Source organism: Sulfuracidifex tepidarius (genome assembly GCF_008326425.1).
GTDB classification, from domain to species: Archaea; Thermoproteota; Thermoprotei_A; order Sulfolobales; family Sulfolobaceae; genus Sulfuracidifex; species Sulfuracidifex tepidarius.
Genome location: NZ_AP018929.1, coordinates 1,205,116 through 1,259,868 on the forward strand (window position 1 = coordinate 1,205,116; position 54,753 = coordinate 1,259,868).

Sequence of the window (54,753 nt, forward strand, 5' to 3'; positions counted from 1 at the left end):
CCCATCTTCGAAGCTACCTTTAAAGGATAGTGCAGGTCATGTTCTAACGTGCCCCTTGAGACTCCGATCACGCTGGTGTAGCCTTTAAATGAGAGCGGAGATCCTAAAGGTCCTTTCAAATACAGCCAGTTATACATTACGTTACCTTTCTCCATGAAGATCGAAAGTTCCCCTTCATCATAATCATAAACCCCGACCGGTATTTCTTTCCCGTCTAGCAGGACTGTCATGAATTGTCCTGGCTTAGGCGAGAGTGGAAACTTCACCTTCAATATTTCTCCATGAGTTATCCTCTCTCTCTTCGTGATCCTGTACATCAAAGCACCTGCTTCATTACTTGGATTTCATCTATTATGGTCTCACAGTAACTGCATTTTAGAAGTAAAGGTGTCTCCGACACGGTGAAGAAGTGGGTATGTGCCTCAGGGTCGTTGTTAGTTATACATGAAGGGTTAGGACATTTGAGAAGCCCCTCTATGACTGAGGGAATCTTCATCTTCATCTTCCTTGTAACGTCGTAGTCCTTGATGATGTTTATAGTAGCGTTAGGGGCTATCAACGTAATCAGGTTGGATTCCTTCTCATCTACTGTCCTCCCTGAAATTTTCACTATGTCCTTTCTACCCATCTTTTTGCTCTCTACGTTCATTACAAGGGCTACTCTATACCCCTCACTTCCGTTTATTCCTAAGACCCTGAGAACGGCTAAAGCCCTTCCAGCAGGGATATGGTCTATTACAGTCCCATTGTTAATTTTAGTTACAAGGAGTTCTTTGTCGCTCATTCTGAACCACCCAAGAGGTACCTAATGATGGCCATTCTAACCTGAACCCCAAGTGAAGCTTGATAAAAATACTTAGCTTGAGGCGTCTTATCTACCTTCCTGTCTATCTCGTTCACTCTGGGTAGAGGATGAAGGATGATCGAGTCACTCTTCATCATTTCAACCGCCTTGAGGTCAACCTTGTAGCTCTCCTTTACCTTCTCGAACTCTACCTCGTCGGCGAACCTCTCCTTCTGTATCCTGGTCACGTAAAGTACGTCTGTATCTCCTAACACGTCTTGTAGGGAACTGGTCTCTATTACAGGGTAATTCAGAGTGCTCTTGACTTCTTCCCTCAGTTTAAGCTGTTGAGGTGAAACCAGGAACACTTTCCCTGGTCTAAACTTAGTCATTAACCTGAGAAGACTATTCACTGCTCTTCCGTATTTTAGATCTCCAAGCACACAGAAGTTCAACCCGTCTACATGACCCTTGATTTTGCTTACAGTGTACAAGTCTATGATTGACTGTGTGGGATGTTCGTGTTTCCCATCTCCTGCATTAATTATAGGTACATGACTTACCTCGGATGCGAACTTTGCTGTACCGTCAAATTTGTGCCTTATCACTATCATATCAGAGTATCCTTCAAGCATCCTTATGGTGTCTGCTACTGTCTCTCCTTTCTCTGTTGATGTTCCCTCTGAGGACGAGAAGCCTATAGTGCTGGCTCCCAATCTCTCTACTGCAGACTCGAAACTGTTCTTTGTCCTAGTGCTGGGTTCAAAGAAGGCTAGAGCGACTACCTTTCCTGAAAGTTCTTTAGATACTCTTCCTCTCTTTTCGTATTCATCTGCGACCTCGAAAATGTGCTCTACTTCCCTTCTATCTAAGTCTAACGACGAAATAATATGTTTAGGCAAGAATGCCCTTAGCATCTACTGACGCAGGATATTTAAATTCTTTTACAGACAAAGCTCCAATGGACTTCGCTAACTTTTTGCTCGAGAAAAAGCTTCTTCTCCTAGGTAACTTTGTCCTCAATTCAGGCAAGGTAAGCCCTTACTATCTAGATATGAGGTCGCTTCCAAGTTACGTTTACTTCAATGACATAGTGAACAAAGCTGTGGACGTTTTATCTACTATGGATTTCGACATGACTGTGGGTGTGGCAACCGGGGGAGTCCCGTTAGCGTCTTTCATAGCTTGTAGGATGGGTAAGCTAACAGGTTATGTTAGACCCGAGAAGAAAGGCCACGGGACGAACAGACTGGTGGAAGGGATAGTAGAGGGGAAACAAGTGTTGGTTGTGGACGACGTTTCTACAACTGGAGGGTCTCTTGTCTCTGCAGTGAACAAGGTAAGGGAGAACGGAGGTAAGGTAGACAAAGCGCTAGTTATCGTGGATAGGGAGGAAGGAGCTAAGGAGAAATTAAAAGAAGCAGGTGTTTCGTTGGTCAGCTTATTCACGATTCAGGATATCTTAGAGTCTCTACTTAGTTCATCGAAACTCAAGGAAGGAGAAAGGAAGGCAATACAGGAGTACCTTCAAGGAAATCTGAGGTGATCGACATGGAGAAAGCCAAAATAATACTAGCTCTGGACTCACTCGTAGACAAGGGAACTCTAAGGGAAGCTTGTAGCTACGTCCACGGAATAAAGATAGGACTACCTTTGACACTCGACATTGGGGTAAGCGGAGTCAAGGATCTCGTTAAAGGGATAGATGTTGATGAAGTGATAGTGGACTTCAAGCTTGCCGACATAGGTGATATCATGGTGAAAATAGCGTCAAAACTAGACTTTGCAGACTCCTTCATATCGCATTCCTTCGTGGGGAGAAACGGAGCTTTGGATGAACTGAAGGGTTTCTTGGACAGTAAAGGGAAGAAGCTCTACTTAGTGGGCGCTATGTCACATCCAGGCTGGGATGATTCTCTCAACTCCTACACTGTTTCAGTTATCCGGGAAGTTAACCCTTACGGTATAGTAACTCCTGCAACTAGGGGCGATGTAATTTCAAAATTCAGACATGAATTTGCTGACAAGGTGATAATATCCCCTGGATTGGGCACTCAGGGCGCTAAGTACGGGGAGGCAATATGTCACGGAGCCTCCTTTGAAATAATAGGCAGAAGCATTTTCTCCTCGTCACCGTTAAAGGCTTTAAATAAGATCGTAGAAAAACAGAGGGAAGAGGTGTTGCGTTGTAAAGGAGCAGAAAATAGGGAGTGACCAATACACCAAAGAAATTTCCAGGCTGTACGACCTGGTAACTGAAGCGGAAGACATACATGAGGAGTTCGACGTAGTCCCAACTACAGACTTCGCTTACCTTTTTGTACCTCAAGACTCCATGGTGACTTCTGAAAACGTGAAAGTGGGCAACGGAAACGTGACATATTTCAGGCTATATTCAGAGATAATGGAGTACTATCTTAAATTTCTCAAGGAAGAGATGATCAGCTACGCTTCGAGGACACTCAGCAACGACGTTGAGTTCTTGAGCATAGTCCTAGAGAGTGGAGACTACGTCATATTTGAGGGTGACGAAAAGAAGGTGAACATGCCGATGCCCCGTGGGATAGCTTCAGTCCATACTCATCCTGGAATATGCTTGTTTTCCCATAAGGACATAGAAACTGCAGATTCGCTCTTCATAAAAGGATACGTCGTAATCGCAGTTATGAACAACCAGTGCGTGAGCTCCTTCGTCAGAGAAGGAGTTTATACAGAGGAGGATAGAAACGTCTTGAAGGAGCTGAGAGACAAAGTGAAGAAAGCCAGAAGCTTGAATGATTTGACCTCTGCGTATAACGACTTAAGTTTCCCTAACTTTCTGAGGTTCTACTCGCTTCAATTGTTTTAGAGATGAGGTCTATTGTTGCCTCTGCTATATCTATAGAATACCTCATGACTCTCCTAAACGAATCTAAGATCATTATTCCTGACGAGGTAGCCTTGACGTCCCTCTCCTCAGCTAAAAGCAGATCGGCTGTCCTTATCACCTTCTCGAAAGTCCTCATGTTGCTCCCTATTACCTCATGGGACATCTCTTTCCTTTGGTTCAGGAACCCGCTTATGCTCTTTTCATAGAACTCCATGCTCATTTTACCCACTTCGAGCACGTCGCTTCTGTGTTGCAGTTTTTCTGTGTAAGGAATGTTCTCAGCTATTCTGCTGGCGTGGTCTGCAACTCTCTCTATGGACTTCACTATTGAGTATAAGTCTACCACTTGGGTCAGGTTATACCCCTCTTCGGTCAAAATGTTCAGGGAAGAGACTGAAAGGGTCAGTTGCCTAGCAACGTAAAAGAAGAAACGATCAACTTCATCGTCCCTTCCCAGGATCTCCTTTGCTATCTCCAGATCCTGAGACTCGATTGACACTAAAGCGTCCTTCAACATGTTGTGAGATATGGCATACGCCCTGCTTATAGCCTTGGTAATGGGAAGATCCTTTTCGTTTATTAGGAACTGAACCGTCAGGCTGGACACGTCTTCCTCTATTACCTCTGCACCAAGTAGCCTCTTCCTCACCACGTCCTTTATATATGCCCTGTCCTCTCCTTTCATTTTTTTGCACGTTATGGTAACCTGAGAGTATCCAGCCATATAGTAAGCTATGAACTCCCTTGCTATCGCCTCAACTATCATGTTCTCGCACAGGAGAATTTTCCTCTTGTCAGTATCTTTCTTTTCCCCGTTTTTCGGTATGACAACGAGCTTGAGGTCAGAGTCTTCCATTATCTGAACTTCGTCTCCAGCCTTCAACGAGAGTGCCTTTACCCACTCCTTAGGCAATGAAACTATATACGTTGAGCCTCCTGTAAGTTGAATTTTTCTTGTGATGTAGTTTACCATATTTTCATGAATACTATATAGCTTTTAGCTTAAAAGCTTCTCTTCTCTGGATTCAGAGATCTTTTCAGCCTCTTCAAGAACTTTTTTGCCCTCCTCTGTCGACCTTATTTTCATTTCTTGGGGTACTTCAACGGAGGCATAAAATCCTGAGTATATGTCCTCAAGCATGACTGAAAGCTCTGGAATCCCGCCCATCTGCTTCTTAAGTTCCTTCAGGGCCTCAATCACGGCTGGAGCTTCATTAACTATATAGCCTATATAGACTATAGTCTCTATTTTTATTTCAGCCATTTCAAGAAGAATGTCAAGCGTATCGAGAAATTGTACTACTCTTTGAAGCTGGTCAACTTCCTTCATGTATTCAGCCGAAATGGAAGTAAACCTTCCGAAGTTTCTTTCAGCCATCTGGTTGTATTTGAGTATTCTATCCTTCATTCTGTTCTTATATATCCTCACCCTGTTTCTGGCTATCTTTATGTCAGTCAAAACGTCAGCTAGGGTTACTTTCCTCTTGCCGAACACGAGAATATGATTGAGTTGGAAAGTTTAAAAGGGATAGGATTCTAGCGAAGAACAAGTTAAGTCGTTCTTCTTCCTTTTTCCTCTCCCCTCTTTCTTATTTCTTATTTGTTTTTCCCTAGGTCATCAATAAGTCTTACTTACCTTTCTCAAGATCTTCTAGTATATCCTCATGGGATAAGAAGAACTGAGTCAGCCTATAGAGAGCCCCGTACTTCTCATCTTCTTTGCGTATTACCCCGTTTGAGGCTAGGACTTCCAAATGGTGAATTACAGTCTTATAGTCCATACCTAGAGAGGAGGCTATTCTATTAGCGTTCATTGGAGACTCCATAAGCAAACGGACTATTTTCAGTCTGGTGAGTCCTCCACGGCTGGTGAAAAACAAGAACTTAAAGAGCTTCCTTACCTCCTTCTTTTCTCTATCACTCAAATCATAGAAAGGTTCTAGGAAATGCTTATGTGATTTTTCGTTCTAATACATCTCGCCAGAAACTGCTCTTTGTACAGCCTCGCTTACGACCTCGGTTATTGTCGGGTGAGAGAAAGTTACGGGGTACAAGTCGTTTACTGTTGCTGAGAGTTCCATCGCCATGCTTACTGTATTTATGACCTCAGTAGCACCTTCGCCGACCATGTAAGCACCGTGGATCCTCCCGTCCTTTCCTATCACTAGTTTGAAGAAACCTTGAGGCTCGTTTACAGTTAGCGCTCTGGGTATGCTCTCCATTTTCACTGTTATTTCCCTTACCTCTATCCCTTCGTTCTTCAAGTCGTCGATGCTCTTACCTACGCTTCCTATCTCAAGGTCTGCGAAAATTGAGAGTGGCATGTACTTTGGCATCTTCGACTGTTTTCCTCCTATGTTGTCTCCAGCTACCAACCCTTGTCTCCAAGCCTTAGTTGCCGAAAGAGCTCCTCCAGTTACGTCGCCTACTGCGTATACCTTGTTATTGGACGTCTCTGCTTTGTCATTGACCACTATGTAACCTCTCTTGTCAACGTTCACCTTGAGGGAGTTAAGGTCTATTCCTTCAGTCACTCCCTTTCTCCCTATAGTTATAACTGCTAGGTCTCCGTCTATGTCCTCCGATGAGGAAGGTGTTTCAACGTGGAACCTGACCTTTTCGTCGGCACTGGATATCTTTGACTTGGCTTGAAGGATTATTCTTATGCCTTTCTCCTCCAGTCTGGACTTCACGGCGTCAGCTACGTCCTTATCCATGCCGGGAACTGGTAGGAGTCTCGGCATGAGCTCCAGTATTGTGACTTCCTTTCCCATGGATCTGAACAAGGTTGCTAGCTCGACCCCGGCTACTCCCCCACCGACTATTACAACCTTCGGCGGAACGGACTGAAGGTTCATGGCACTCCATGGATCCAATACATTCTTTCCATTCAGCGGAAAATCTGGTATGGAAATTGGAACTGATCCTGTAGATATCACCATTTTGTCTGTAGTGATCACTTTCTCACCGACCTTTACCTCTCCCTCCTGCTTGACTTCAGCTCTTCCCGGTATCACCGTAACTCCATATTTATCCAGAGTGTGCTTTAGGTTTCCCCTAAGCTTCTCGATTACCTCGTTCTTGTGCTGGTTCAAAGCCTCGTAATTTAGAGACAACTCTCCGTTGCTTCCCTTTCCTATCCATTTAGCCTTGTCGGCTTTAGAGAGAAGTTTGACTGCGTCTATTAAGGTCTTAGAGGGAATACACGCTCTGTTTATACACTCTCCTCCCAGCTGATCTTTCTCTACTATTGCGACCTTCTTACCAGACTCAGCAGCCCTTATTGCAGCCGCCAGTCCTCCAACACCTCCGCCTATGACAGTTACGTCAAAGTCCATAACTAAGATTTCTCTCTAGATAGTATAAAGGCTTTCAGCTTTGTAGCTACTTCAGCCAGATCTGGGTCTACCACAATCGGAGGACAATTAAGGGAGAAGTACTCAAGCTCGGTGTATACTCGGTACCTCCTGTGAATGTCATCTAAAGAGTAATTCAAGTTAAGGAAGTCCTTTACGAAGTTAACTCCATCGCACTTGTTGAAAATTATTGAGAGTAGACCCAAGTCTATTATCCTTTTCCTTCCTTTCATCTGAAGGATAACGTTGGTGCCAAGTTTTATTTCCACTCCTTTAAGTTCGTCAGGGTTCAGATTTTCGATAGTGATCACGTCCTCTTCTTCAAGCTTGAATCTCTCCAGAATTTCTGCTAAAGACACTGTCATGGGAAGTTGTAGGGAATTTAAAAACTTTTTACTCGAGCTATCAAAGTTAGGCTATGGACGAGTGGAGCTCGCTTAGGCAGAAAGCATGGGAGAGGATTTTTAGAGACAAGGAAATAGGATACCTTGACCCTGATATCTTCCCCCTCCTCGAAGCTTTTAGAAAGAGAGAAAACGCGTTCACGCAGAGCAGCTGTAGTGGAAGAATTACCATAATAGATTCCGTCTTTCCATGGTCAAGGAAACATTCGAGCGTGATCTATAAGAACCACCTCGGAACTACAGTAGACGAGTTCAAAGAAATTCTTGCACAGAACCAAGCATGGAGACTTTGGCTTGTCGTACAAGGTCCGATAGTCCATGTTTACACTAGAGACGAGAACGAAGCATGGGAGATATTGAGAATAGCCAGATCGGTTGGGTACAAACACTCAGCGATACTCACTGAAAACTATAAGGGAACTTTGGTAGAGCTTAGAACTGGGATAAAGATGGTTCATCTATTGAGAGAGAATCAGAGCGACGTGATAAACGATGAAGACCTCGAAAGGATAGTGAGGGTTTCTTTGGACGTACTGAAAGAAGGTAAAAGGAAAATGGATGAACTCAGGCAAGCTATCTTATCTGACGGAGATGATTCTGTGAAGCTGAGGAAGGACTCTGAAGGGAAGCCCGAGGTCCATGACATCGGAGGAAAGTTGCCTTAAGGACTCTATGTAATCTTCTCTCCTTCCGTCTGGCTGGACTATCACTTTACCTGGGTCTATCCCGTGTTCTTCTACGAAATCCTTGACCTCCTTCAGATCCTCTTTGTTAAGTATGACGAACTTGAAGTAAGTTGCCCAGTCCATTTCCCCGTAATTTATCCTATGACCGCTGTTCCTTAGCTTAGGAGATACAGAGAACACATCTACCGTCTTTCTCAGTTCATCGCTGGGTTTGATGGTGCCGTTAGTCTCGACGGCTATCCTCTGACCTTCAGCTTTAAGTCTGCTCGCAAGGGGGATCAGGTTCTGAAGAAGAGGCTCTCCGCCAGTTATAGTAGTCATCCTAATTTCGTTCCTTATGTGGGAGACGATCTCGTCTACCCCCATCTTGATTCCTTTCTCCCAGGAGTACGTGGTATCGCACCAAAGGCACCTCAAGTTACACCTGGCTAACCTTATGAAGTTCGATGGTGTGCCTATGATTTCGCCTTCCCCTTGTATTGAAGTAAATATCTCAATTATCCAATAGTCCACGATCCAGTGATGTACCTAGCATTTTTAAGATTTCTTTTTTAAGTTCCTCTAGACCTATATCCTTGTCAGCACTTATCTCGAGGGCGTTCTCAACCCTAGCCCGAACTTCATTGTAATACGTATCGTCTTTTTCATCGATCTTGTTTATCACTGGTATGGTTCTCTTCTCACTCAGTTCCTTAACTTCCTTAAACAAGGAATATTGGTCTTCTATACCATAATATGACAACGGAGAGACATCAAAAACGAATACAACTATCCCCTTTAGGTTCTTCAATGCGTTTACGCTCCTCAGTTCTATTTGATTCCTTTCCGTGTTAGGTCTATCCAGTATCCCCGGCGTGTCTATGAACTGTATCAACCTCTCCCCCATCCTCATATGTCCCACGTGGATATCCTTGGTGGTGAAAGGATAGTTAGCTATCTCAGGCTTTGCTCTGGTTAGCTTGGATATCAGAGTGGACTTCCCTACGTTAGGTGCCCCTGCTACGATCACTGTAGGAAGGCTAGGGTCCACAGCCATCATCCTCTTTAACTGCACTGTTACCTTAATCAAGAAGGAAGTGCACTCCCTATTTTTCCTGAGGATAGACGAAGTCCTGCCGAAAGTCCTCCTCATTATGGCGTTAGCTTCCTTCTCGTCCTTGGTTTTTATAGTGTTTATCCCTTCTCTCAGGGACTTCATGGCGAGGTCTGCAGTTCTGCTCGTGTTAAAGAGGCATATCTTAACCCTGTCTATGTCAGCAAGTATCTCGACGCTCTCCTTGTAGAAAGGGTGAAGCTTCTCCACTCTTGGAAACTTCGACACGAAGTCCTTGTATTTCTCTACTTGGTTCATGTAAGTTAATAGCCTGTTGATCTCTCTCTCCTTCACCGTCTTGCCTTGGATCTTCGGAAGTCTGTTCAAGACCAAGTTTATTACGTCATCTACTTCGGGAGGTACCGGAACCCTCTCGAACGGCGTCCTCAACATACTGAAGTTCCAGGGGGTATATCCCCATCATCAACTGTGAGTAACCTAGGTCTAATTCCCTTCTCTTCGTCTTCTTTACATCCCGCCGCAAGTATCATTCCTTGGCTCTCGAAACCCCTGATTACTCTAGGTTTCAAATTAGCTATGAGAATTATCTTCTTTCCTACCATTTCTTCTGCCGTGTAGAGTTCCGCAATGCCTGAAATAACTTGCCTAGTTTCAGTTCCAATGTCTATCATTAACCTCAGGAGCCTAGTTCCTTCGATTCTCTCTGCAGTCTTCACCACACCCACAACGAGCTTGAGTTTCGCGAAGTCGTCTATGGTTATCTGCTCAGACATACACAACCCTTCAACTAGAGATACATAAAGCGATATTTACTTGACTAAGTAAATGAAAACGTCACTACTAGTGAATCTTTTTAACTCGGCTAAGTTAAAGCGAGTATGGGGGAAAAGTTAGGGGAAGGTAAAACAAAGGAAGTTTTTTACTTGGACGAAGATCACGTTCTCCTCAAGTTCAAGGACTCTGTAACTGCAGGTGATGGCTTAAAGAAGGACGAAATAGAGGGAAAGGGAGTCCTCAACGCTCAGACCTCGGCTCTGTTCTTTAGGGTCCTCGAGAGTGCTGGGATTCCAACTCATTATGTCAGTATGAAGGACGAAAGGACAATGATAGCGAAGAAACTTTCCATGATACCGGTTGAGGTAGTAGCCAGGAACATAGCGACAGGTAGTATTGTAAAGAGGTTGCCGATAAAGGAGGGCGAGATCTTCGACCCGCCTATAGTGGAGTTCTTCTTGAAGGACGACTCGAGACATGATCCCCTTTTGAATTATTCTCATATGGAGTATTTTAAGTTGATGAGCAGGAGGGAGGCTGAAGAGGCAGAGGACATGATAAAGAGGGCAATAAAGGTTCTTTCTGATTATATAAACAAGAGAGGGTTGATTCTGTACGATCTGAAACTAGAATTTGGAAGGTTGAAAGGGAATTTAGTCGTGGGAGACGAAATATCGCTTGATAGTATGAGGGTGAGGAACCCTAAGGGAGAAATATATGACAAGGACATCTACAGGAGAGGAGAGCCTCTCGACAAAGTGAAGTCGAAGTACTCAGAGTTCCTAGGGTTGATGTCACATTGATCTGTAACGTGGAGCTTATAATTAAGACTAAGACGGAGGTCAGGGATCCCGAGGGAGAGAGCATAAAGATGTATGCCGTAAATAAGGTGGACAGTAACGTAGCAGATGTCAGGGCCGGAAAGTACCTCCTTTTCAAGTTAGAGGCTGACACATGCGAGAACGCTTTAAACAGGGTAAAGGAGATAGCAGAGAAGGCCAGGCTTTACAATCCAATTATTCAAGAAATTCAAGTGAGACTATCATGACCAAGAAAGTCGCAGTTCTAAAGTTTCCTGGCACTACATGTGAGGGCGATGTAGAGAAGGCTTTGAGAGAGGCTGGAGGAAACCCTCAGGTTGTAAGGCATGATAGCTTCGATCCAGACAAGTTTGACGCAGTTGTCCTTCCGGGCGGGTTCAGCTACGGAGATTACTTGGTAGCGGGAGCAATAGCTGCAAGCGGAGATTCCATGAGGAAAGTGAAGGAGATGGCAGAAGAGGGAAAGATAGTGCTCGGTATATGCAACGGATTTCAAATATTGGTATGGAGCGGACTCCTGAAGGGAGCACTCCTGGAGAACTTAAACAGAAGGTTTGTAAGCAAGTGGGTCTACGTGAAAGTCGTTAACGATTCCACTGCAATAACTAAGGGATTGAAGGGGAAAGTCCTCAGACTTCCAATAGCACATGCAGAGGGAAGGTACTACCATAAAGACGTAAGCGAAGTGAGCCCGGTTTTAGTTTACTCCTCTCAAGAAGGAAAGGTGAGTGACGAATATAACCCGAATGGATCGTTACAGAACATAGCCTCAGTCTCTAATGAAGCGGGAAACGTGATCGGCATGATGCCACATCCAGAGAGGGCCTCATTTAAGAACATATCTCCTTTCGGAGAGCCAGACGGTCTCTATCTTCTTAGGGGTGTTGTGAATTGACTCTCTTTGAGGAAGAGAAGAAAATAGCCAGGGAAAAGCTGGACCGTGAACCGTCTGAGGCAGAGTGGAAAGTTTTGGACGCGGTTTGGTCAGAACATTGCTCTTACAAGTCCTCAAAGTTCTTCCTCCACAGTTTGCCGAGCACTGGAGAAAACGTGGTGATGAGTGTAGAGGACTGGCAGGACGCTGGAGCAGTAGACATAGGGGGAGGATACGCTCTAGTCCTCAAGGTGGAGAGCCACAACCATCCTTCGGCGATAGACCCTTTCAACGGTGCCGCGACGGGAGTGGGAGGGATAATCAGAGACATAATAAGCAAGGGAGCTAAACCCATAGCTCTTCTGGACATGATCAGGGTGGGAGAGCTCAATAAGGAAAGGAACAGGTGGTTGCTCAAGAACATAATCAGGGGAATAGGGTTCTACGGTAACAGCGTTGGGGTCCCCGTAGTCGGAGGAGAGATAGGCTTCGACGAAACCTATAACGATAATCCTCTTGTAGACGTCGCTTGCGTGGGCATAGTTAAGAAAGACAGGATTGTTCCAAGCGTCGTGAAGCGACCTGGTTTGAAGCTAGTCCTCACCGGGTTGACCGGTATTGACGGTTTGGGAGGAGCGTCCTTCGCGTCAAGGAGGTTAAGCGGAGAGGATGAAATAGGTGCAGTTCAAATAGCTGATCCTTTCGCCGGGAAAATTACCATCGATTCGACCCTCGAGATATCAGGTAAAGCGGAGGCCATAAAGGACCTAGGAGGGGGAGGTCTTGCTGTTGCAGTAACTGAGATGGCTAACGGTCTTGGAGCTAGGGTTTATCTGGACAGAGTTCCTCTCAGGGTGAAAGAAATGAGCCCTGAGGACATCATGATATCAGAAACTCAGGAGAGGATGCTCTTCGCAGTTAAGCCCGAACTTGTAGACGAGATATGTGAGCCATTCACACGTGATAAGTACCCATGTACGGTTATAGGAGAGACCACAGGGGACGGAGTAATAAGGTTCATATACGAAGGCAAGGAAGTTGTGTCTTTGAAGAGTGAACTCCTGTTATCGCCTTCTAGATTCGTATGGGACTTCTCGTCCAGCTATAGGACATTTAACATGGAATTCCCTGCTCTTACACAGGAAGCGATAAAGAAAGTCATTTCTCATCCTGACCTTGTAAGCAAGGAGTGGGCTTTCTCCCAATTCGATTATGAGGTAGGCACATCCACAATCATTAAGCCGGGGGAAGCGGACGGCGCGGTAGTTTCTCTCCCTAACGGGAAATATCTCGCCGTCAAGGCTGACGCCAACCCGGACTTGTGTCAACATGACCCTTACGAATGCGGTAAAATGATATTTGCGGAGTCCTATCGGAATCTGGCTACCATCGGAGGGAAGGGTATAGTTGCCGTGGATCACTTACAGTTCGGAGATCCCAGGAAGCCTGAAGTTTATGGAGCTTTCATAGACTCCATCAGGGGGATATCCGAGGCATCTAGAGTGTTCAACGTACCGATAGTTGGAGGAAAGGTATCTTTCTATAATGAGAATAAGGAAGGTAAACCGATAAAGCATACGCCTATGATCGTGATGGCTGGAATCCTAGAACACGAACCGATCAGACCTAAGGTTAAAGCAGGAATGAGCATAGTTCATTTGGGGATAGCTAGGGGAGAAATGGGAGGCACTTTGGCATCTAAGGTTTTAGGTATAGATGGCGTACCTCAGAAAGCTAGACTTCATGAGGACTTACTAGCTTCAGAGATAGTGATGAACGGCAAAGAGCCCTTCATAAAGGACGTTTCTAGAGGAGGGCTGATGGCTTCGTTGTTTCCCGTGATAGTTAAAGGCCTTGGAATTAAGGTCAACCTCGATTCAATACGTTCTGACGTTAAAAGCGACTTCGTTAAGGTCTTCTCCGAGGGAAGCGGTAGATTCATTGTAATTACTAACAACCCGAGGGAGATCATCGAAAAGGGAAGGGAGAAGGGAATCATAGCCCAGGAAATAGGTCTCGTGACCGATGAGTCTTTCACCTTGGACATAGGGAAGAAGGTGGACCTAATGAAGGAAGTTAGAAACTACGAGAATTACTTGGAGGAGATGCTGAATGTTCCTTAAAGAGCATTGTGGAGTAATAGGGGTAAGCTCTCCTTTTCCCGTCCCGCTGAAGCTGACTTATGACGGACTTAAGTTGCTTCAACACAGGGGAGAGGAGTCCGCAGGGATCTCTTACGTAGACTCAGGAAACCTGAAGCTCAATCGTGGTCTTGGCCTTGTAGAGGAAGCAATAGATCGTTCTCTTACGTACTTTAGCTCAACTTCATCCGTAGGTCACGTAAGGTACTCCACGTCCGGAGTTCCAGATGTAAGCGAAGCACAGCCTCTCAGTGACGGCAGAATCGTCGTTGCGTTCAATGGAACTATTACGAACTTCTTCAAGTTCGGGAAATATCCAAACGATACTACCTTCATCTTGGATTTCCTCTCCAAGGATTTAAAGGAGGATAGTTCCATGGTAGACGCAATCAAACACTTCATTGACGTTGCAGACGGAGCTTACTCTCTTCTCGTGATGAACTCTGACGGCGAAATATATGCTGTGAGGGACCCGCATGGTTACAGACCTCTCGTAGTGGGAACTGTGGGCGGTTCTTTGATAATATCATCGGAGGATTCAGCGGTCAAGCAGTTAGGGGGTAAGAAGATAAAGGACGTGGAGCCAGGGGAAGTGCTAGGTATCAAGGACGGGGGAATCTTTTACGACGAGGTGGTGAAGTCAAAGCCAAAGACTATCTGTTCTTTTGAGTTCATATATTTCTCTCGTGCAGACACTACGATTGACGGGAATCCGGTTTACCTGAGCAGGGTAAGGCTGGGAGAGATCTTAGCTAGGAGACATGGAGCTGAAGGTGACGTGGTAGTTCCGGTGCCGGACTCTTCACGTCCCATAGCCATAGGTTTCTCCAGAGAGAGCAAGATTCCTCTGGAGGAGGCACTAGTGAGGACAATCTCCTCCAAGAGGTCTTTCATAATGCCGACTCAGCAGGCTAGGTTGGACGCCCTAAAGGAGAAGTTCGGAATAGTCGAAAGCGCAATTCGTGGGAAATCCATAATTCTAATAGACGATTCTATAGTGAGGGGTAACACGATGAAGAGGCTCATATCGAGGCTGAGGGACGCCGGTGCTAAGGAGATCCACGTCAGGGTCGGTTCCCCTATGATAAAGTTCCCGTGTTACATGGGGATAGATTTCCCGAGTGTCAATGAGTTGATAGCGAGGTCGAAGAATGAAGAGGAGATCTCCAAGGAGATTGGTGCAGATTCTGTTCAGTTCTTAACTGTAGACGAAATGATATCAGCAGTGGGGATCTCCACCTTGTGTCATGCTTGCTTCACGGGGAGATATCCCCTTGAAGATAATTATAATTTTTCTTCGTTAGATAAAATTTTTGGTAAGGTGTAAAAATGGCAGGATTAATAGGTATACTTGCATTTGATAAGATTTGGAATATAAATAAATTTTTATATTATGGATTAATAGGAGTTCAGCACAGGGGATATACGAGGTCTGGAGTATCGCTCCTAAGCGAGGGCGGTCTGATCAGGACAGCCAGATCTAGTGTAGCTCCAGAGGATCTGGAATTCGGAGAACTCGAAGGATGGGCTGGTATAGGATACGCTGGGACGTCGAATTACCCCATTCAAAGTGAGGGCATCTCTCTAGCTATAGACGGAGTGATCAAAGACCAAGAGGTATTCGTCAAGGAACTGGAAAAGGATCCGGTAGAAGCTGTGAAGAGGAACAAGCCCACATTCACTTTCGTTGCGATCACCAAGGACGGAAGGATAATAGCTTACAGGGACTACCTAGGTCTCAAGCCACTTTCAATAGGAGGTTTCGGCTTCGATATGGCTATAGTATCCTCAGAGATGACCAGTATGAACGTAATAGGAGGAGAATTGAGGAGAGAGATAGAGCCCGGTGAAATGGTGATTATAGACAGGCTAAATGTGGAAAGTATGAAGCTCTTTTCGCCAGAGAAAAACTATTGCTCAATAGAGTACATCTATCAAGCCAGAATAGACAGCTTCGTTGACGAAAAGGAGATATATTCGCTTAGATTACGCATAGGAGAGAAGCTAGCTGAGGAATATCCTATAGAAGCAGACTGTGTAGTAGGAGTCCCCGACACCGCGTTACCGTTCGCTTTAGGTTACTCAAGGAAGAGTGGAATTCCTATGGATTTGGGTTTCACCAGAACTGGAAGTCCGATAAGAACTATGTTAGCCTCGGACGATTTCACTAAGGTCGTCGGGATCCAGCTGAAACTCAATCCGATAAAAACGGCATTCTTCAACAAGAGAGTAGTCCTGATTGACGATTCCATGGTAACAGGAACTACTTTGAAGAACACAGTGTTTAACTTGAGGAGGTTAGGTGCTAAAGAGGTACATATTCTCATAGGCAGTCCGAAGCTCACGTCTAAATGTCCTTACGGTGTTGCCGTACCCGAGGAAAAAGAGCTCATAGCTGCTAACCTGCCTGACGACGAGATAGCAAAGGTAATAGGGGCAGATTCTATACATTGGCTGTCTTTAAACGGTCTGTACTCAGCCATAGGTCACCGTGACTTATGCGTGGGTTGTATGACAGGTAAGTATCCTACAAGGTGAAAGAAATGAAGATATTAGTAGTTGGAGACGGAGCGAGAGAGAACGCTTTAGCTAAATCTCTCTCGTCACATAAGGTCTTCGCGTTATCCTCATACATTAACCCAGGAATAAAAGAGGTAGTGGATTCAACCCAAGGAGAGTACTTCCTCGGTGAGATTACTCCTGAGGAGGTCAGGAAAATAATATCTAGAATTAACCCAGACATGGGGGTGATAGGTCCTGAGGATCCTTTGTTCAGAGGTGTTTCTGACGAATTCAGAAAGGAAGGTATTCCAGTGTTTGGGGCTAGCAAGAAGAACGCTAGGATAGAGGAATCCAAAGTCTGGGCTAGGTGGCTGATGTGGAAATACGAGATCCCAGGTAGGCTGAGGTATAAGGCATTCTCTACGATGGAGGAAGCCGCGAAGTTCATAAGCGAGTATGGAGGTTCCTTAGCTGTCAAGCCAGCAGGGCAAGCGGGAGGAAAGGGTGTAAAGGTAATAGCTGACATACAAGCTTACTTGTCGAGGGACAAAAGACAAGCTATGGCTAAGAGCGTTAACGAGATAGGTTCCTATTACAACAAAGAGGGAGAACCCAAGATCATAGTAGAGGAGAAAGTGGATGGACCCGAATACACGCTCCACGCCCTCTCAGACGGTAGCACAATTCTTCCTCTTCCTTTGGCACAGGATTACAAGAACGCATATCAGGACGGGATAGGTCCAGAAACCGGGGGTATGGGGTCGATTTCCGGTCCAGGCTTCCTCCTTCCATTCATAAATCAGGAGGAATATGACGGAACTTTTGACATAGTACGGAAGACAGTCTCGGCGGTGGAGAAGGAGACGGGAGAGAGTTATACTGGGGCTATAGCAGGGCAGATGATGCTGACCGGTCTTTGGGGTCCTACTGTTATAGAGTACTATTCACGTTTCGGAGACCCAGAAGCCTCAGCTATAATTCCGAGAATACAGGACTTTGGCGATTTGATCGAGAGAACGGCAACCGGGCATCTGAGCAATGCCAAGTTGAGGGTAGATGAAAGGCCTTCCCTTGTGTGGGCTGTATCTCCTTTAGGATATCCCTTAGACAGGAAGCTAGCCTCAGGCCACAAGGTGTCGATTGACGTACCGAAAATCAGGGAGATCGGCTGCGACGTATTTTTCGGCTCTATAGCACTTGAGGAAAACTCGCTCGTCACTAAAGGCTCAAGGGCCTTAGAGTTAGTATGTCTGGGCGACTTCGAGGAGTCTAGGAGGAAGTTGATGAAGTCATTGTCTTTCATTGAGTCAGACGTTAAGTTAATTTATCGCAATGACATAGGCTCAACGATTCTAGAACAAGAGGAGAAAGCTGAGATCGTAAGGTATACTTACACCTCGAGGAAGAAGAGGGGAACTTTAGGGGTATCCGCTGACTGGTCTCCCAACGGTGGTCTTTGGTGAGCGAGTACAAGAAGTCTGGAGTGGATTTAGACTCAGTAAAGGACATCCATAAAACCATAGCCGACATGCTGAGCAAAACTTACAGGAATACCGTGATAGGTGCAGGACATTATGCTGGGGTCATAGACTTGGACGGAAAGAAGATAGCGCTCCACGTTGACGGAGTTGGAACTAAGACCTTGTTAGCTCTCAAGACTGGGATAATTGAACCTACTGGGATAGACTGCGTAGCGATGAACGTGAACGACATAGCCTGCGTAGGAGCTAGACCGGTCGCGTTACTAGACTACTTAGCCATGGAGAAGGAAGACAAGACCACGATAACAGAGGTTTTGAAGGGGATAATAAAGGGAAGTGAAGAGGCTCATGTGGAAGTGGTAGGGGGAGAAACGGCGATAATGCCATCCGTAGTTAACGGATTCGACGTTTCCTGCTCTGTCATGGGTAAGGTAGAAAGGCTTATAACGGGCTCAGATATAGTTCCCGGAGACATTGTGATCGGCCTGCCTAGCAACGGAATCCACTCAAACGGGTTCTCATTGGTTAGAAGGTTAATAGACCAGGGAAAGATAAGCCTCAAGGACTATGCTGAAGAGATAATGAAACCCACCGCAATATACTCTGACGCAGTCTTGGAAGTCCTCCCAAAGATTCACGGTGCAGCCCACATAACTGGTGGCGCATTCACCAAGTTGCATAGGGTAACTAATCACGGAATCGAGATCCAAATGCCAGACCCTCCGGAAATCTTTAAAGTTATAGAAAATTCTGGAGTACCTCACGATGAGATGTATAAAGTTTTCAATATGGGAGTGGGTATGGTTATATTTGTTTCAGAAGAATATGGGGAAGATGTTAAAAGGGAGCTTGCAAAGAAGAATTTTAATGCAATAGAACTCGGAAGGGTCACAAACTCACATTCCGAGGTCAGAATAACTACGCATAAGGGCAGTGTTCTCCATTTATAGAATAATCATACTTCTTTTTAAACTCTAACTCGTATAGTCCACTCTAGTGACTAAGTATGAAACAGACTGATGTAAAGTCTTTAATAAATTATATAGCCCTAAAAATATTGGGAGGAAGCGACTACGTGCTTGATGCACTTGAGGAGTATCTCGTCAAAGGCGAAGGTCCAGCTTCAGTTGCATATAAGTATAATATTTCAAAACACCAGCTTCGTGGCTACGCACAGAGGATCATAGAGAAGAGCGGAAGCGAAGGCAAAGCCAAGAAGATTGTCCCGATTCTCAAGGACATTTCTATTAACGTTAAACCGGTAGTCAGAAGAAGTGAGGACGGAATGTATAAATGCTCACTGTGTAATATGACTATGTCAAGAGAGGACACAGAGGAACATGTTAGGAAGTACCATAAGGAAGCTCTAACAGTAGCAATAAAGGAGATGCAGACACGTTTAGAGCAAGTAAAGCAGGAGCTACAGAAAGCAAAAGAAGAGAAGACCGTAATATTTACTTCAGCAAGTTAATTTCATGTTCCGTTTTCAACGTAGCCTTTCTCCTTAAGTTAAAACCTTTTCGTTTGATATACTTTTTATTTGGGTATTACATTTTTATAATGAGAATTATGAGAAAGGTCGTCAGTGTTAGATTAAAGGAGGACGTCGTGAATGAAATAGATGTTTACTGTAAGAAGCTGAACAAGAGTAGTAGAACTGAATTTATTAAAGAAGCATTAGACTTTTTTGTTCAAAAGAAAACTAAAGGAAACCTTTAACATTCTCTTTATAAGGAAGAACGTAGTTTTTATTATCTATACCATTTTTAAGTTCATTAACATCGTTCTTTAGGGATGAAAATAGTCCTAGCATACTCGGGCGGGTTAGACACTACAGTTGCAATATCTTGGCTGAAGGAAACCTTCAAGGCTGAAGTTATAACAGTCACAGTGGACGTAGGTCAGCCCGACGATTTCAAGAAAATAGAGGAGAGGTCATATCAAGCTGGATCTTTCAAACACTTCACGATAGACGCGAAGGACGAATTCGCAAACAATTACGTGAAATATTCCATTATGCTCAACGGTCTATATGAGGGAGTTTATCCACTAGCTACTGCCTTAGCAAGGCCCTTGATAGCCAACAAGGTGGTAGAGGTAGCAAAGAAGGAAGGTGCGGAAGGAGTAGCACACGGTTCAACGTCTAAAGGAAACGATCAAGTGAGGTTCGACCTCTCCGTCAAAGCGCTGTACCCAGACGCTAAGATAGTAGCACCCGCTAGGGTGTGGAACATGACAAGGGACGACGAGGTCAAGTACGCAAAAGAGAAAGGAATCCCAATAAAAAGTGAGAGCAGCAAGTACAGTATTGACGAGAATTTATGGGGGAGGAGCATAGAGGGAGACGTGATTTCTGATTCCTCCACAGAAGTTCCAGAGGACGCGTTCGAGTGGACAAAGAAGACAGTTGAGGAACCAGTTACCTTAACTGTAGGTTTCGAAAAGGGAGTGCCAGTTGCAGTTGACGGTGAGAAGCTGAGTTTAACTAAGCTAATTCAGGTAGTAAACTCTGTGGCAGGAAGCCGTGGATTTGGTAGAGTAGACCACATAGAGAATAGGGTTGTCGGATTTAAATCGAGGGAAGTGTATGAAGCCCCTGCTGCACTGCTTCTAACGTCAGCACACACGGATCTCGAGAAGACAGTTTTGACCCCTCACGAGCTCAGGTTCAAGAGGATAATGGACTCTACGTGGTCTGATCTGGTGTATCAAGGTCTTTGGTACGAACCTCTAAGGGAGGAGATACAGCATACAGCGGAGGAAATGAACAAGTGGGTCTCCGGAGAAGTGAAAGTGAAGGTAGAAGGCTCCGGGGCCAGGGTAATAGGTAGGTCTTCTCCTTACTCTCCTTACTCTGAGAAGGTAGCGAGCTACAATAAGGGGTGGTATCCCTCAGACGAGATGGCGAGGGGCTTCATAGAGATATGGGGAATGCATTCCCTACTAGCAAACAAATCGAGGTCTGAATGAGATGTTGTACAGATCTTGGGGGTCTTCATCAGACGAAGCCTCGGATTACACTAATTCCATACACGAGGACGCAGAAATCACAGAGCAGGTCAAACTCACGATGAAAGCTCACGTGATATCGTTGTTCCTCTCTGGAACAGTAGACAAACCCGTGACGAGAGACTTGATTAAGGCAATAAACTCCTTCAAGGAAGTGAAGCAGGGATATGAAGACGTTCATGAAGCCTTAGAAGACCACCTAATAAAGGAAGTAGGTGAGCCAGGAGGGTGGGTAGGACTAGCTAGGAGCAGGAACGACCACGTCGCCACAGCGTTGAGGCTGAAGACTAGGGATTTGTTAGACGAGCTCCTGAACTCGCTTTTAACTTTAAGGGAGGCCCTCCTGAGTAAGGCTGAGGAGAACAAAGAAGTAATTTTCCCGGTATACACGCATTTTCAGCTCGCCCAACCATCAACTCTCTCCCATTACCTCCTTTACATAGAGGAGGAATTATCATCAAGATGGAGGAACATATTTTCAGAACTTTCACAACTTAATAGATCCCCTTTGGGCTCAGGCGCAATAGTAGGAACTAATCTCAAGGTGGACAGACAGAAGGAGGCTACGATGCTCGGCTTCGACGACATAGTATATAACACAATCTCAGCCACAGCGTCTAGGTCTGACATAATTTCCGTGGTCTTAGAGGTAGCCAACTTGATGGTATCTATGAGCAGGATCGCGGAGGACATGGTTTTGCTCTCCTCCAACATGATAGACGTGGTACAGCTTCCAGATTCACATGTGAGCACCAGCTCACTCATGCCACACAAGAGGAACGCCGTGACTATGGAGACCCTTAGGGCTAAAGCAGGTCTAATCATAGGCGAAGTTACCTCCATTTTGTCTATCTATAAAGGAACTCCCTCTGGTTACGACCTAGATTTGCAGGAGATGAACTTGCATTACTGGAACGTCTTGGAGGAAGCCATTAGAGCGGTGAAGATTCTCAAGTCTGCGATTTCAGGCATGGTTGTAAAGAGGGAAGTGATGGACGTCAAGTCTCTATCCACAGATGAAGCAGAGTTAACGTCAATTCAAAACAAGGTACCATACAGGAAAGCCTACTTCGACGTAGCATCGAGGATAAAACAAGGTAGCTATCAGTCAAACTTAAAACCTCAGGACTCTATTAGAATGAAGGCAGTCATAGGTTCTCCTAATCCAGATTTAATAACAGAAGAGATAAAAACAAAGAGAAAATTTCTCTCTCAAGATCGAGAGAAGTTAACTTCCTTTTCCTTGAAGGTAAGGAACGGGATGAACTTGATGAAGGTGATAGAGGATGACTTATTGCAAGAGTGAACCAGGGTACATCTATCTAGAGGACGGCACTCTGTTAGAGGGTTGTGGCTTCGGATCAAAAGGAGTGAGTGCAGGGGAGGTAGTTTTCAGCACTGCCATGAACGGATATCCAGAGAGCTTAACTGACCCGTCGTACAGGGGACAAATACTAGTTCTCACCCATCCATTGGTGGGGAACTATGGTGTCCCCAGGAAGCAAGCTATTGAGGGTATCTATGAGAACTTCGAGTCCGATTCAATTCAGGTAGAAGGTCTGGTTGTGACTGAGGTCACGGAACCTTATAAATGGAACTCTGAAAGGTCTCTGCACAAGTGGTTAGAGGACGAAGGGGTGCCTGGAGTATCTGATGTCGATACCAGGGCTATAGTGAGCAGGGTGAGGAGGAAAGGTTCCATGATGGGAGTTATCTCCTCAGGCATTAACATGGAAAACCCCAGGGACTACTTGAAGCAGAGATATGACGAGACAGACTTCTCAGCGCTTACATCTCCTAAGACCCCAGTTGTTCACAAAGGAAAGGGAGACAAGGGAATAATCGTCATGATTGACTGCGGGACTAAGCACGGAATAATTAAGGGCTTATACGATCAAGGCTTTACGATAGTGAGGGTTCCGTGTTGGTTCTCGGTTAAGGAGGTTATGGATTACAATCCCAAAGCGATAGTTTTCGGAAATGGCCCAGGAAATCCAAATATCTATCAGAAACAAGTAAAGAACTTTCGGGAGATATTGGAATACAAGTTACCTACTCTGGGTATCTGTTTGGGTCACCAGTTGCTCTCAATATCTATGGGAGGAAAGGTGACTAAAATGAAGTTCGGTCATAGGGCAATAAACAAAGCTGTAGTTGATGTAACCACTGGAGAGGCTTACATCACTACTCATAACCACGGGTATGCTATAGTATCCAAGGAGGACGTCCCGTCAGAAATGAAAGTGTGGTTCTACAACCCGGACGACGGGACAATAGAGGGGCTATATCACGATAAGTTACCTATAATTACGACTCAGTTTCATCCCGAGGCCAGACCAGGCCCTTGGGACGCGACTTGGGTTTTCAAGAAGTTTGCAAAAATGGTGGAGTCAAATGGTTGAGTTTCCCAAAAAGGTAATGGTAATAGGCTCAGGTCCGATAAAGATAGCGGAAGCTGCGGAGTTCGACTACTCCGCAAGTCAGGCTTTGAAGGCTTTCAGGGAGGAAGGGATATCTCAGGTATTGGTGAACTCTAACGTAGCCACAGTGCAGACCAGCAGGCAGTTCGCCGATAGGTTATACATGATCCCCGTATCATGGTGGTCTGTAGCGAAGGTAATAGAGAAGGAGAGACCTGACGCCATAGCTATAGGATTTGGAGGGCAGACAGCACTAAACGTCGGAATAGATCTATTCAAGAAGGGCATACTCAAGAAGTACGGAATTAAGGTACTCGGGACACCTATAGAGGGCATAGAGAAGGCCCTCAGTAGGGAGAAGTTCAGGGAGACCATGATAGAGAGGAACCTTCCAGTCCCTCCTAGCATGAGCGCCACCAGCGTCGAAGAGGCCCTGAGGAAGGCAAAGATCTTAGGTTACCCAGTCATGGTAAGGGTAAGCTTCAATCTAGGAGGGAGAGGATCAACTGTAGCGTGGAATGAGAGGGAACTTGAGGAGAATATAGTGAGGGCACTTTCACAGAGTTACATAGGTGAAGTGTTGATAGAGAAGTACCTCCATTTCTGGAAGGAGCTGGAGTACGAGGTAATGAGGGACAGCAAGGGCAACTCGGCTGTGGTAGCCTGCATAGAGAACCTCGACCCCATGGGCGTTCACACCGGAGAGTCCACAGTTATCTCACCTTGTCAGACATTGGATAACAAAGAGTTTCAAGACATGAGGACATTATCCATGGAGGTTGCTAAGTCAATAGACTTAGTAGGGGAATGTAACGTTCAGTTCGCACTTAACCCATCTTCGTATGATTTCTTCATTATAGAAACTAATCCTAGGATGTCTAGGTCCAGTGCTCTCGCCAGCAAAGCTACGGGGTATCCACTGGCGTATGTCTCAGCAAAACTATCGCTAGGGTACTCGATTTATGAGATACTCAACAAGGTGTCAGGCAGGACTACAGCGTTCTTTGAGCCGAGTCTGGACTACCTAGTAATGAAGATACCTAGGTGGGATATGAACAAGTTCGAGCACGTGGAGAACTCCTTGGCAACTGAGATGAAGAGCATAGGAGAGGTAATGAGCATAGGCAGGACCTTTGAGGAGACCTTCCAGAAGGCGGTGAGAATGTTAGATATAGGAGAGCCAGGACTGGTTGGAGGCAAGATATATTTCTCTAGCCTCAGCAAGGAGGAAGCCCTCTCATACATGAGGGAGAAGAGGCCATATTGGTTCCTTTACGCCATGAAGGCGTTCAAAGAAGGCGCTACCATAGATGAGGTATACGACTCTTACGGAGTGGACAGGTTCTTCCTGATCAAGCTAAAGGCTTTGGTAGACACATTTGAGAAGTTCAGGAACAAGGAACTGACTCCTGACGAAGTGAAGTACTTGAAGTCCCTTGGTTTCTCTGACGAACAAATAACCTCCATGTCTAAGGTCAGGGAAAAGGAAAGGATCCTCCCTTGGGTAAAGAGGATAGATACATTGGCAGGGGAATGGGACGCGGTCACGAACTACCTTTATACCACGTATAAGGGGGTTGAAGACGACGTCAAACATGAGGAAGGTAGGAAGTTGTTGATAGTTGGAGCTGGAGGTTTCAGGATAGGAGTATCAGTGGAATTCGACTGGAGCGTTGTATCAGCTCTGAACGAGAGCAGGAAGTACTTCGACGACGTAGCTGTCCTCAATTACAACCCGGAGACTGTATCCACAGACTGGGACATCGCGGGTAACCTCTACTTCGACGAAATCTCTGTGGAGAGGGTTAAAGACATAGTACGAAAGGGCAAGTTCACCGAGGTATGCTTGTTCTCAGGAGGGCAAATAGGTAATTCCATAGCTAAGAGGTTGGAGGAGGAAGGGATAAAGATATACGGTTCCTCTGGGTCTGCTGTAGACTCAGCGGAGGACAGGGAGAAGTTCTCCTCCCTCTTGGACAAACTTGGCATTCCTCAGCCCAGATGGATCTCCGCTAGGAACCTCAATGAGGTCAAGAAGTTCGTTGAGGACGTGGAGTTCCCAGTTTTAGTCAGACCAAGTTACGTCCTCAGCGGCTCTTCAATGGCTATAGCTTATAATGAAGCTGAGTTAGACTCCATACTTCAAAGGGCTAACAAGATATCGGAGAGGTATCCCTTGGTGATATCGAAGTACCTCACTGATGCAATCGAGGCCGAAATAGATGGTGCTACTGACGGCAGGAAGGTCATTGGCGGAGTCCTGGAACACGTCGAGGAAGCTGGAGTCCACAGCGGTGACGCGACCATATCCATACCTAACAGAAAGCTCACCCATGACCTCTCGTTGAAGATGAAGAAATACGCTGTTTCAATAGTTAACGAGTTGAACGTGAAAGGGCCTTTCAACCTACAGATGGTAGTTAAGGACAACGTCCCGTACGTGATAGAGATGAACATGAGGGCAAGCAGATCCATGCCATTCACGAGTAAGGCTAAGGGTTTCAACATAATCAGCAAGGCTATAGAGGCGATAGAGAGAGGACTAGACCAGGACGAGGAGTTTTACGAGCCTCCATCCTCGAGTTGGGCAGTTAAGTCGCCTCAATTCTCGTGGGCCCAGCTGAAGGGAGCTTACCCGTTCCTGGGTCCTGAGATGAGGAGCACGGGGGAAGTCGCGTCCTTCGGAGTGGACTTCCACGACGCTTTGCTCAAGAGCTGGCTTTCGTCTCCACCCAACTCGATACCTGAGCCTGGAGCTAAGGCTTTAGTTTACGGAGATAGGAACATTGATCACTTGGAAGAAACAGCAAAGAATTTAAGTCAATACGGAATACAAGTACTGACCCTAGAAGGTCTAAACATAAAAGAGGGAGAGGTAGTTGCCCTTAAAACCGCTCAAGATCTTCTCCTGAAAAGGGAGGTAGGACTAGTAGCAACAGACGGTTTCTTGGAAAGCAAGGACTATGCAGTGAGAAGGCTTGCTGTAGATTTAAACGTTCCAGTGATTCTAAACGGTAGGTTAGCCTCAGAACTATCTAAGTCTTTCAATAAGAAGCAAGACCTCACTTTTTTGGAAATCGGCGAATATGGTGGTGGTATATGAAAGTAGCCCTGGTTGTAGATATAATAAGACAAGAGGAAAAAATGTTAATAAATGCGTTAAACTCAAAGAAAGTAAACTATGATGTTATAAATGCATCGATGGAGCCCCTGCCTTTCAATAAGGCTTTAGGTAGATACGATGTGGCGATAATAAGGACTATAAGCATGTATCGTGGGCTGTACGCTAGTGCTGTATTAGAGTCTGCTAGTGTCCACACGATTAACTCCATGGACTCTATAACCATCTGTGGAGACAAGATACTGACTTACTCTAAGCTGTTCAAGGAAAACGTGCCAATACCCGATTCTCTGGTCTCTATGTCTCCTGACTCAACAATGAAAGCATACGAGGAGATGAGCTTCCCTATTATAGACAAGCCCCCAATAGGGAGCTGGGGGAGGATGGTATCTCTAATCAGGGACATAATGGAGGGGAAAACGATTATAGAACACAGAGAGATGCTAGGAAACTCGGCGTTAAAGGTACACATAGTCCAGGAGTATATACAGTACAAAGGAAGGGATATAAGGTGCATAACAATAGGGGAAGAGTTAGTTGGCTGTTATGCAAGGAACATTCCACCGAACGATTGGAGGGCTAACGTGGCGCTAGGTGGGATGCCTTCCAAACTGGAGGTGGATGAAGAACTGAAGAAACTGGTAATAAAAGCTACGAAGACTGTCAAGGGAGAGTTCATATCAATTGACATACTGGAACATCCAAAGAAGGGCTACGTGATAAACGAGCTTAACGATTCACCAGAATTTAAGGGATTCCTCTTGGCTACCGGTATAAACGTTGCGGAGAGGCTAGTGGATTACGTCATTAGTAGATATTCTTAATGAAGCCAAGAAGATATCATGGTAAGTCTCTTCAAGTATTCTCCTCAAGGAGTCCACTTTTTGCCTTAGTCCTGGAACAACTGACTTTGGGTACTCTAACCCCCATAGGGTCTGATAGATTTCCTCCATCATGGAGTAAGTTTCTTCAGCCTTCTTGTTTTCCCCCTTCTTTAATAGTTCCAACACCCTTCTCCTCATCTCCCCGACCGAGTCAGCAATTCCGGTTATGTAATAAGTATCTGGTATTCCTAGGTCAGAGGCTAGCTTCAACTTCTCATCGAAGTACATAGAGACCACTACAGACGCCTCGGCTAGTTCTTGGAAAGCCGTGCCAACGTCCCCATAAAGTAGTTCCGGGAAATTGCTTACCACCTGAAGCACTTCCTTAGACTTCTTAATAGCTTCGTCGTACTTCTTCAGGGCTTTCTCCTTTTCACCTCTGTGCGATAAGGAGACAGTCTCACCACAGCTCCTTATTAACTCCCTCGACATCTGGAGTAACTTCTCTCTATTCTCAAATCTATCCATTAATTTTCCGTTAACAGACGAGATGTACTCCTTGAGCTCTTCCGAGATCATGTCTTATCAAAAGTAGACCTAGCATAAAAGTGTACTTTAACTAGACTGGCACTATCTCCTTCCAAAGCTCACTCTGGAAAAGAATTACACATTAGAGAAAAAGTAACATTAAGATACATTTCTGTGAAATATTGTGAAAACAAATCACTTCTTTATAGATAACAGTCTTTTTCCTTTCCCTGTAACACATTACGCTGCAATATATTTCTAATATTTTTCTTCTTTTCTATTCTAAATTAAAAAACCGAAACTTACTTATACTACTTATATAGTTCTTATATCATGCGAGACATCAAGAAGGTTTCTGTAATCGGAGCCGGCGTAATAGGTGCAGGTTGGGCAACCCTCATTGCAACTAAGGGGTACTCTGTTTCCCTGTACTCCGAGAAGAAGGAAACGTTAGATAAAGCAATGGCCAAGGTCAAGGGATATCTAGAGGTCATGAAGAACGTTAAAATGGTCAATGAAGAGCTTGAGGCTTACATGACGAAGATAAAAACGACTACCAGTCTGGACGAAGCTGTAGAAGGCACTGACTACGTCTTGGAGGCTATAATTGAAGACTATGACGCAAAGAAAAAGCTCTTCGGATATCTGGACGACAAGTTAGATAGAGACGTCATCCTAGCGAGCTGTACTTCAGGGTTGCTTATGACTGAGATGCAGAAGGCTATGAAGAAGCATCCAGAAAGAGGAGTGATAGACCATCCTTGGAACCCTCCACATCTTCTTCCTTTAGTGGAAATAGTTCCGGGGGAAAAGACCTCTCAGGAGACCTTAGATATATCAAAAGACTTCATGGAGAAATTAGATAGGATAGTTGTAGTCCTGAAAAAGGAAGTCCCAGGATTCCTGGGGAACAGGCTAGCCTTCGCTCTTTTCAGGGAGGCGGTGTATCTCGTCGATGAAGGAATAGCTACAGTGGAGGATATAGACAAAGTGATGACTGCAGCGATAGGACTTAGATGGGCTTTCATGGGCCCATTCCTGACCTATCACCTGGGTGGAGGGGAAGGAGGACTCGAGTATTTCTTTAATAGGGGATTCGGATACGGAGCCAATGAGTGGATGCATGACCTTGCCAAGTACGACAAGTTCCCTTACACTGGTGTAGTAAGAGCAGTATCTCAAATGAAGGACTATGAGTTCCTCAAGGGTAAGACTTTCCCAGAAATATCTAAATGGCGTGATGAGAAACTAATAAACGTCTTCAAGTTAGTTTGGGGAGATAAGTTCAACATTAAGTAACATGTTTTATTTAAAACCTTTTCTCCTCACATTTTAAAGAGTCTCCTTTCATGGAAAGCTTCTGAGTGAACGGAACACAGCCTAGATACTAATAATTAGAACCTAACCTTTTTACTATAAAAATAAGAGATATTATAAAAAACCTTTTTCCTTTCTTTCTTATCTTTTACCTCTCATTCCTGTTCTCTAAATTCCAGTATACCCAGGCTCTCCAATAGGCCTGAATCGGTTACGTCGAATAGGACTGCGTCTTCGTCTCCCGTGTTAGTGTGAGAGTGAACTGCGTTCGCAGGAACTACGAATACGTCTCCTTCGTTCCAGTCGTATCTCTTCCCGTCTATCTCGCTGTAGCCCTTTCCTTTGACGACTAGATATATTGAGGCCATGTTATGGGAATGTGGCCTAGTTGTTCTCCCAGGTTTCACTAGCTGAAATCCGGGCATCATGGTAGGCGTGAGTCCTCTATTTCTGCCAGTAGACTTAGAGAAGAACATTATCTTCGCAACTCCTTCCTCTATGTCGTTGTTTTCGGCTATGGTTTGGAGTATGGGCAAGACCTTGGTGAAGCTTATTACTTTAGGCTTCACTTCTTCAGGTGGTGCTGTATACTCCATGAATGTGACTACTTTTAGGTCTTCGGATACCTCCTCTACTTCACTTACGAGGGAATTAACCCTCTCTTTTAGTTCCTCTTGTCTATCCTTCCTTTCAACTAGCTTTGACATGCTAATACTTAAATTGTATAAGTAATATAAAAAGGTGTTAGACTAATGAATGAAAAATGCTTTATATTTTTGGAAGGAAGGAAGTGCGTAGAGATCTGCGGAAGGGTAATATGCGATGAGGAAACCGTTAAGAATTACGTAGACCTTTGCGAACGGTGTAACAAGGGGGAGAAAAAAGCATGTTTTCTGCTTCACGAAAGATACGGATGCATGGACATCTCAGGTTGGTGGATATAGACGGGAAGTCAGGAAATCACGTAAATTATTGCTACAGCTATTACTCCGGCTAAAATCATGACTACACTAGTCCTAATTTTTTGTTTGATTTCATTCCCGTATAGTAGCCCCATCGAGAACAGCAAAATGAGGGAAACGAGCATAGTGTAAGTTATCTCATGTGTGTACGAGAAAACCTCGAAAGGGAGTAGTCCTAGAAATGGGGAAACCCCGTGGGATATTCCAGATACTACAGCTGAAATTTTACCACTGTAATCGTATACGGTCCCCTTCAAGCTTCTCATCAGCTGTCTCTCCAGCTCCTCCAGTTCCTCCTTCTTCTGGCTCAGCTCTACCACAAACGCGTTCCAAAGGGAGGAGATTGACGTGCCCACTAGCCCGCTTATTATTACAGTTCTCATATCAGCAGTAGAAATGTTATAGAAAACTGACCCCATGATAATGCTTATGGAAAGAAGCAAACCATCAAAAGAGCCCAAAACGAGGTAGTTCCTAGCGCTTCCAATATCGTGCATTAAAGCGTACTTTATAGCGTTAAGGATCTTTTGATTATACACAATTAAACTCTAAGATCATTATGCTTGAACTTATATATTAGTTTATGGGAAAAGGCTAGAGATGAATAAAAGGATATTGCTTGGCTTGTTGGTGCTGGTTCTAGTCTTAACTGCAGTAGGAGTTTTCGCTGCCTCTTCTTACAAGACTACAGTTTCCACTTCGCCTATTTCTACAACCGCTAATGGAGACTACATACTCAAAGTGAAAGTTCTAATGAACTATGGTCCTTTTGGAGGAGTATCTCCTCTAGGTGACGCAGATGTTTGGCTCTACTATTATAACGGCTCGGCTTACGTCTATCATGAGATGAATTTCACAGCTTCTAATGGGGTCGCTACATTCGTCTTACCTAAGGGAGACTACAAGATATTAATTACAGATCTTCACTATACCTACACTTTCTCGCTCTCCGGGAGTGAGGAGATTACAGTAAGTTATGCTTACTTATACAGATGAAGACTTAGGAGTACAACTGAAAAATGATGAAGTGGTCCTCGACGGATTTTTAATTTTCTTTCACGTAGTGGTTAATATGAGCGTTAAGATAGACGTAGTCAGACTGGACATACCTGATAACACGAATGTAATAGTTGGGCAATCTCATTTTATAAAGACTGTAGAAGACCTATACGAAACCCTAGTGTCATCAAGTCCTTCCATAAAGTTCGGTATCGGTTTCTGTGAAGCTAGCGGTAAGAGGTTGATAAGGAGGGACGGAAACGATGAGAAGTTGGTCATGGCTGCCGTAGAAGCTTGCAAGAGAGTTGCCGCTGGCCACGTTTTCGTAATTTACATCTCGAACTCTTACCCGATAAACGTGCTTAACAGGATAAAGGACGTAGAAGAGGTAGTGAGGATATTCGCGGCTACTGCGAACCCGTTACAAGTGATAGTAGCAGAGACAGATCAAGGTAGGGGAGTGATAGGAGTTGTAGACGGAATGACACCTTTAGGCGTGGAGACCGAGGAAGACGTCAAAGAGAGGTACAACATACTACGTAAGTTTGGTTATAAGAAATAAAAAAAGATATATTATAAAAAGTATACATTTGCGTAAGTCAAGATAAATGAAATTTTATCTATACTAAGATATATTTAGATCCGTCCCTTCAATGTTACTTGCTCCAATTATTTTTCTTATAGTCTGAAATCAATTTCTTGAACGCCTCCTCTCTCTTGTATCCAGGTACTTTCGTCAGAAGCGAGAGGGCTTTCTCCATTAGATCGTCTGAGACCTTGAGCTCCCCCTTATAGAACTTTATCATTGATGCACAGACCAGGATTAACGCTTGGTAGTAATTTCTCATGTCTAAGTCTCTTTCTCCTCTCCATAGGCTTTCTATGGCCTCATGCGCCTCCCAGAACCTCCCATCCCAGAAACATGAAAAATCTTCAAAGCGGTTAGACTTGAACAGGGGATCTCCTAGCGTTGTTATTACACCACTGTAGTCCCCTAAGATATCCACTTCCATATACTTAGGCCCTTTCCTTATATCTATTATATTGCTCCTTAATCTCAGTAGTTCTTTTAAGTCTTTTGTAAAAAGAGTTTTATTGTAAAAAAGGATTGTCCTTAGCTCTTCTTTTTTCACATTTTCCATTTAGTAATTCATCCTCACTGACATATTAGCTTCTCTCTGTGGTGTTATTGTAACCTCAACTATCAGCTCTCCGCATCTCCTCTTTAGAACCATCTTGTCATCGCCTAGATAGGTAACTCTAAGGTGTCCACAGTTATTCATGTTACCTAACTTCTTTGAATAGTAAGGATTCCTTATGCTCCTCGACGCTTTCTTGAAAACGTGGTTAAACAACTCATTAGGATCATATGAAGAAATATCCACAGGGACCTTGACGTCTATTTCAATGTAATTCTCGGTCACTCTAGTCTCTATCCCCTTGTATTTAATTGACATGATAATGGGAACAACCAAGGGAGCAAGGATAACTGCAGCAACTATGTATAGGGAGTAATACATATTACCTAGGATGAGGTAAGAAGCCACTCCAGTAGTGAACGCAGTAAGTGGGATGCAAGTTAAAAGGTATTGATAAACTGAAAATACATCTCTTAACTTGGTGAAGAGATGTCCGGACGCTATGCTACTTCCTACAAAAGGTACTACCGACTCTGAGATTGAAGTTAGTAATAATTGCTTGTCCAGACCCATAAGCTATATTATCACTCCGAGCTTTAAAGCATTAATACTAAGTTTTCTCTTCATATGACCAGGGAAAAAATGGAGACAGTTTCCATGAAGAAGGAGGCACCACTAGGTTGGATATACCTGAACAGACCAGAAAAGCTAAACGTAATAAATGAGAAAATGATAGACGAACTGAGGCAGTTAGTTGAACAGATGGAGAAAGATAACGAAGTCAGAGTAATAATTATCACCGGAAACGGAAAGGCTTTCTGTGCTGGTGCTGATATATCACATTTCAAGACCTTGAACCCTGAGGGAGCGTGGCTATTTGCGAAGAAAGGAAGGGAGCTCATGGACTATATTGAGAACGTCAGGAAACCCGTAATTGCAATGATAAATGGTTACGCTCTAGGAGGTGGATTAGAAATAGCTATGGCTTGCGATATTAGGATAGCTTCGGACGACTCTCAGGTAGGTCTACCAGAGATAACCCTCGGGATTTACCCTGGGTTCGGTGGCACTCAAAGGCTTCCTAGATTGGTTGGGAAAGGCAAGGCTTTAGAGATGATGTTCACAGGTGACAGGATACCATCCATGGAGGCTCAGAGGATAGGGCTAATAGAGAGAGTAGTACCTAAGGAAAAGCTTGAAGAGGAGACTAGGAACCTAGCAATGAAAATAGCGTCTCAATCTCAGACATCATTGGCTGAAATAAAGTTGTTAGTAAACAAGGGAACTGACTCCTCTTTGGACGCAGGGCTGAACATGGAAAGCCTCGGATGGAGTTTGGCTTTCACTACAGAGGAAGCCAAGACAAGGATAGACCAATTCCTGAATAAAGGGAAAAACAAAGGTTAAATGTAGACCTCCTCAAACCTATCATGAAAGGCGTTTTTTGAAAGCTTACCTTCAATAGGGATCTTCTCTCCGCAACTTTTACATCTCATGTGCTCAGTTAGGTTCCACTCTAAGATCCTGAAGCCGTACCTTCTTATTACTACCTTTCCACAGGAGGGACAGTAGGTACTCTCGAAGGGATGTCCCGGCACGTTACCAATGTAAACGAAACGAAAGCCTAATTCTCTGGCAAGATTGTAGTGCGATTCAAGAATTTTCACGTCAGTAGGAGGAACGTTGATTAACTTGTAATCAGGATGGAACCTGAGGAAATGTATGGGCACGTCAGGCCCTAAGACATCCATGATCTTTGTCAAAAGGACCTTTCCGTATTCTAGGGAATCCCCTATCTGGGGTATTATCAAGTCAGTCAATTCTACATGTATTCCTCTCCTCTTTAGCTCCGCTATAGTCTGAATAATGAGTTCCGGGCCTGATGCCCCAGTGTACCTTTTCATGAACTTCGGTTCTCCGTTTCCCTTAAAGTCCACGGTTACGGCATCCAAGAAATCTTTGGAGTAATCCACGGCTTCTTCAGTCCAGTATCCGTTAGATACCATAGTGTTGAACATGCCCTCTCTTCGTGCTATCATACCTATATCGTGAGCATATTCCATGAATATGGTAGGCTCATTATAAGTATAGGTCATCCCTTCGACTTGGTATGCCTTAGCTAAGAGGATAACGTCCTCCGGAGGTAACTCCGAACCTTCGCTCTTTCTCCTCTGGCTTATGTCGAAGTTTTGGCAATACGCACACATCCAATTACATCCGAAAGTTGAAAGCGAGAAGACCTTCGAACCTGGGTTGAAATGGACAAGCGGTTTCTTCTCTATAGGGTCTATGTGGGCAGCAGCTACCTTGCCGTACACATCGAGGTTGAGCTCTCCGTTTTTTACAGTTCTAACTCCACAGAATCCCGTCTGACCTTCACGTAAAGCGCACTTCCTCGCACATGCAGTGCAGATTACCCTATCATCAGATTTTCTAAATAAGAATGCTCTTTTGCTCATACTTTAATTAAGATATCGCGTTCCTCCGTATTAAGGATTAGTGTATGTACGTGTTCTACTTCTTTAAAGGGACTAGTGAAGATGTCAAGGTGTGAATTTCCTGCTTTCACTTCTAAAGTAATTTTTTTCTTGAATTATTCAGGATAATTCTTGATTCCGAAACGAGAATTCGTTTGCACCCTTATATGTTCTTCTCATCTAAATTAACTTAGAAATAATTAGAGCGATTAGAATTATTGCTAGATAAGGTGCGGATATCTTAAACGAAGTCCATGCTTCCTGTGCTGTAGGATTCTTTATGAGCCTTACGCTGTAAACCATTAGAAGTGCAGAGAAGACTATGGCTACACCTAGATAGATGAGGTTGGAGTATAGGTAGAGGAGTAGGGCAACTGGTATCATGAGCGCGTTGGATATTGCTATTGCTATAGCGGCTTTCTTCTCGTCGGTCACTACTGGTAACATGGGTACTCCTGCTCTGGCGTAATCATCTTTGAATCTGAGGGCTAGAGACCAGAAGTGGCCTGGAGTCCACATGAATATCAGGAAACCAAGAATGAACGACGCTATATCGAATTTGCCAGAGAGAGCTGCATAACCTGCCCACGCTGCTGCGCTTCCTGCGAAGCCTCCTATCACTATGTTAGCGGGATGCCTTGGTTTAAGCCAAATCGTGTAAACGAAAACGTAAATGAACGCCCCAAGGAAAACGAAGAATGCAGTCAAGGGGTTTGCTATTAGACCTACGACTGTACCTAAGGCAACAAGTGATGCGCCTACGGTAATTGCCTCGTTCCTCGTAACGTAACCTAATACAGTGGGTCTTTTAGACGTTCTTTTCATCTTGCTATCCTTTTCTATCTCCCATCCTCCGTTCACTATCATAGCTCCTCCTGAGGCTAAAGTTCCGCCTATCAGGACTGCAACTAGGGCGATCCAATTGATCGTAGTTCTAAACGCTAAAAAATATCCTCCTAGAGCAGCTAGGTCAAGAAGCCATATGATCCTGGGCTTGCTCAGATTAACATAGAACAAAAGTCTATTCCCAAGCGATACTGCCATAGATTAATTGACGACTCCTAAGAATAAAAATTAGCCTATAAATCACAATTAACTTTTAGAACATACTTTTTATATTCATGTAAAAATGTAAACAAGATTAACTATTTTGTTCCATTTATAATAAAAAGATCCGATATCGCAGCGTAAGCTGCAGTTTCCGGTCCGGCGCCGGGTCCTCTGATGGAAACTCTCTGGACTTCGTTTGTTACTTCCAGGGAGTTCTCTACACCGTCTATTGAGAATAATGGGTCATTAGCCTCTATTTCCATAGGTCTCACAGATATTTCTTTTTCGTCGGCGTAGGCTATGAGCTTTATCTTTGAACCTCTCCTTTTTGCTTCCTCTATGTCATCAAGCTTGAGGTCCTCTATTCCCTTTATCTGAAAGTCGCCTATTTTCACCTTCTTGTTGAGCATCAAGTTAGCAAGTATTGTAAGTTTAGCCCCAGCATCAAATCCGTTCAGGTCTACAGTGGGATCCTCTTCCGCGTAGCCAAGCCTTTTCGCTTCACTTAAAGCCTCAGAGAAGTCCCTTCCTTCGTACATCTCGGTCAAAATGAAGTTTGTAGTCCCATTCAGTATTCCCCTGACTTTCTTCACCTTGGCGAGCGGTAAAACCTTATAAAGGTTTATCGACGGAGTTCCGCTCATAACAGTCCCTTGAAACCCTATTTTTCTTCCATGCTTCTTAGCGTTCTCCATGATCTCAAAATATCTAATTGCCAAGGGAGCCTTATTGGTAGTTACCACGTCAGCCCCAACCTCGAATGCGTGAAAGTAAGCTGAAAGGGAAGGCTGTCCGTCCTTATAGTTCGCCGACGCCATGTCGATTAAAACGTCCGGTTTCACCTTGTCTATAGCGTCCGTGACGCTTACGTCTGCATCCTTTCTGAACTCCGGCGAATCTCCCATCATCAACCCTCTTCTAGTCACTACACCGACTATCTCCGCGTCCAACTCCTCTTTCCATTTATGCAAAAAATTCCTGAAGGTCTTCCCTACGTTGCCGTAGCCTATGAGTAAAAGCTTCCTCATTGTAACACCACGGTATCCATGGCTCTTTTTCCAAATAGAAACTTTTCTATGTAGGAGGTCACTTCATCTACCGCGTTCTTGACTTCCTGTGGAGGAACTCCTTTCACTCCAGCCCCTACTATTAATGCTTCTGAAGTGTCATCCCTTACGCTCGTGACCCTGGAGTCCCTATGGGGAAATATGTGAACGACTTTTCCCGTGAAGTCCTTCATCACCGGTGTCCCGTCTGGCAAAGGTTTTCCCTCTTCCTCTCCCTTTCCTATCCCGAAGAAGACGTCACCCTTAGACGTTGTAAGCGCCAGAGGAAACTCTATGAAGCGCATGTCATATATTCCGATCGGAATGAGAGTTCTAGCGCTCACCACATTTCCTACGTCAACTAGGTCGTTGATTCTGGGGAACGGAAGTCCCCTCAGGACTCTTCTCCTCAAAGCCTCGCCACTAGGTCTGGTCTTAGTCGGATCTATGCCTATTTTCCAGTAGAAATCCCTGTAACATCTCACTACCGGGTTTTCCTTAAGTGAGTCTGGATCTCCCGATATACCTTTTAGCTCAAGGTTAACGTCCAGGCTCCCCTTGGAGTTCCTTATCCCCTTTGCAGAGGAGTACGTCACGAACCCCCCTATTTTCCTGAAACTCTCATCTATTCTAATTTCAGGCGTCTTGCTCAATGTAAGAGAAAGTAGGTTTCACCTTTTTTATACCTTTAATCCTGTTCAGTTCTTTCACGAGACGTACTATCTCAGACCTCTTTCCCCTCACGAAGATCGCTTCCATGCATTCCTTGTGCGATACATGAACGTGAGAGTTAGACATTATCACTTCTGCGTATTCGTGTTGAACTCTAGTGAAATCGGTTTCTGCCACTTCGAAGTCATATACCACGCTTATTACGCCGTAAACTAGCTCGTCTGATTCTTTGTTCTCGTCAAGGAAGTTCTTCAAAGCCAGCTGTATTATCTTAGACCTATCTCCAGACTTTTTCTCGTCCATGAACTGTTCCAGCTCATTTAGCAATTCTCGTGGAATTGAAATACTTATCTTCTCGGACATCAGCGACCTCCTTTTTGAACCCTATTTCCTGCTTTGAAAATTAACATTTTATGATTCCACGGGACGAAAACGCCGATTTGTTCACATGTCGAAAGGCTAACTTGCAACGTCGTGACGTCCCCGGTCAATTTGGAACCGTTGGACCGAGATTTCTTTTGGTTCATGTTGTCAAAAAAGTTGATTATATGAGGATTTTTCAACATCATAAAAGAGATCTTTTTAAAGCATACTTTAAGCCTTTCCGAGGAAGTTTATGTTTTTATAGGAAAAAATATAGTGCATATGTAATTAAAGGAATAAAATAAATAAGTTCAGACATAAGACCAGTTAGTGAAACCGAAATTTCGAGGTGGTCGGGTTTACTAGCCTTTAAAACTCCGTATTCATCTCGGGAAATATGTGGGAGTTTCTAAAAAAGGCACAAGAGATAGGGGCCTCCTTCGCTGACATAAGGTTCAAGAAGAACAGAAACCTGCTTCTTGTATCCACAGAGGAGAGAGATCAGGTCAGATCTAACGGGGTAGATCAAGGTTATAGCTTGAGAGTTCTTTATAATAAGAACTGGGGCTACTTGTCGTCCCCTTCACTCTCTACAGAAGATGTGAAGAGAGCTATATCGAGCAGTTTCGGTGATGAAAGGACAAATATAGTATACCTCCCTAGTAAGAAGGACACTGTGGAGCTGAAACCCAAGAACTACGTTGAGAGGTCTGTGGAAGAGAAAATGAAGGTGTTGAAGTCATTAAGAGAACAAGTCACCTCATCAATGAAAGTTAGCAATGTCTCAGTATCTTACAACGAGTCCTGGATCGAGAACTGGTACCTTAGCTCTGAGGGAAGAGATATCAAAGTTAAATACTTCATGTCTGGATTATCCATCTCTGCTGGAGCCCATGAGGCAGATAGAAGGGCGTCGGCTTACGTTTCAAAGTTCTCTGTGACGTCTTCAGTATTGGAGGAGGACTTGAACTCTCTCGTCTCGACCCTGAAGAGAAGGCTCGAGAACCAACTTAAGGGTGTAGTCCCAGACGGAGGAGAGCACACGGTAGTGCTCGCACCAGACGTAGTAGGAGTCTTCTCTCACGAGGCGGTAGGACACCTAGCGGAAGCTGACCTAGCCACTTCAGGGGTTCTCTTCAAGAATAGGGGGAAAAGGATTGCGCCTGAGAACGTTAACGTCGTAGACTCCCCCGTGGTTAGCCTAGAAGGGGGAATAGGCTACGTCCCTTACGATGATGAAGGAGTAGAAGGTAGGAAGGTTGAAATAATAAAGGGTGGAATAGTGAGGGAAATGTTGACGGATCGCTATTACTCAGCTTATTTGGGTCAAAGGCCTACAGGAAACGCGAGGGCAGAAGACTACAGAAGCCCAGTACTCATCAGGATGAGGAACACCTTCATAGAACCGGGAGAGATGTCTAAGGACGAGATCCTACAGGAGGTTAAGGAAGGGTATTTCTTGGTATCGACCTTGGGGGGCGAAACGTCTCCGGAGGGAACTTTCCAGTTCGGCATTCAGGAGGGCTACAGGGTAGAGAACGGAGAGTTGAAAGAGCCTTTGAGGAACACCGGGATATCAGGTTACACGATGGAGACCCTTTCAAGAATAAGGAGGATTTCCAAGAACTTCGAGATGTGGCCTGGGTTCTGCGGTAAAGGTGGACAGTCAGTTCCAGTCGGTACTGGAGGTCCTTATGTACTAGTAGAGAAAATGAAGGTGGGAGGAAATGCTTGACGAGTATTCTATTCTAAGCAGGGCTAAATCCATCGGAGTCTCAGCAGAGGTACTCTCTTTGGAATCTAAGGGATACTCAGTGTATGTAGAGAAAGGTCAAAAGTCTGGGTCACAAGTGATCGATAGAGGCTACGCGATCAGGGTTGTGAAGGACGGTAGAGTTGGGATGGCTTATTCTACAGTACTAGATGAGAAAGTGTTAGATTATGCCCTAGATACGATGAAGGTCTCCAACCAAGATAAGGACTACTTGCTCCCTCCCGGAAGGAAAGTGGACTACCTATCAGGGGTTTACTATTCAGAGGTAGAGGAACCCTTTGACAAGGTAAAGGAATATGCTTCGTATTTCGAGGGAATAGACAACCTGAAGATCAACTACATTCAAACTCGCTCTGAGTCATTCATGGTTAAGGTAGTGAGCACAGAGGGAGTGGACGTCCAGGAGAGGAGGACCTTCGTATCGCTTGGGGTAGCAGCCAATACTGTCTCAGGGAGCGAAGTGAGTCCTGAAGTTTTTGAGTCTAGAGAATCTAGACGTTTCGATATAGACCTTGACGAAGTTAAGGAAACCCTCAAAGAGAAAACCGAGATAACCTCAAACAGAACTAAGACAGAGGTGAAGGGTCTAGACGTAACCTTTACGACTTCGGCACAGGAAGAGCTCATATTTCCCCTCATTAACTTCTCGTTTTCTGGAGAGAACTTCTACAGGAAGAGAAGTATCTTCTATCCAGGGGAAGATATAAACCCTAAGCTCAGGATAACTGATTCACCCAGGAGAGAGGACGGAGTATTCTCTAGGTCGTTTGACGCTGAAGGCATGCCAACCCAAGAGAACGTTTTGGTGGAGTCGTCAGCGAAGACTTTCCTGACTAACTACTATTGGTCGAGGAAAGCTTCACTCCCTCATACATCTTCTGCCTCAAGGAATTTCACCTCCCTGCCTTCAATTTCGGTGACCAACTTGGTGATCGAGTTTAAGGAAAAGAGCAAGGACGTAAGGGAAGGTACAGTGGTAGTAGATAAAGTTCAAGGAGTTCATACAAGCAACCCAGAGACCGGAGAGTTCAGTGTGGTGGGATCGGTAGCCTGGCTTGATGACGGTAAAAAGAGAGTAGGGCTAAGAGAGATAGTCCTAACAGGAAACATAAAGACGCTATTGAAGAACGTAGTTTCACAGTCTAGCCCTAGAAGGTGCGGTTCTCTAATTTCAGGCGACTTAAGAGTTTCTGGCATTTCTCTGATAATTTAGCCTTTATAAACAAGCCATTTATTTTTTAATTCTCTTCTTTCAAAGTTATAGATGGGTAATATTCATGTTCAAATCCATAGTAGTTGCGTATGATGGGTCGGAGCACGCGAACAGAGCGTTAGAAATAGGAATAGATCTTGCACAAAAATACAATGCAAAGCTCGATGTAATAGAGGTAATAGACACCGCGATGTTGACTGGTATGGGCTTAGCTCCAGTACCTGCAGAGGTTGTAGACCAGATTTACACTAAGGCTAAGAGGGAGGTTGAAATGGCCAAGAACAAGGCAGTACAAGCAGGGTTATCGAACGTGAGTGGTGAGACACTTGAAGGAGACCCAGCGTCTTCACTGTTGGAATATGCGGGGAAAAACGGTGCAGATCTAATAATAACCGGAAGCAGAGGTCTTTCCACCTTGAAGAGAATAGTTTTAGGTAGCGTGTCTAGCAGGATAGTGCAGGAATCTAAGATACCAGTGTTAGTAGTGAAGTGAGAAAGTCGTAGCATCCCACCTCTTTGGTCGGTCTCAAGAAATTTACCACATTTCACTTTCTTGAGATTTTTCTTCACGTTTATCTTTGACTTAGTTTGCAAGCTCCACTCTCTCCACGTCTTGTACCTCAAATATACCGCACTCAGTCACTAGTCTCCCCATGTAGTCTACGAAAAGTGCCTTACAAGTGAACTCATCTTCCTTAGTTATCAGCCTTACTTTCCTCTCCTTGATTGAAAGCCTCTCATTCACCTGATTTACTGCCTCATTATCGTCCTTTTCAAGCCAAAAGTTCATTTTCTCTACGATCTCTTTCACGTCCTTCGTGAAGCTTTTCCCCGTCTCTATGAGGTAAGAAGTTGCGTTGACGTCTGGAGGAAACTCCCTTACATCAGTGTCTATTCCGAAACCTATAAAGAGATCCCCTCTATCGGAGTTGCCGTATACCGACGCTTCTATCAGGACACCAGCTATCTTCTTGTCATTGACTACCACGTCGTTAGGCCACCTTATTTTAGGGTTCAGCTCGCTTAACAGATCCGCGATAGCAAGAGAGACTTTGAGGGTCGTATGTGGTACTTTCTCTATCGGGAAGTCTCTCTTTACGTAAGTTACCCAGAGCCCTCCTCTAGGGGAGAACCAGCTCCTTCCCATCCTTCCTCTCGCTCTGGTTTGCTCTTCTGCAACTACCAAGATCTCCCCTTCAACGATTCCCGCGATCGCTTCAGCGAAGTCTTGGGTGGACGTGACTTTCTTGAGATGTATCTCAGAGAGCATATTGTTCCGCCTCCTTCAAGTTGCGGATAGAGGAAAATCCACAAGCTTTCCTAGCTCTGTTCATTATCGCCATGCCTATGCCTTTTTCAGGGAAGGACTGTATGACTCCCATTTCAACGTCTAAGGTGTCGAGCTTCCTGAAAGCACTGAACAGATTTCTAGCAATTTCATACAAGTTCTCCTCGGACCCCAGGACTATTCGAGGTATCTGCGGGGGAACTTTAACTTCAACCTCTTTGGAACACAAGACTGCAATCTTCCTCTTGCTAGAAATCATCTTCACTGCGTCCAGAAAGATGGAGTTGTCCTCCACCATCACCATCTTTTTAGATGGAGCATAATGTTTGTACTTCATCCCGGGAGCTAGGGCTTTATCGAACTCTCCAATGCCTTTCAGTTGAGGGGGAACGTAAATCTCACCTAACAGCTTCTCCAGTTCCTCCAAAGTGAAGGGGCCTGGTCTGAGTAAGGCCGGCGGTGATACTGTCATGTTAATTATTGTGGATTCAACTCCGAAGAATGTCTCTCCTCCGTCGACTATCATGGGTATTCTACCGTCCATGTCTTGTTTCACGTGCTCTGCTGTGGTAGGACTTGGTTTGGTCGCGGTGTTAGCGCTCGGAGCCGCTATTGGCACCCCGCTCTCCCTTATCAACATGAGTGCTACGGGATGAGCAGGCATTCTAACAGCTACGGTGTCCAAACCTCCTGTTGTCTCCTTAGGTATAGAGTCGGTCTTCTTCAAGATAAACGTCAACGGTCCCGGCCACACTATCTGCGTAATCTCCATTACCTTATCTGGGATCTCCTTTGCCACATCCAGAAGCTGTTCGTGGTCTGCTATGTGAACAATTAACGGATTATCCATGGGTCTGTTCTTAGCCTGAAATACCTTCCTTGCGGCCTCGGCGTTATAAGCGTCCCCTCCTAGCCCGTAGACTGTCTCCGTAGGAAAGGCAACTATCTCGCCTTTCTTTACCAGATCAGCAGCCTTCCTGATCTTTTCAGCTTCAGGATTGACTGGGTCGACCTTGATGACTTCCGTCATGAATGGATTTAAGTGTAAAGAAATTAAAATGGTTTCTAATGATGACGAACTTCCGAGTGCCTTTCATGGCATGAATAGGCTCTTGGCTGAACTATGAACGGTGATTTGTGAGGTGATCGCTGAAATGTGTGATGTGAAGATGTTATAATAATTAAAACATTTTAAATCAAAGCATTTATATCGGGAGCTATAAATTATAATGGAACTATGGCACAAGAAATATTATTAAGCGGAGACCTAAACGAGTCCGCTAGGAAAGCTGCGAAATGGCTAATTAACAGGAAACCTATACGTTCTTTGAGGGACTGGGGGATATCATTCTCTCTGTGGCCCCCTCATTTGACTACCTCGTGTTGCGGGACCGAGTTCGGATCATTTGCAGCAGCTAGGTATGACGCTGAGAGGTTCGGGATGTTACCTTTCTCCTCAGCTAGGCAGTCAAACATCCTCGTGATAGAGGGAACCATGACGAGGAAGATGGCCAGAGCAGCTAAGGTAGTCTATGATCAGATGCCAGAGCCTAAGTTCGTTATGGCTATAGGCGCTTGCAGTTTGGAAGGAGGGATATTCTGGAACTCGTATAACACTGTACTTCCTTCTGATATAGGAATTCCTGTGGACATATACGTTCCGGGATGTCCAATAAGACCCGAGGCAATAGCTAAAGGTCTGGTCATGTTGCAGAAGAAGATAAGGACTCAGGGAGCATACAGAACGTAAATGTTGTTCACATTAGTCCCAGTTGGACCCGTATTCAAAACATTTCCGTTTTTTTCAAGTATTTCATAAGACGAGTGCTCCCTCAGGGCTTTCTCTATGTCCTGGACTTTCAGCCCGTGGCCTGAAGTTATATAACATCCCGCATATTCTGAGTTACCGTCTATCCCGTCCGTTGCTAGAGCCAGGAACTCGAATTCACCCTTCGCGTACCTCGCTAGAGAGAGACACACCTCTCCGTTGCGACCTCCCTTACCTGAATTTCCCGTTACCTTAACCTCGGGCTCTCCTCCTGCAACTACGGTGAAAGGCGGTTTCAGTGGTTCTCCTCGCTTCCTGCTATTGTTTAAGATGGATGACAAGGTGTAGCCGAAATCTCTGGCTTCCCCCCTCACGCAAGAGGAAAGGGAGATTCCGTTCAATTTCCATTTAACGTTTTCCACTACCTTATCGACGTCGAGGACCACCCACGCTTTGGAGTTGGGGATCTCTTTTGGAGTCTCAGTTAACGCTTTAATGAACTTATCTTCCTTTATGTCAATGCTCTTCATGATCTCTAACGCTTCTGTTAACGTACTTTGATCTGGGATTGTAGGTCCGCTTCCCACAGAGCTTATGTCCCCGCCGACAACGTCGCTTACGACCAGAGTGAAGACTGCTTTAGAGGATTCAAGGGCCAACCTCCCTCCTTTTATTGAGGAAACGTGTTTTCTCACCACGTTTATTTCGTCTATAGAGAGACCTGAAGTGACGAGAATTTCGTTCAATTTCCTGAAATCCTGGGGAGATAGCCTATCAGACCATTCCATAAGCGATGATGCCCCTCCAGATAGGAGGAAAAGTATGGAAGTGTAACCTCCCTTTCTTACCGCGTCGAGCACTGTCTCTCCTGCCCTGAAGCTCTCCTCATTAGGGAAAGGATGGCCAGACCTAATTACTACGTCGGCTTCAGCGTCTCCGGCGTTAGTTACTACTATGGACTTCCACGGCTTCACCTTTTCTGTCATTGCATTGTACATTTTCACAGATGCCTTGCCCACAGCTATTACGAGTGGCCTTTCCAGAAGAATTTCTGGAATTTGTTTCAATCCTTTAAGGGTGGGTTCCCTCGGGTCTGCCTCTCTTAATATTAAATCAACAGTTTCTCTAACCTTCATCGGTTTCGCCTAGTAGAGTTCCTTTCGAAGAGCCTTCACTTTTGTAACCACGCATTCCCCCTTTTTTCCTACTTTTTCGCTTTCTTTTGATCCTCTTCTGACTTGTAGTCCTTATATAGTTGAGAAGCTATTCTCCTTCCTTCCTTGGTCAGATCGTAATATATTCCCTTAGGTTTGTGTCCGAGCTCCTTTGCTTTTACCTTGAGCCAAGGTTTCACAGAAGACGTTACCGCTTTCTTCAACGCACCCTTGTAAGGGACCAAATAGCCTTCGTCCTTAAGCTTCCTACAAGCTACCTCTATGTCATCCGCACTATACTTGGGCGCCCACCCACTCTCCCCGAGTAGCCTCCTGGCCATGTACCATGGGTTATCGGGGCCATATTTGTATATGTGCATGAGAATCTTTGTTGAGAGCTCGTCTAGTTCATCTGTCACTTACCATCACCTCTTTGGCCATGGGAATAGAGAGCACATACTCCTTATCCGTCACCCTGATGTGTACCTTGTCTTCATCCCTGTCGATTACTTCTATTTCCTTTCCAGGGAACAAAGACGCTCTTTCAGCTTCCCTTAATATCCACTCCTCCTCCCTAACTATCATGATTACCTTGTATTTACCCTTTCCCGCTTCGCTTAACAGTATACCAAGGTCTACCTTTCTCCCGGGGATAGGGTGTCCGTGAGGGCAAGTTGACGGCTTGTCTAGCTTTGAATCTATCACCTCTAAAACATCGTCAGGCCATATATGTTCGAGTTTGTGAGCTATCTCGTGAGACCTGATCCAGTCTAAACCGAGCATATCCGTCAATAGCCTTTCGCTCAGCCTATGAGACCTAATAAGTCTCTCGGCGATTCTCCTCCCTTCAGGGGTGAGCTTCAATCCGTTTTTTCTCTCTATTAAACTCATCTTCTCTAGCCTGCTTATAGCCTTGCTTATGGTCCCGGGGGAAACATGAAATGCATCTATGAGATCAGTTACCTTCGCTTTTCCCTTTATTTCCTCTAATTCGTATATCTCCTTGATGTAGTTCTCTAGAGGCTCTGAAAGCTCTTCCATGCTTCTCATATTGAAATTCTAGTTTTTATGCTCTCCACGAGGTTCGAGTTCTCTTCGTCCTTAACGAAGACCTCTATCCTGGCTGTGAATTTCCCCTTCATTCCTTCTCTCCTTAAAAACTCCTTAAGCCTGTCTATTGCCTCATCTACAGCACCTGAAATGTGTCTGTGATCGCCTGTAAGTGTAACCTCTTCTGGTACATCAAGTGTATCTATTTTACCTATTGCAAAGAACTTCTGTGTAGTGTAAGAAGAGCTCATGGCTCTTGTTCCAATCTGTTTCCCAACTCTTAAATCTAAGGTTTTTAGTGAGTACTTGACAAATATATTTATAGTTTTTTATTAGATGTTATATTCATGTACAAGGTTTCTTTTAAGGTACAGGGATCGCCTGGGAACCTGCTCAAAGAGCTGAAGAATTCAGGCTTCATTCCCGTTTACTTCAGGAATAACAACGGGATAGAAAACTACGTTGCCTTGATCAGGAGCGATGATCTAAATGAGGTTAGGGAAGCCATACTCGACTTCGCACTTCTTGCTAAGCGTAGAGGTAAGTTTGGCGGGCGTGATTTCGCTACTATATTTAAAGTGGACGATAAATTAATGGGTAAAGCATTCGGCACGACTATAGGAGGCCTTCTGGGGCTGAAATTTGCGGGCATTCCCGGACTCCTCCTGGGAGCGCTGGGAGGGTTGCTCGCAGGTGAGATAATGGACGTTCAACTAGGAGAGAAAGTGGTAGGTGTGGAACAATGGCCGGTGTCATTAACAGGATAAAGAAGAGAGGACTCAGCATATCCTCCGGAGTTCTGCTTGTAGCTTTATCAGCTCTGCTAATGTGGAGACTAGGTCCGTCTGGATTTACAGACTTCTCGTTCTTCTTCTACGGCTTGGACCCTGTGTACTTCTATCTGCTGGGCCTAGTTTTAGGCGGTGAAAGGGTAGTCTTCGGGTTGACTGGTAGTGAAAGGTTGTTCAAGTTAATAGCTGGAGATGGAATGATGTACTACTACTCTTTGATGATTTTGGTCCTCATACTAGGCGTGGCTGGGATATATGTAATGGCTTTCTCCTTCGTTACTTTCTCATCGCTAACTTTCAGGATCCTTGATATAGTAGACGGAATAGCTTTCATAGTTACAGCAATGACGATTTGGATGAAGTAACTCCATTCCATTACCTGAGACCTAAAAAGAGGATCTCTCATTTTCCCTAAGTGTTGAGCAGTGAAGCGGAAACATGATATACCTTCATCAACCGAAAGGTTATTTATCGAGTCTATGAGCGACTTATTTTCTCTTTCCTTCCGGCCTCTCTTCTAATTGTTATACAGTAACTTAAATTAAGTTGATACAGGGGTAGAGCGATCCCAGAACCAGACCTTATCTCTTCTCTCCTTTTATCATGACCCAAGGTCCCATATTCTTCATCTCCTTCACTTCTATTCCGTTATCGGAGAAGTAGGAAGCATACACGTCTTTAGACCTCAAGTCGAGCTTCCACCACTTTGACAGGGTTCTCCCAAAGAAGTTGCTGTTAGCTAAAACCGTAACTGCTACATTTCCACCCTTCTTGGTTATCCTCGATATCTCCTTTATGGCGACAGACGGATTAGGTATCATGTGGAGGACAAAGGAGGACGCGACACCGTCAGCAACTTCGCTTAAAATAGGTAACCCCAACGCATTCCCTTTAACTGCGATGACGTTCTTTCTCTTGGTAACTAGCATTTTCAGAAACTTTGAAGAGAGGTCCACTCCGACGCATGTGCCGCACTTTACGAAGTCGAAGAGCCTACCAGGTCCCGTGCCTACATCCACAACTACGTCTCCAGAAACGTGATCTGCTATTTCCCTCATGATCGAGCTGTAAGTCCTATGCGACGTTATGAACATACCTATTGGAGCCCAAACGTTCTCATAAAGCGGAGCTACCTTCTCTAAGACGTCATCTACCTTAACGTCCTTCAATACGAAGTCGTAATAGCCATCAACCTTGTAAAACTTGTGTTCCTTTTCACACGTTAATCTGTTCTCATCTATTGGGGTCCCATCAATGGGACAAGCTAAGATTCTCACACTTACATTATTACATATGCTTTGAAATAACTTTTATCAAGTCTCTTAAAGTAAACAATTTAACTTGATCTTCCCTAACTACGACAGCTCCAACGTTTCTCGACAGCATTATTTTCACTGCTTCTCTGAGCTTCATGTCCCCCGACACCGAAACGAGGGACGGCTGGATGAAAGAAGATGTCTCAGCGTTTAGCCCTATTTCGCCGTAGGAGAACACTACGTCTCTGGCGGAAAGGACTCCCATAGGTTCCTTCTCACCTATTACTAGGTGTCTGACTCCCTTCTTCACCATTATTTCAATAGCTGTGAAAAGTCTGGTATAAGGAGGGATAACTATTCCTTCATTAGATATGGACGATACTACTTCGTCAACTAAGTCCCAATCGAAGCTCTTTACCACGTCCTTTTCCGTGACTATCTTCTTGTCGACCAGGACGAAGTCAGAGTTCTCCTTCACCATTCTGGAGACTATCCTTTTGAGGTCGAAGTCCTCTTCCGCTATAGGCTTCTTTTTCCTTGCCTCTATCAACTTGATATCTACAGTTCCCTCCAATATGTGGTGCAAAGCCTCATCTACGGTGAACACTCCGTAAGTTTCCTGGTTGTCCCTAACTACTATCCTCCTGATGTTGTTCCTCTTCATAAAGAATATCGCATCTGATACGAAAGCCGAAGATGAAAGCGAGATCTGTTCTTCACCTAGCATTTCAACTTTACCTCTTTAACTCCCAATTTCTTCATTAAATTATACATTAGCCATAAGTTAGAGTTCTCCCTTACCTCCCGTGTATCTCCGTCTACCACTATTCTCTTTATCGTGTAACACTCCTCTATCTTCGAACTTATCACGGAGGACAAATTTTCAACTTCCTCAGGCGAGGTTATAATGAACTTCTCACCTATTTCTTCCTGGTTGAAACCCTCTATGAGGACTGCATCGCTGGGCAATAGATCCAAGAAATCCAACGGATTCTCCTCAATGAGGATTGAGGTAACGTTATCTCCACCGTAAAAGAGGACCACATGAGCCCCTGCCTTTCTGAACCTCCACGTGTCCTTTCCTTCAGGGTCTACAACGTGATGGGACTTCTTGATCACTGCTATCTTTATTTTTTCATTGTTTCTCTTGACCTTGTTTAACACCGACTCTATCACCGAGGTCTTACCCGTGTCCTTGAGCCCAGCGATCTGGAAGATACAATTCATAGGGTAATATAGAACTAAATTTTAAATGATTAACAACATTATCTTAATATATGGCATTAATATCACTAGAGGAAGCCAGAAGGTTGATCAATGATTACTCGTTTAACTTGAGATGTAAAGCGAAGGAGATGGACGTCTTAAGGGCTGGAGGTAGGGCTTTAGCTAGGGACTTGATCGCGACCAAGAACGTACCTGATAAGAGGTTGTCGGCGATGGACGGATATGCAGTCAGGTACGAAGACCTGAAGCTCGGTAGACTGAGGATCTCAGGAAAGGTCTTTCCAGACTCGGTTCAACCCTCCCTAATGCCCGGGGAGGCTTATTACGTTGCTACTGGAGCTCCAATCCCTTCAGGAGCGGACACAGTGGTAAGGGTAGAGAACTCCAGAACGACTGAGGACGGTTACGTGGAGTTCAAAGGAGAGGTAATGAGAGGGAAGGACATCAGAGAGGTAGGCGAGGACGCGAAGGAGGGAGACGTCATATTGAGGAGAGGGGAGATCTTGACTGCTAACAAGATCGGACTTGTCCTCACACAAGGAGTGAAGAGCATAGACGTAATGGATTTACAGTTCTCTATCTTCGCCAACGGTGACGAACTCGCACCTTTCTACAGCGATGAGGGGAACAGAGACATCATCTCCCCTATGGTAATGGAGTTCCTCCGCCCGTTCGGTAGCTCTAAGTATTTAGGTGTAGCCAGAGACAACATTGAAGACGTCAGGTCTAACATCTTGAAGGGTGTGGAGGAATCTGACGTCGTGATCTCCATTGGTGGATCGTCCGTGGGAGAGAAGGACTTCGTCAAGAGAGTGATAAGGGAGGAAGGAGACCTTCTCTTCGAGGGGATATCCACAAACGTGATTAAGAGAGGAGCTATGGGTGCAATAAAAGGGAAGCCTGTCCTGGTTCTTCCGGGTCAGGTAGTTTCTGCTTTCCTTGTCCTCCACGAGCTCGTTTTCTCTCTCCTCTCAAGGTTCGGCGTTCAGAGGAGGAAGCTGAAGGTAAAGTTGGGCGAGGAACTCTTGGTGACCCATAACATGGACTCTACTTTTCTTTTCCAAATAGACGGTTGTTACGCCAAACCCATGAGGTGGGGAGTCGGGCTATACAGTGAGCTAGCCAAGGCTAACTCATACGGTTATCTGAAGAGGCTTTCTCATTACAGAAAGGGAGAGGAGATTGAGCTCTATCTCCTTTGATGTAATGGTTTTAGCCGGAGGTATGTCCAGGAGGTTCGGGTGTGATAAGTGTTCCTTCAGGATCAACGGAAAGACCATGCTCGATAGACTTGTGTCAGAGCTAGACCCTTTGATAGTAACCAGACATAAGCGGGGTTACAAGAGGGAGGTAGTGGAGGAAGGTGAATATGGAGGACCGTTAAAAGGAGTTAAGGAAGGAGTCAAACATGTAAGAGGTGAGAAGGTTTTCATAACTGGGTGCGACTATCCGTTCCTTACTTTCAGGGTAGTCAGTTCTATGTGCGAAAAGAACTATAAGGTCGTTTCATTTTATGATGGTAAGGTACAACCCCTTCTCTCATGTTACTCCGTTTCGTATTTGAGAGACGCAATTCGAAAGGCATCGAGGTTGAGCGATCTGGTGACCCTTTCCGACGAAATATACTACGTGGGCTATTACGAGATGAAAATGTACGACCCGTTGTTGGCTTCGATCCAGGATTATGATTCCATAACGACACACACGAAATTAAGGTTCAGTAACAGCCTAGTGGTGATCAAGTAATGTATTTTTTCCCTGCAAGTCCTCCTTAACGGGACGTCTCCTTTACTACGTCGTTCAGAATACACATTTTCAGTTTGTGGAACTTCATCCCTAGGGTTTCAATGGTATAGAAAAGAGCGTGTTCGTAAAATCATGTATTTTCAATATGTTCTTGTTCCAAATAGGAATAACAAGACAGCTTAGTTTAATAGGAACTAAAGATATCTCTTCTTTCTCAATGAAAATATGCTCTCTCTTTTCAGGGGGAAAGGACAGCACTTATGCTTTACATTGGGCAGTCCTTAAAGGTTTCGAAGTGACCAGCCTGATCACTTTCCTCCCTGAGCTAGAAGATTCATGGATGTTTCAATATCAGAACGTCAAATTCACTGAGTTCCAAGCAAGGTCGATGGGTTTCCCCGTAAAGACGTTTGAGACTTCCGGGGAAAAGGAAGAGGAGATCGAGGACCTCAGGAGGGCTTTGCTTTTCTGCAACAATGAGGGAAACCAGGGAGTTGTTACCGGAGCCCTACTTTCGGACTATCAGAGGATGAACATAAACATGGTTGCAGGTGAGCTAGGAATGAAGGTTTTCTCTCCACTCTGGAGGAAGGACCAAGAGCACTACATGAGGTCTCTACTTAATGAAGGTTTCAAGTTCATAATAACTCATTCAGCCTCAATGGGGTTTCCTCACCATTTGGTGGGGAAAGCGGTCGACGAACGAGACATAGAGGAAATCATCCTTGCGTCGAGGAAATACGGCTTCAACCCAGCCTTTGAAGGTGGCGAAGCAGAGACTTTCGTGGTAGACGCTCCTCTTTTCAGGCATGAGCTAGAGGTAAAAGGAAACGTTATCTGCGTTAGTGACTCATGCACTTACTCCATAAAAGAGGTGATATCGGAGTGAAGGACTTCACGGTCATCAACTGTTCCCTCGTGGTCGTCTCTCCTTGGGAGGTCAAGAGCAGAGTCAAGGTTCACGTGAAGGACGGTGTAATAGATGATGTAGGAGACTACCAGTCTGGAGACGTGCTGGACTGTGAAGGCGGAGTCCTCATGTCGGGACTAGTTAACTCTCACACTCACACGCCGATGAGCCTCCTCCGTGGCTATAAGGACGACCTTGACTTACACGACTGGTTGAGGGCAATGTGGGAAAAGGAAGACGACATGTCAAAGGAAGTGATGAACGTCGGTAGTGAGATATCCATGATAGAGATGATATCTTCAGGCACTACCTCATTTGTGGACATGTACTTCAACCCTGAAGGTGTCAGAGACTTATCGGAGAAATATAAGGTCAGGGCCTTCGCCGGAGAGACCTTCATGGACACAAGGGAAAGCCCGGAGGCCGTGGCGAGAAGACAGAGGTCCCTCTCCTCTTCACGTTACTTTAGGCCTATAGTCAATGTCCATTCCCTCTACACCGCCTCTTTGGAGAGCGTCAGAAAGGCTTACGAAATATCAGAGGAACAGGGGACTTGGATACACATGCACATCTCAGAGACGAGGGAAGAGGTCTTTCAGATCAAGAAAAGGACAGGGAAGTTCCCGATCCAATTGCTCCACGACGAAGGGTTGATAGATAGGATCCAAGCAGTGCACGTGGGTTGGGTTACCAACCAGGAATTAAAGTACTTGAGTAACGCTACGCACTGTCCCACTTCTAACATGAAATTGGCAACTGCTGGTGCATTTCCCTTCAAGGAAATGTATAACGCTGGAGCTAACATCACCCTCGGTACGGACGGGGCCGCGAGCAACAACTCACTTGACATGTTTAGGGAAATGAAGACTGCAGTGTTGGTTCAGAGGCACTCATACTGGGACTTATGGGTCAAGGCTTCTCACGTATTGCAGGCATCGACCCTTGACGGGTATAAGCTCATCGGTGTAAATGGAGGTGAGATAAGGAAAGGAATGGTAGCAGACATGATAATTTTAGACCCTAGAAGACTCAGACCTTTGAGTGAGGATAGGGTACTCTCGAACGTGGTGTACAATACCACAGGAGATTCAGTGAGAAAGGTCTTAGTGGACGGTAACTTAATTTACGATGAGGAAGTGAAGGAGAGGTTCATGGGTAGGCTAGACGAACTTTACAGTTCAATTAAGAGTTTTTGACCCTGACCAGAAAGTGCTTTCAGCTCGCTTCAACTTTCCTAGACGATAAGTCCATAAGTTCACGCTAAATTCTAAATCATTTAGCTAAAAGAGAGTCTCAGAGGGTTCTGATACGAATTGAAGGAATCCAGAAAGAAACCAGAAGAGTAAGGTCTGAATCGCAGAGAAGATGCTTCTCTCTTCCCTTCCCGTCTTAGACTCCGCCTTTCACCTTTCTCTCCCCCCTTTCCGTCACTCCTTCATTCAACAGGGAAAGTTTAATGGGAAGTGACATTTCAAGAAGCTCAAAATTCTCCTTCACTTTCCTCTGAGAGTCCTGAGAACGTTCCACAAAAACCCGTACGGTAACGATATAGCTAACGCTAACCCAGGTAGAAGGTTGTAACCCCACTTCCTTAGATCACCGTAATACTTGATCCCGAAACCTATGATAGGGAAGAACATTAAGGAGATCGGTGGAAAAAGGACGGATGAGGCTCCGATTACGTAATAAGACCCATAGTACAAGTAGCCCGTGAGAAAGGTGAAGTCCGTAAGTCCATCGAACACCATCATCATGTCGTACTTAGTCCTCCATAAGTTTCTCCTAGCTTCCCTCAAGGAAGTCCTGAAGTCCTTCCTGAGGTGGGACGAGTTCAGGTGAAGGCACCTCTCCTCCACAGGGCCTACTGTCATCCCTTTCTTCTTGAGCTTTGAGTAAAGCCATATGTCCTCATCTCTCGCATACTTCTCATCGAACATGCCTATTTCCCTTATCTTCTCCACGTTCAACGCGGCGCATCCCAAGTTAGGGTTCTCCTCCCCTACAGCCCGGGGCCTCTTCAGTTCCTCTTCACTGTATGCGTAGTGCATCCACGAATAGGCATAGCCATCTTCATTCACCTTCTTTACTAAGGACTCTGCAGACGGGATTACTACGTCGCTGTCCATGGTGATCACAACGTTTTCGGTAGCCAGAGAAAGCAGCTTGTTCCTCAGCTTAGCCATGTTCACTGTCTCGAGCTTCCTGTCCTTAACATGCCTCACGTTGAAACGGTCTATGAGCTCTCCCAGATCTTCCCTCTCACTGTTGTCGTAAACTGTCACCTTATCTGAAATCGCAGTGGCGGAGGCCAAAGTTCGTTGAACCCACTCCTTCTTGTCTCCAGGTCCCACTGGAATTAAAACCTCGGGCATCAAAATGAGTTAGTGCAATCAATAAAAAACGTTGAAGTGGGAGTGGTAGCTCACGGCCTGGGGGTCAGAGAAGTCTACAGTGGAGAAGGAAAGGTGTACCTCACGTCGTTCCAAATGCTCGAAGAGAAAGGGGTCTCTTACGTCCCCATCTCTTTCGGGAAGCCTAAGAAGAGAGAGTCGATCCACTTCTTACCCTTCTCCCTTCCTAAGTTCGACAAGTATCAGAGAATCCTCGTGAAGATCCCAGCGTCCAGAGTTAAACCAAAGGTCTTCCTCAACTTGTCTGGAGTACCGATTCCTCTATCTCGAATAGCCCCTCACGTGATCTATGCAGGAGCCCCTGCAATTTCATCGCTCCCCTCAAAGTACATAGGAATCTGGAGGGCATACCTGATCCCTTTCTACCTTTATCTCCCCAAGCTGAAGAGAGAGGCTTCTAGATGTGAGATAATAGCTAACTCGAAACTTTCAGCTAAAGCCATAAGCGAAGTTTACGGTGTACGTGAGCCTGACGTGATATATCCCCCTGTT

At 44.9% G+C, this 54,753-nt stretch carries 66 protein-coding genes (2 of these 66 cut by a window edge); 35 read left to right on the plus strand and 31 right to left on the minus strand.

Annotated elements, in window-relative coordinates:
- The 3 genes in view from IC007_RS05900 to pyrB are tightly spaced (each overlapping or abutting the next) and all read right to left on the minus strand, a layout consistent with a single transcriptional unit that may run on beyond the window.
- On the minus strand, positions 1-317 hold the 5' portion of the coding sequence (locus IC007_RS05900) for a hypothetical protein (protein WP_054845670.1). 241 nt of this gene lie to the left of the window's left edge; the window shows 317 of its 558 coding nt (coding positions 1-317); the start codon lies at positions 315-317; its stop codon lies beyond the left edge, outside the window.
- Entirely contained in the window at positions 317-784 is a 468-nt protein-coding gene (gene pyrI / locus IC007_RS05905; RefSeq protein ID WP_054845671.1) for an aspartate carbamoyltransferase regulatory subunit, read from the minus strand. Before pyrI ends, IC007_RS05900 begins: the two co-directional genes overlap by 1 nt.
- Positions 781-1,701: an aspartate carbamoyltransferase gene (pyrB, locus tag IC007_RS05910; RefSeq protein WP_054845672.1), complete on the minus strand. Its 921-nt coding sequence runs from the start codon at positions 1,699-1,701 to the stop codon at positions 781-783. The genes pyrI and pyrB overlap by 4 nt, the downstream gene beginning before the upstream one ends.
- Positions 1,702-1,745: 44 nt before the next feature.
- Between pyrB and pyrE the strand changes: the two genes are divergently transcribed.
- The 3 genes from pyrE (at position 1,746) to IC007_RS05925 (ending at position 3,632) form a co-directional block, all read left to right on the plus strand.
- A complete protein-coding gene (gene pyrE, locus IC007_RS05915) occupies positions 1,746-2,330 on the plus strand; it encodes an orotate phosphoribosyltransferase (RefSeq protein ID WP_054845673.1) in 585 nt (194 codons plus the stop codon).
- 5 nt (positions 2,331-2,335) lie between these two features.
- The gene (locus tag IC007_RS05920) at positions 2,336-2,998 is read left to right on the plus strand and encodes an orotidine 5'-phosphate decarboxylase / HUMPS family protein (protein ID WP_054845751.1); all 663 of its coding nucleotides are present in this window, start codon (positions 2,336-2,338) and stop codon (positions 2,996-2,998) included.
- Positions 2,999-3,119: 121 nt separating this feature from the next.
- Entirely contained in the window at positions 3,120-3,632 is a 513-nt protein-coding gene (locus IC007_RS05925) for a hypothetical protein (protein WP_232049032.1), read from the plus strand.
- On the opposite strand, the gene IC007_RS05930 is transcribed toward IC007_RS05925, so the two are convergent.
- From IC007_RS05930 to IC007_RS05950, 5 genes are all read right to left on the minus strand, one after another.
- Positions 3,595-4,626, minus strand: coding sequence for a phosphate signaling complex PhoU family protein (locus IC007_RS05930; RefSeq protein ID WP_149528494.1), 1,032 nt, complete (start codon positions 4,624-4,626; stop codon positions 3,595-3,597). The two genes, IC007_RS05925 and IC007_RS05930, sit on opposite strands and share 38 nt — an antisense overlap.
- A gap of 24 nt (positions 4,627-4,650) precedes the next feature.
- Positions 4,651-5,148, minus strand: a complete 498-nt coding sequence (gene cdvB3 / locus IC007_RS05935; protein ID WP_054845674.1) for a cell division protein CdvB3 — start codon at positions 5,146-5,148, stop codon at positions 4,651-4,653.
- 133 nt (positions 5,149-5,281) lie between these two features.
- Complete coding sequence (locus tag IC007_RS05940) at positions 5,282-5,578, minus strand: winged helix-turn-helix domain-containing protein (protein WP_054845675.1); 297 nt, start codon at positions 5,576-5,578, stop codon at positions 5,282-5,284.
- A gap of 42 nt (positions 5,579-5,620) precedes the next feature.
- Positions 5,621-6,991 (minus strand): dihydrolipoyl dehydrogenase family protein, encoded by a 1,371-nt coding sequence (locus IC007_RS05945; RefSeq protein WP_054845676.1) that lies wholly within the window; start codon positions 6,989-6,991, stop codon positions 5,621-5,623.
- A gap of 2 nt (positions 6,992-6,993) precedes the next feature.
- Positions 6,994-7,368 carry a hypothetical protein gene (locus IC007_RS05950; protein ID WP_054845677.1) on the minus strand — a complete coding sequence of 125 codons (375 nt, stop codon included), beginning with the start codon at positions 7,366-7,368 and terminating at the stop codon, positions 6,994-6,996.
- Between the two features lie 59 nt (positions 7,369-7,427).
- On the opposite strand from IC007_RS05950, the gene IC007_RS05955 reads away from it, so the two are divergent.
- Positions 7,428-8,078: a tRNA(Phe) 7-((3-amino-3-carboxypropyl)-4-demethylwyosine(37)-N(4))-methyltransferase gene (locus tag IC007_RS05955; RefSeq protein ID WP_054845678.1), complete on the plus strand. Its 651-nt coding sequence runs from the start codon at positions 7,428-7,430 to the stop codon at positions 8,076-8,078.
- On the opposite strand, the gene IC007_RS05960 is transcribed toward IC007_RS05955, so the two are convergent.
- From IC007_RS05960 to metG, 3 genes are read right to left on the minus strand one after another with little or no spacing between them, the layout of a single operon-like run.
- On the minus strand, positions 7,992-8,612 hold the full coding sequence (locus tag IC007_RS05960) for a 7-carboxy-7-deazaguanine synthase QueE (RefSeq protein WP_054845679.1): 621 nt from the start codon (positions 8,610-8,612) through the stop codon (positions 7,992-7,994). The genes IC007_RS05955 and IC007_RS05960 overlap by 87 nt on opposite strands.
- Positions 8,593-9,585, minus strand: coding sequence for an NOG1 family protein (locus IC007_RS05965; protein WP_054845680.1), 993 nt, complete (start codon positions 9,583-9,585; stop codon positions 8,593-8,595). The genes IC007_RS05960 and IC007_RS05965 overlap by 20 nt, the downstream gene beginning before the upstream one ends.
- Positions 9,579-9,926, minus strand: coding sequence for a methionine--tRNA ligase subunit beta (metG, locus tag IC007_RS05970; protein ID WP_054845681.1), 348 nt, complete (start codon positions 9,924-9,926; stop codon positions 9,579-9,581). Before metG ends, IC007_RS05965 begins: the two co-directional genes overlap by 7 nt.
- Positions 9,927-10,031: 105 nt before the next feature.
- Here metG and IC007_RS05975 point away from each other — a divergent pair, with 105 nt between their 5' ends.
- From IC007_RS05975 to lysX, 15 genes are all read left to right on the plus strand, one after another.
- On the plus strand, positions 10,032-10,730 hold the full coding sequence (locus IC007_RS05975) for a phosphoribosylaminoimidazolesuccinocarboxamide synthase (RefSeq protein WP_054845682.1): 699 nt from the start codon (positions 10,032-10,034) through the stop codon (positions 10,728-10,730).
- Positions 10,727-10,975 carry a phosphoribosylformylglycinamidine synthase subunit PurS gene (locus IC007_RS05980; protein ID WP_054845683.1) on the plus strand — a complete coding sequence of 83 codons (249 nt, stop codon included), beginning with the start codon at positions 10,727-10,729 and terminating at the stop codon, positions 10,973-10,975. Before IC007_RS05975 ends, IC007_RS05980 begins: the two co-directional genes overlap by 4 nt.
- Positions 10,972-11,643 carry a phosphoribosylformylglycinamidine synthase I gene (gene purQ / locus IC007_RS05985; protein WP_054845684.1) on the plus strand — a complete coding sequence of 224 codons (672 nt, stop codon included), beginning with the start codon at positions 10,972-10,974 and terminating at the stop codon, positions 11,641-11,643. The genes IC007_RS05980 and purQ overlap by 4 nt, the downstream gene beginning before the upstream one ends.
- The gene (gene purL, locus IC007_RS05990; RefSeq protein ID WP_149528495.1) at positions 11,640-13,745 is read left to right on the plus strand and encodes a phosphoribosylformylglycinamidine synthase subunit PurL; all 2,106 of its coding nucleotides are present in this window, start codon (positions 11,640-11,642) and stop codon (positions 13,743-13,745) included. Before purQ ends, purL begins: the two co-directional genes overlap by 4 nt.
- Positions 13,735-15,090 carry an amidophosphoribosyltransferase gene (gene purF, locus IC007_RS05995; RefSeq protein WP_149528496.1) on the plus strand — a complete coding sequence of 452 codons (1,356 nt, stop codon included), beginning with the start codon at positions 13,735-13,737 and terminating at the stop codon, positions 15,088-15,090. Before purL ends, purF begins: the two co-directional genes overlap by 11 nt.
- A 2-nt stretch (positions 15,091-15,092) precedes the next feature.
- Positions 15,093-16,301, plus strand: coding sequence for an amidophosphoribosyltransferase (locus IC007_RS06000; RefSeq protein WP_054845685.1), 1,209 nt, complete (start codon positions 15,093-15,095; stop codon positions 16,299-16,301).
- 5 nt (positions 16,302-16,306) lie between these two features.
- Complete coding sequence (gene purD, locus IC007_RS06005; protein WP_149528497.1) at positions 16,307-17,728, plus strand: phosphoribosylamine--glycine ligase; 1,422 nt, start codon at positions 16,307-16,309, stop codon at positions 17,726-17,728.
- A complete protein-coding gene (purM, locus tag IC007_RS06010) occupies positions 17,722-18,696 on the plus strand; it encodes a phosphoribosylformylglycinamidine cyclo-ligase (protein ID WP_149528498.1) in 975 nt (324 codons plus the stop codon). Before purD ends, purM begins: the two co-directional genes overlap by 7 nt.
- Before the next feature lie 56 nt (positions 18,697-18,752).
- Positions 18,753-19,217 (plus strand): hypothetical protein, encoded by a 465-nt coding sequence (locus IC007_RS06015; protein WP_149528499.1) that lies wholly within the window; start codon positions 18,753-18,755, stop codon positions 19,215-19,217.
- A gap of 98 nt (positions 19,218-19,315) precedes the next feature.
- Positions 19,316-19,465: a ribbon-helix-helix domain-containing protein gene (locus IC007_RS06020; RefSeq protein WP_054845753.1), complete on the plus strand. Its 150-nt coding sequence runs from the start codon at positions 19,316-19,318 to the stop codon at positions 19,463-19,465.
- A 75-nt stretch (positions 19,466-19,540) separates the two neighbouring features.
- On the plus strand, positions 19,541-20,716 hold the full coding sequence (locus IC007_RS06025; RefSeq protein ID WP_149528500.1) for an argininosuccinate synthase: 1,176 nt from the start codon (positions 19,541-19,543) through the stop codon (positions 20,714-20,716).
- A gap of 1 nt (position 20,717) precedes the next feature.
- Positions 20,718-22,061: an argininosuccinate lyase gene (gene argH / locus IC007_RS06030; RefSeq protein WP_054845686.1), complete on the plus strand. Its 1,344-nt coding sequence runs from the start codon at positions 20,718-20,720 to the stop codon at positions 22,059-22,061.
- Positions 22,042-23,157 (plus strand): glutamine-hydrolyzing carbamoyl-phosphate synthase small subunit, encoded by a 1,116-nt coding sequence (gene carA, locus IC007_RS06035; protein WP_054845687.1) that lies wholly within the window; start codon positions 22,042-22,044, stop codon positions 23,155-23,157. Before argH ends, carA begins: the two co-directional genes overlap by 20 nt.
- Positions 23,150-26,278 (plus strand): carbamoyl-phosphate synthase (glutamine-hydrolyzing) large subunit, encoded by a 3,129-nt coding sequence (gene carB, locus IC007_RS06040; protein WP_149528501.1) that lies wholly within the window; start codon positions 23,150-23,152, stop codon positions 26,276-26,278. The genes carA and carB overlap by 8 nt, the downstream gene beginning before the upstream one ends.
- Positions 26,275-27,120, plus strand: coding sequence for a lysine biosynthesis protein LysX (gene lysX / locus IC007_RS06045; protein WP_054845688.1), 846 nt, complete (start codon positions 26,275-26,277; stop codon positions 27,118-27,120). Before carB ends, lysX begins: the two co-directional genes overlap by 4 nt.
- On the opposite strand, the gene IC007_RS06050 is transcribed toward lysX, so the two are convergent.
- Positions 27,088-27,699 (minus strand): translin family protein, encoded by a 612-nt coding sequence (locus IC007_RS06050; protein WP_149528502.1) that lies wholly within the window; start codon positions 27,697-27,699, stop codon positions 27,088-27,090. The two genes, lysX and IC007_RS06050, sit on opposite strands and share 33 nt — an antisense overlap.
- Before the next feature lie 282 nt (positions 27,700-27,981).
- Between IC007_RS06050 and IC007_RS06055 the strand changes: the two genes are divergently transcribed.
- On the plus strand, positions 27,982-28,947 hold the full coding sequence (locus tag IC007_RS06055; protein ID WP_054845690.1) for a 3-hydroxyacyl-CoA dehydrogenase family protein: 966 nt from the start codon (positions 27,982-27,984) through the stop codon (positions 28,945-28,947).
- 173 nt (positions 28,948-29,120) lie between these two features.
- Here IC007_RS06055 and IC007_RS06060 read toward each other — a convergent pair whose 3' ends face one another.
- Positions 29,121-29,672: a cupin domain-containing protein gene (locus tag IC007_RS06060; RefSeq protein WP_054845691.1), complete on the minus strand. Its 552-nt coding sequence runs from the start codon at positions 29,670-29,672 to the stop codon at positions 29,121-29,123.
- 45 nt (positions 29,673-29,717) lie between these two features.
- Between IC007_RS06060 and IC007_RS06065 the strand changes: the two genes are divergently transcribed.
- Complete coding sequence (locus IC007_RS06065; RefSeq protein ID WP_054845692.1) at positions 29,718-29,909, plus strand: hypothetical protein; 192 nt, start codon at positions 29,718-29,720, stop codon at positions 29,907-29,909.
- A gap of 8 nt (positions 29,910-29,917) precedes the next feature.
- Here IC007_RS06065 and IC007_RS06070 read toward each other — a convergent pair whose 3' ends face one another.
- Positions 29,918-30,466 carry a VIT1/CCC1 transporter family protein gene (locus IC007_RS06070; protein ID WP_054845693.1) on the minus strand — a complete coding sequence of 183 codons (549 nt, stop codon included), beginning with the start codon at positions 30,464-30,466 and terminating at the stop codon, positions 29,918-29,920.
- A 61-nt stretch (positions 30,467-30,527) separates the two neighbouring features.
- Between IC007_RS06070 and IC007_RS06075 the strand changes: the two genes are divergently transcribed.
- Together IC007_RS06075 and IC007_RS06080 are read left to right on the plus strand one after the other, a co-directional pair.
- Positions 30,528-30,923 carry a hypothetical protein gene (locus IC007_RS06075; RefSeq protein ID WP_054845694.1) on the plus strand — a complete coding sequence of 132 codons (396 nt, stop codon included), beginning with the start codon at positions 30,528-30,530 and terminating at the stop codon, positions 30,921-30,923.
- Positions 30,924-30,999: 76 nt separating this feature from the next.
- Positions 31,000-31,488: an adenosine-specific kinase gene (locus IC007_RS06080; protein ID WP_054845754.1), complete on the plus strand. Its 489-nt coding sequence runs from the start codon at positions 31,000-31,002 to the stop codon at positions 31,486-31,488.
- Positions 31,489-31,582: 94 nt separating this feature from the next.
- Here IC007_RS06080 and IC007_RS06085 read toward each other — a convergent pair whose 3' ends face one another.
- A complete protein-coding gene (locus IC007_RS06085) occupies positions 31,583-32,068 on the minus strand; it encodes a DUF309 domain-containing protein (protein WP_054845695.1) in 486 nt (161 codons plus the stop codon).
- Positions 32,069-32,638 (minus strand): hypothetical protein, encoded by a 570-nt coding sequence (locus IC007_RS06090; RefSeq protein WP_054845696.1) that lies wholly within the window; start codon positions 32,636-32,638, stop codon positions 32,069-32,071.
- A gap of 69 nt (positions 32,639-32,707) precedes the next feature.
- Between IC007_RS06090 and IC007_RS06095 the strand changes: the two genes are divergently transcribed.
- The gene (locus IC007_RS06095; RefSeq protein WP_054845755.1) at positions 32,708-33,472 is read left to right on the plus strand and encodes an enoyl-CoA hydratase/isomerase family protein; all 765 of its coding nucleotides are present in this window, start codon (positions 32,708-32,710) and stop codon (positions 33,470-33,472) included.
- Here IC007_RS06095 and amrS read toward each other — a convergent pair.
- The 5 genes from amrS to IC007_RS06120 all read right to left on the minus strand — a co-directional run bounded on the left by amrS (position 33,469) and on the right by IC007_RS06120 (position 37,673).
- Positions 33,469-34,524 carry an AmmeMemoRadiSam system radical SAM enzyme gene (gene amrS / locus IC007_RS06100; RefSeq protein WP_054845697.1) on the minus strand — a complete coding sequence of 352 codons (1,056 nt, stop codon included), beginning with the start codon at positions 34,522-34,524 and terminating at the stop codon, positions 33,469-33,471. The two genes, IC007_RS06095 and amrS, sit on opposite strands and share 4 nt — an antisense overlap.
- 198 nt (positions 34,525-34,722) lie before the next feature.
- Entirely contained in the window at positions 34,723-35,586 is an 864-nt protein-coding gene (gene cyoE, locus IC007_RS06105; protein WP_054845698.1) for a heme o synthase, read from the minus strand.
- 101 nt (positions 35,587-35,687) lie between these two features.
- The gene (locus IC007_RS06110) at positions 35,688-36,620 is read right to left on the minus strand and encodes a homoserine dehydrogenase (RefSeq protein ID WP_054845699.1); all 933 of its coding nucleotides are present in this window, start codon (positions 36,618-36,620) and stop codon (positions 35,688-35,690) included.
- A complete protein-coding gene (locus IC007_RS06115) occupies positions 36,617-37,291 on the minus strand; it encodes a B3/B4 domain-containing protein (protein ID WP_232049033.1) in 675 nt (224 codons plus the stop codon). Before IC007_RS06115 ends, IC007_RS06110 begins: the two co-directional genes overlap by 4 nt.
- Entirely contained in the window at positions 37,275-37,673 is a 399-nt protein-coding gene (locus tag IC007_RS06120) for a CopG family ribbon-helix-helix protein (RefSeq protein WP_054845700.1), read from the minus strand. Before IC007_RS06120 ends, IC007_RS06115 begins: the two co-directional genes overlap by 17 nt.
- Before the next feature lie 397 nt (positions 37,674-38,070).
- On the opposite strand from IC007_RS06120, the gene tldD reads away from it, so the two are divergent.
- The 3 genes from tldD (at position 38,071) to IC007_RS06135 (ending at position 41,153) form a co-directional block, all read left to right on the plus strand.
- Positions 38,071-39,408: a zinc metalloprotease TldD gene (tldD, locus tag IC007_RS06125; RefSeq protein WP_054845702.1), complete on the plus strand. Its 1,338-nt coding sequence runs from the start codon at positions 38,071-38,073 to the stop codon at positions 39,406-39,408.
- Positions 39,401-40,660 carry a TldD/PmbA family protein gene (locus IC007_RS06130; protein ID WP_149528504.1) on the plus strand — a complete coding sequence of 420 codons (1,260 nt, stop codon included), beginning with the start codon at positions 39,401-39,403 and terminating at the stop codon, positions 40,658-40,660. Before tldD ends, IC007_RS06130 begins: the two co-directional genes overlap by 8 nt.
- Positions 40,661-40,724: 64 nt before the next feature.
- Positions 40,725-41,153, plus strand: coding sequence for a universal stress protein (locus IC007_RS06135; RefSeq protein ID WP_054845705.1), 429 nt, complete (start codon positions 40,725-40,727; stop codon positions 41,151-41,153).
- 90 nt (positions 41,154-41,243) lie between these two features.
- Here the strand turns inward: IC007_RS06135 and IC007_RS06140 are convergent, their stop codons facing one another.
- Both IC007_RS06140 and IC007_RS06145 read right to left on the minus strand, forming a co-directional pair.
- A complete protein-coding gene (locus IC007_RS06140; protein ID WP_054845706.1) occupies positions 41,244-41,930 on the minus strand; it encodes a biotin--[acetyl-CoA-carboxylase] ligase in 687 nt (228 codons plus the stop codon).
- Positions 41,920-42,978, minus strand: coding sequence for an L-threonylcarbamoyladenylate synthase (locus tag IC007_RS06145; RefSeq protein ID WP_054845707.1), 1,059 nt, complete (start codon positions 42,976-42,978; stop codon positions 41,920-41,922). The genes IC007_RS06140 and IC007_RS06145 overlap by 11 nt, the downstream gene beginning before the upstream one ends.
- Before the next feature lie 207 nt (positions 42,979-43,185).
- On the opposite strand from IC007_RS06145, the gene IC007_RS06150 reads away from it, so the two are divergent.
- Complete coding sequence (locus tag IC007_RS06150; protein WP_054845708.1) at positions 43,186-43,698, plus strand: NADH-quinone oxidoreductase subunit B; 513 nt, start codon at positions 43,186-43,188, stop codon at positions 43,696-43,698.
- On the opposite strand, the gene IC007_RS06155 is transcribed toward IC007_RS06150, so the two are convergent.
- The 4 genes from IC007_RS06155 to IC007_RS06170 form a co-directional block, all read right to left on the minus strand.
- Positions 43,677-44,852, minus strand: a complete 1,176-nt coding sequence (locus IC007_RS06155) for a glycerate 2-kinase (RefSeq protein WP_054845709.1) — start codon at positions 44,850-44,852, stop codon at positions 43,677-43,679. The two genes, IC007_RS06150 and IC007_RS06155, sit on opposite strands and share 22 nt — an antisense overlap.
- A 68-nt stretch (positions 44,853-44,920) precedes the next feature.
- Positions 44,921-45,250, minus strand: coding sequence for a hypothetical protein (locus tag IC007_RS06160; protein WP_054845757.1), 330 nt, complete (start codon positions 45,248-45,250; stop codon positions 44,921-44,923).
- A 28-nt stretch (positions 45,251-45,278) separates the two neighbouring features.
- Complete coding sequence (locus tag IC007_RS06165) at positions 45,279-45,911, minus strand: metal-dependent transcriptional regulator (RefSeq protein WP_054845758.1); 633 nt, start codon at positions 45,909-45,911, stop codon at positions 45,279-45,281.
- Between the two features lie 5 nt (positions 45,912-45,916).
- A complete protein-coding gene (locus tag IC007_RS06170; RefSeq protein ID WP_054845710.1) occupies positions 45,917-46,171 on the minus strand; it encodes a hypothetical protein in 255 nt (84 codons plus the stop codon).
- Between the two features lie 96 nt (positions 46,172-46,267).
- Here IC007_RS06170 and IC007_RS06175 point away from each other — a divergent pair, with 96 nt between their 5' ends.
- The gene (locus tag IC007_RS06175) at positions 46,268-46,687 is read left to right on the plus strand and encodes a hypothetical protein (protein ID WP_054845711.1); all 420 of its coding nucleotides are present in this window, start codon (positions 46,268-46,270) and stop codon (positions 46,685-46,687) included.
- Positions 46,663-47,076, plus strand: a complete 414-nt coding sequence (locus tag IC007_RS06180; RefSeq protein WP_054845712.1) for a hypothetical protein — start codon at positions 46,663-46,665, stop codon at positions 47,074-47,076. The genes IC007_RS06175 and IC007_RS06180 overlap by 25 nt, the downstream gene beginning before the upstream one ends.
- A 216-nt stretch (positions 47,077-47,292) precedes the next feature.
- On the opposite strand, the gene IC007_RS06185 is transcribed toward IC007_RS06180, so the two are convergent.
- Genes IC007_RS06185 through mobB form a run of 3 tightly spaced genes read right to left on the minus strand, consistent with a single transcriptional unit; the run spans position 47,293 to position 49,194 of the window.
- Entirely contained in the window at positions 47,293-47,988 is a 696-nt protein-coding gene (locus IC007_RS06185) for a class I SAM-dependent methyltransferase (protein WP_054845713.1), read from the minus strand.
- A 10-nt stretch (positions 47,989-47,998) separates the two neighbouring features.
- Positions 47,999-48,694, minus strand: a complete 696-nt coding sequence (locus IC007_RS06190) for a CBS domain-containing protein (RefSeq protein ID WP_054845714.1) — start codon at positions 48,692-48,694, stop codon at positions 47,999-48,001.
- Positions 48,688-49,194, minus strand: a complete 507-nt coding sequence (mobB, locus tag IC007_RS06195) for a molybdopterin-guanine dinucleotide biosynthesis protein B (RefSeq protein WP_054845715.1) — start codon at positions 49,192-49,194, stop codon at positions 48,688-48,690. Before mobB ends, IC007_RS06190 begins: the two co-directional genes overlap by 7 nt.
- Before the next feature lie 50 nt (positions 49,195-49,244).
- Here mobB and IC007_RS06200 point away from each other — a divergent pair, with 50 nt between their 5' ends.
- The 4 genes from IC007_RS06200 (at position 49,245) to IC007_RS06215 (ending at position 53,046) form a co-directional block, all read left to right on the plus strand.
- Positions 49,245-50,396, plus strand: a complete 1,152-nt coding sequence (locus tag IC007_RS06200; protein WP_054845716.1) for a molybdopterin molybdotransferase MoeA — start codon at positions 49,245-49,247, stop codon at positions 50,394-50,396.
- The gene (locus IC007_RS06205; protein ID WP_149528505.1) at positions 50,377-50,940 is read left to right on the plus strand and encodes a molybdenum cofactor guanylyltransferase; all 564 of its coding nucleotides are present in this window, start codon (positions 50,377-50,379) and stop codon (positions 50,938-50,940) included. The genes IC007_RS06200 and IC007_RS06205 overlap by 20 nt, the downstream gene beginning before the upstream one ends.
- A gap of 217 nt (positions 50,941-51,157) precedes the next feature.
- Positions 51,158-51,829, plus strand: a complete 672-nt coding sequence (locus IC007_RS06210) for a diphthine--ammonia ligase (protein ID WP_054845759.1) — start codon at positions 51,158-51,160, stop codon at positions 51,827-51,829.
- On the plus strand, positions 51,793-53,046 hold the full coding sequence (locus IC007_RS06215) for an amidohydrolase (protein WP_149528506.1): 1,254 nt from the start codon (positions 51,793-51,795) through the stop codon (positions 53,044-53,046). Before IC007_RS06210 ends, IC007_RS06215 begins: the two co-directional genes overlap by 37 nt.
- A 297-nt stretch (positions 53,047-53,343) precedes the next feature.
- Here IC007_RS06215 and IC007_RS06220 read toward each other — a convergent pair whose 3' ends face one another.
- On the minus strand, positions 53,344-54,222 hold the full coding sequence (locus tag IC007_RS06220) for a glycosyltransferase family 2 protein (RefSeq protein WP_054845718.1): 879 nt from the start codon (positions 54,220-54,222) through the stop codon (positions 53,344-53,346).
- 12 nt (positions 54,223-54,234) lie between these two features.
- Between IC007_RS06220 and IC007_RS06225 the strand changes: the two genes are divergently transcribed.
- On the plus strand, positions 54,235-54,753 hold the 5' portion of the coding sequence (locus tag IC007_RS06225) for a glycosyltransferase (protein ID WP_232049035.1). Its footprint extends 537 nt past the window's final position; only the first 519 of its 1,056 coding nucleotides appear in the window; its start codon is at positions 54,235-54,237; its stop codon lies off the right edge, out of view.

Excerpts from the sequence above, each read along its gene's own strand:
- pyrI (WP_054845671.1), bottom strand. The coding sequence starts at position 784 with ATGAGCGACAAAGAACTCCTTGTAACTAAAATTAACAATGGGACTGTA.
- pyrB (WP_054845672.1), bottom strand. The coding sequence starts at position 1,701 with ATGCTAAGGGCATTCTTGCCTAAACATATTATTTCGTCGTTAGACTTA.
- pyrE (WP_054845673.1), top strand. The coding sequence starts at position 1,746 with ATGGACTTCGCTAACTTTTTGCTCGAGAAAAAGCTTCTTCTCCTAGGT.
- IC007_RS05920 (WP_054845751.1), top strand. The coding sequence starts at position 2,336 with ATGGAGAAAGCCAAAATAATACTAGCTCTGGACTCACTCGTAGACAAG.
- IC007_RS05925 (WP_232049032.1), top strand. The coding sequence starts at position 3,120 with ATGGTGACTTCTGAAAACGTGAAAGTGGGCAACGGAAACGTGACATAT.
- IC007_RS05930 (WP_149528494.1), bottom strand. The coding sequence starts at position 4,626 with ATGGTAAACTACATCACAAGAAAAATTCAACTTACAGGAGGCTCAACG.
- IC007_RS05945 (WP_054845676.1), bottom strand. The coding sequence starts at position 6,991 with ATGGACTTTGACGTAACTGTCATAGGCGGAGGTGTTGGAGGACTGGCG.
- IC007_RS05955 (WP_054845678.1), top strand. The coding sequence starts at position 7,428 with ATGGACGAGTGGAGCTCGCTTAGGCAGAAAGCATGGGAGAGGATTTTT.
- IC007_RS05965 (WP_054845680.1), bottom strand. The coding sequence starts at position 9,585 with ATGTTGAGGACGCCGTTCGAGAGGGTTCCGGTACCTCCCGAAGTAGAT.
- metG (WP_054845681.1), bottom strand. The coding sequence starts at position 9,926 with ATGTCTGAGCAGATAACCATAGACGACTTCGCGAAACTCAAGCTCGTT.
- IC007_RS05975 (WP_054845682.1), top strand. The coding sequence starts at position 10,032 with ATGGGGGAAAAGTTAGGGGAAGGTAAAACAAAGGAAGTTTTTTACTTG.
- purQ (WP_054845684.1), top strand. The coding sequence starts at position 10,972 with ATGACCAAGAAAGTCGCAGTTCTAAAGTTTCCTGGCACTACATGTGAG.
- purF (WP_149528496.1), top strand. The coding sequence starts at position 13,735 with ATGTTCCTTAAAGAGCATTGTGGAGTAATAGGGGTAAGCTCTCCTTTT.
- IC007_RS06000 (WP_054845685.1), top strand. The coding sequence starts at position 15,093 with ATGGCAGGATTAATAGGTATACTTGCATTTGATAAGATTTGGAATATA.
- purD (WP_149528497.1), top strand. The coding sequence starts at position 16,307 with ATGAAGATATTAGTAGTTGGAGACGGAGCGAGAGAGAACGCTTTAGCT.
- IC007_RS06015 (WP_149528499.1), top strand. The coding sequence starts at position 18,753 with ATGAAACAGACTGATGTAAAGTCTTTAATAAATTATATAGCCCTAAAA.
- IC007_RS06020 (WP_054845753.1), top strand. The coding sequence starts at position 19,316 with ATGAGAAAGGTCGTCAGTGTTAGATTAAAGGAGGACGTCGTGAATGAA.
- IC007_RS06025 (WP_149528500.1), top strand. The coding sequence starts at position 19,541 with ATGAAAATAGTCCTAGCATACTCGGGCGGGTTAGACACTACAGTTGCA.
- argH (WP_054845686.1), top strand. The coding sequence starts at position 20,718 with ATGTTGTACAGATCTTGGGGGTCTTCATCAGACGAAGCCTCGGATTAC.
- carA (WP_054845687.1), top strand. The coding sequence starts at position 22,042 with ATGACTTATTGCAAGAGTGAACCAGGGTACATCTATCTAGAGGACGGC.
- carB (WP_149528501.1), top strand. The coding sequence starts at position 23,150 with ATGGTTGAGTTTCCCAAAAAGGTAATGGTAATAGGCTCAGGTCCGATA.
- lysX (WP_054845688.1), top strand. The coding sequence starts at position 26,275 with ATGAAAGTAGCCCTGGTTGTAGATATAATAAGACAAGAGGAAAAAATG.
- IC007_RS06050 (WP_149528502.1), bottom strand. The coding sequence starts at position 27,699 with ATGATCTCGGAAGAGCTCAAGGAGTACATCTCGTCTGTTAACGGAAAA.
- IC007_RS06055 (WP_054845690.1), top strand. The coding sequence starts at position 27,982 with ATGCGAGACATCAAGAAGGTTTCTGTAATCGGAGCCGGCGTAATAGGT.
- IC007_RS06060 (WP_054845691.1), bottom strand. The coding sequence starts at position 29,672 with ATGTCAAAGCTAGTTGAAAGGAAGGATAGACAAGAGGAACTAAAAGAG.
- IC007_RS06065 (WP_054845692.1), top strand. The coding sequence starts at position 29,718 with ATGAATGAAAAATGCTTTATATTTTTGGAAGGAAGGAAGTGCGTAGAG.
- IC007_RS06075 (WP_054845694.1), top strand. The coding sequence starts at position 30,528 with ATGAATAAAAGGATATTGCTTGGCTTGTTGGTGCTGGTTCTAGTCTTA.
- IC007_RS06080 (WP_054845754.1), top strand. The coding sequence starts at position 31,000 with ATGAGCGTTAAGATAGACGTAGTCAGACTGGACATACCTGATAACACG.
- IC007_RS06085 (WP_054845695.1), bottom strand. The coding sequence starts at position 32,068 with ATGGAAAATGTGAAAAAAGAAGAGCTAAGGACAATCCTTTTTTACAAT.
- IC007_RS06090 (WP_054845696.1), bottom strand. The coding sequence starts at position 32,638 with ATGGGTCTGGACAAGCAATTATTACTAACTTCAATCTCAGAGTCGGTA.
- IC007_RS06095 (WP_054845755.1), top strand. The coding sequence starts at position 32,708 with ATGGAGACAGTTTCCATGAAGAAGGAGGCACCACTAGGTTGGATATAC.
- amrS (WP_054845697.1), bottom strand. The coding sequence starts at position 34,524 with ATGAGCAAAAGAGCATTCTTATTTAGAAAATCTGATGATAGGGTAATC.
- cyoE (WP_054845698.1), bottom strand. The coding sequence starts at position 35,586 with ATGGCAGTATCGCTTGGGAATAGACTTTTGTTCTATGTTAATCTGAGC.
- IC007_RS06110 (WP_054845699.1), bottom strand. The coding sequence starts at position 36,620 with ATGAGGAAGCTTTTACTCATAGGCTACGGCAACGTAGGGAAGACCTTC.
- IC007_RS06120 (WP_054845700.1), bottom strand. The coding sequence starts at position 37,673 with ATGTCCGAGAAGATAAGTATTTCAATTCCACGAGAATTGCTAAATGAG.
- tldD (WP_054845702.1), top strand. The coding sequence starts at position 38,071 with ATGTGGGAGTTTCTAAAAAAGGCACAAGAGATAGGGGCCTCCTTCGCT.
- IC007_RS06130 (WP_149528504.1), top strand. The coding sequence starts at position 39,401 with ATGCTTGACGAGTATTCTATTCTAAGCAGGGCTAAATCCATCGGAGTC.
- IC007_RS06135 (WP_054845705.1), top strand. The coding sequence starts at position 40,725 with ATGTTCAAATCCATAGTAGTTGCGTATGATGGGTCGGAGCACGCGAAC.
- IC007_RS06140 (WP_054845706.1), bottom strand. The coding sequence starts at position 41,930 with ATGCTCTCTGAGATACATCTCAAGAAAGTCACGTCCACCCAAGACTTC.
- IC007_RS06145 (WP_054845707.1), bottom strand. The coding sequence starts at position 42,978 with ATGACGGAAGTCATCAAGGTCGACCCAGTCAATCCTGAAGCTGAAAAG.
- IC007_RS06150 (WP_054845708.1), top strand. The coding sequence starts at position 43,186 with ATGGCACAAGAAATATTATTAAGCGGAGACCTAAACGAGTCCGCTAGG.
- IC007_RS06155 (WP_054845709.1), bottom strand. The coding sequence starts at position 44,852 with ATGAAGGTTAGAGAAACTGTTGATTTAATATTAAGAGAGGCAGACCCG.
- IC007_RS06160 (WP_054845757.1), bottom strand. The coding sequence starts at position 45,250 with ATGCACATATACAAATATGGCCCCGATAACCCATGGTACATGGCCAGG.
- IC007_RS06165 (WP_054845758.1), bottom strand. The coding sequence starts at position 45,911 with ATGGAAGAGCTTTCAGAGCCTCTAGAGAACTACATCAAGGAGATATAC.
- IC007_RS06170 (WP_054845710.1), bottom strand. The coding sequence starts at position 46,171 with ATGAGCTCTTCTTACACTACACAGAAGTTCTTTGCAATAGGTAAAATA.
- IC007_RS06175 (WP_054845711.1), top strand. The coding sequence starts at position 46,268 with ATGTACAAGGTTTCTTTTAAGGTACAGGGATCGCCTGGGAACCTGCTC.
- IC007_RS06180 (WP_054845712.1), top strand. The coding sequence starts at position 46,663 with ATGGCCGGTGTCATTAACAGGATAAAGAAGAGAGGACTCAGCATATCC.
- IC007_RS06190 (WP_054845714.1), bottom strand. The coding sequence starts at position 48,694 with ATGCTAGGTGAAGAACAGATCTCGCTTTCATCTTCGGCTTTCGTATCA.
- mobB (WP_054845715.1), bottom strand. The coding sequence starts at position 49,194 with ATGAATTGTATCTTCCAGATCGCTGGGCTCAAGGACACGGGTAAGACC.
- IC007_RS06200 (WP_054845716.1), top strand. The coding sequence starts at position 49,245 with ATGGCATTAATATCACTAGAGGAAGCCAGAAGGTTGATCAATGATTAC.
- IC007_RS06210 (WP_054845759.1), top strand. The coding sequence starts at position 51,158 with ATGAAAATATGCTCTCTCTTTTCAGGGGGAAAGGACAGCACTTATGCT.
- IC007_RS06215 (WP_149528506.1), top strand. The coding sequence starts at position 51,793 with ATGCACTTACTCCATAAAAGAGGTGATATCGGAGTGAAGGACTTCACG.
- IC007_RS06220 (WP_054845718.1), bottom strand. The coding sequence starts at position 54,222 with ATGCCCGAGGTTTTAATTCCAGTGGGACCTGGAGACAAGAAGGAGTGG.